This is a genomic window from Kocuria sp. TGY1127_2, assembly GCF_013394385.1.
Lineage (GTDB): Bacteria > Actinomycetota > Actinomycetes > Actinomycetales > Micrococcaceae > Rothia.
This window is the reverse complement of sequence record NZ_AP022834.1, coordinates 2,825,903-2,883,573: the sequence shown is the minus strand read 5'-3', so window position 1 is coordinate 2,883,573 and position 57,671 is coordinate 2,825,903. Positions and strand designations below refer to the sequence as shown.

The 57,671-nt window shown below is 59.3% G+C and carries 45 protein-coding genes and 3 rRNA genes (2 of these 48 running past the window's edge); 30 read left to right on the top strand and 18 right to left on the bottom strand.

Translation table 11 applies throughout. The features are described 5' to 3' along the window. From sake_RS12780 to sake_RS12775, 3 genes are all read left to right on the top strand, one after another. Positions 1 to 1,396: the 3' portion of an MFS transporter gene (locus tag sake_RS12780; RefSeq protein ID WP_178946208.1), read on the top strand. It extends 41 nt beyond the left edge of the window; only the last 1,396 of its 1,437 coding nucleotides appear in the window; its start codon lies beyond the left edge, outside the window; the stop codon is at positions 1,394 to 1,396. 1,798 nt (positions 1,397 to 3,194) lie between these two features. After that, complete coding sequence (locus sake_RS13550; protein ID WP_255411222.1) at positions 3,195 to 3,317, top strand: hypothetical protein; 123 nt, start codon at positions 3,195 to 3,197, stop codon at positions 3,315 to 3,317. 241 nt (positions 3,318 to 3,558) lie between these two features. Beyond that, the gene (locus sake_RS12775; RefSeq protein WP_178946207.1) at positions 3,559 to 3,777 is read left to right on the top strand and encodes a hypothetical protein; all 219 of its coding nucleotides are present in this window, start codon (positions 3,559 to 3,561) and stop codon (positions 3,775 to 3,777) included. A gap of 486 nt (positions 3,778 to 4,263) precedes the next feature. Here sake_RS12775 and sake_RS12770 read toward each other — a convergent pair whose 3' ends face one another. Further along, entirely contained in the window at positions 4,264 to 4,647 is a 384-nt protein-coding gene (locus sake_RS12770; RefSeq protein WP_178946206.1) for a GNAT family N-acetyltransferase, read from the bottom strand. 252 nt (positions 4,648 to 4,899) lie between these two features. On the opposite strand from sake_RS12770, the gene sake_RS12765 reads away from it, so the two are divergent. Together sake_RS12765 and sake_RS12760 are read left to right on the top strand one after the other, a co-directional pair. After that, positions 4,900 to 5,358, top strand: a complete 459-nt coding sequence (locus tag sake_RS12765; RefSeq protein ID WP_178946205.1) for a hypothetical protein — start codon at positions 4,900 to 4,902, stop codon at positions 5,356 to 5,358. 75 nt (positions 5,359 to 5,433) lie between these two features. Next, positions 5,434 to 6,003 (top strand): hypothetical protein, encoded by a 570-nt coding sequence (locus sake_RS12760; RefSeq protein WP_129358210.1) that lies wholly within the window; start codon positions 5,434 to 5,436, stop codon positions 6,001 to 6,003. Between the two features lie 70 nt (positions 6,004 to 6,073). Here sake_RS12760 and sake_RS12755 read toward each other — a convergent pair whose 3' ends face one another. Further along, on the bottom strand, positions 6,074 to 6,643 hold the full coding sequence (locus sake_RS12755; protein ID WP_178946204.1) for a recombinase family protein: 570 nt from the start codon (positions 6,641 to 6,643) through the stop codon (positions 6,074 to 6,076). A gap of 598 nt (positions 6,644 to 7,241) precedes the next feature. Between sake_RS12755 and sake_RS13545 the strand changes: the two genes are divergently transcribed. Then, positions 7,242 to 7,373, top strand: a complete 132-nt coding sequence (locus tag sake_RS13545) for a hypothetical protein (RefSeq protein ID WP_255411221.1) — start codon at positions 7,242 to 7,244, stop codon at positions 7,371 to 7,373. A gap of 524 nt (positions 7,374 to 7,897) precedes the next feature. On the opposite strand, the gene sake_RS12750 is transcribed toward sake_RS13545, so the two are convergent. Next, complete coding sequence (locus tag sake_RS12750; RefSeq protein WP_243155699.1) at positions 7,898 to 9,085, bottom strand: polysaccharide deacetylase family protein; 1,188 nt, start codon at positions 9,083 to 9,085, stop codon at positions 7,898 to 7,900. A gap of 248 nt (positions 9,086 to 9,333) precedes the next feature. On the opposite strand from sake_RS12750, the gene sake_RS12745 reads away from it, so the two are divergent. Then, positions 9,334 to 10,290 carry a S9 family peptidase gene (locus sake_RS12745; RefSeq protein ID WP_178946203.1) on the top strand — a complete coding sequence of 319 codons (957 nt, stop codon included), beginning with the start codon at positions 9,334 to 9,336 and terminating at the stop codon, positions 10,288 to 10,290. A 595-nt stretch (positions 10,291 to 10,885) separates the two neighbouring features. On the opposite strand, the gene sake_RS12740 is transcribed toward sake_RS12745, so the two are convergent. From sake_RS12740 to sake_RS12730, 3 genes are all read right to left on the bottom strand, one after another. Next, a complete protein-coding gene (locus sake_RS12740) occupies positions 10,886 to 12,778 on the bottom strand; it encodes a bifunctional sugar phosphate isomerase/epimerase/4-hydroxyphenylpyruvate dioxygenase family protein (RefSeq protein WP_178946202.1) in 1,893 nt (630 codons plus the stop codon). Further along, on the bottom strand, positions 12,775 to 13,659 hold the full coding sequence (locus tag sake_RS12735; protein WP_178946201.1) for a shikimate dehydrogenase: 885 nt from the start codon (positions 13,657 to 13,659) through the stop codon (positions 12,775 to 12,777). Before sake_RS12735 ends, sake_RS12740 begins: the two co-directional genes overlap by 4 nt. A gap of 161 nt (positions 13,660 to 13,820) precedes the next feature. After that, positions 13,821 to 14,927: a type I restriction endonuclease gene (locus tag sake_RS12730; RefSeq protein WP_178946200.1), complete on the bottom strand. Its 1,107-nt coding sequence runs from the start codon at positions 14,925 to 14,927 to the stop codon at positions 13,821 to 13,823. Positions 14,928 to 15,352: 425 nt separating this feature from the next. Here sake_RS12730 and sake_RS12725 point away from each other — a divergent pair, with 425 nt between their 5' ends. From sake_RS12725 to sake_RS12705, 5 genes are all read left to right on the top strand, one after another. Further along, positions 15,353 to 16,303, top strand: a complete 951-nt coding sequence (locus sake_RS12725; protein WP_371811899.1) for a TauD/TfdA dioxygenase family protein — start codon at positions 15,353 to 15,355, stop codon at positions 16,301 to 16,303. A 90-nt stretch (positions 16,304 to 16,393) separates the two neighbouring features. After that, positions 16,394 to 16,921 (top strand): hypothetical protein, encoded by a 528-nt coding sequence (locus sake_RS12720; RefSeq protein WP_129358204.1) that lies wholly within the window; start codon positions 16,394 to 16,396, stop codon positions 16,919 to 16,921. Positions 16,922 to 16,933: 12 nt separating this feature from the next. Continuing rightward, positions 16,934 to 18,052 (top strand): sensor histidine kinase, encoded by a 1,119-nt coding sequence (locus tag sake_RS12715; RefSeq protein WP_178946199.1) that lies wholly within the window; start codon positions 16,934 to 16,936, stop codon positions 18,050 to 18,052. Beyond that, entirely contained in the window at positions 18,045 to 18,686 is a 642-nt protein-coding gene (locus tag sake_RS12710) for a response regulator transcription factor (protein WP_178946198.1), read from the top strand. The genes sake_RS12715 and sake_RS12710 overlap by 8 nt, the downstream gene beginning before the upstream one ends. Before the next feature lie 73 nt (positions 18,687 to 18,759). After that, the gene (locus sake_RS12705; protein WP_178946197.1) at positions 18,760 to 19,305 is read left to right on the top strand and encodes a YbaK/EbsC family protein; all 546 of its coding nucleotides are present in this window, start codon (positions 18,760 to 18,762) and stop codon (positions 19,303 to 19,305) included. Between the two features lie 53 nt (positions 19,306 to 19,358). Here sake_RS12705 and sake_RS12700 read toward each other — a convergent pair whose 3' ends face one another. The 3 genes from sake_RS12700 to sake_RS12690 are packed head-to-tail and all read right to left on the bottom strand — an operon-like array spanning position 19,359 to position 23,667. Then, positions 19,359 to 20,993, bottom strand: coding sequence for an amidohydrolase (locus sake_RS12700; RefSeq protein WP_129358200.1), 1,635 nt, complete (start codon positions 20,991 to 20,993; stop codon positions 19,359 to 19,361). Continuing rightward, positions 20,990 to 22,300 carry a M20 family metallo-hydrolase gene (locus tag sake_RS12695; protein ID WP_178946196.1) on the bottom strand — a complete coding sequence of 437 codons (1,311 nt, stop codon included), beginning with the start codon at positions 22,298 to 22,300 and terminating at the stop codon, positions 20,990 to 20,992. The genes sake_RS12700 and sake_RS12695 overlap by 4 nt, the downstream gene beginning before the upstream one ends. 23 nt (positions 22,301 to 22,323) lie before the next feature. Next, a complete protein-coding gene (locus tag sake_RS12690) occupies positions 22,324 to 23,667 on the bottom strand; it encodes an MFS transporter (RefSeq protein WP_129358198.1) in 1,344 nt (447 codons plus the stop codon). A 103-nt stretch (positions 23,668 to 23,770) separates the two neighbouring features. On the opposite strand from sake_RS12690, the gene sake_RS12685 reads away from it, so the two are divergent. Further along, positions 23,771 to 24,886, top strand: coding sequence for a helix-turn-helix domain-containing protein (locus sake_RS12685; RefSeq protein ID WP_178946195.1), 1,116 nt, complete (start codon positions 23,771 to 23,773; stop codon positions 24,884 to 24,886). Between the two features lie 110 nt (positions 24,887 to 24,996). On the opposite strand, the gene sake_RS12680 is transcribed toward sake_RS12685, so the two are convergent. After that, complete coding sequence (locus sake_RS12680) at positions 24,997 to 25,440, bottom strand: N-acetylmuramoyl-L-alanine amidase (protein ID WP_129358196.1); 444 nt, start codon at positions 25,438 to 25,440, stop codon at positions 24,997 to 24,999. 268 nt (positions 25,441 to 25,708) lie between these two features. Beyond that, positions 25,709 to 26,173, bottom strand: a complete 465-nt coding sequence (locus sake_RS12675; RefSeq protein WP_178946194.1) for an SRPBCC family protein — start codon at positions 26,171 to 26,173, stop codon at positions 25,709 to 25,711. 363 nt (positions 26,174 to 26,536) lie between these two features. Between sake_RS12675 and sake_RS12670 the strand changes: the two genes are divergently transcribed. Next, on the top strand, positions 26,537 to 27,361 hold the full coding sequence (locus sake_RS12670) for a GH25 family lysozyme (RefSeq protein ID WP_165000902.1): 825 nt from the start codon (positions 26,537 to 26,539) through the stop codon (positions 27,359 to 27,361). 140 nt (positions 27,362 to 27,501) lie between these two features. Here sake_RS12670 and sake_RS12665 read toward each other — a convergent pair whose 3' ends face one another. After that, complete coding sequence (locus sake_RS12665) at positions 27,502 to 28,803, bottom strand: PhoH family protein (RefSeq protein ID WP_165000901.1); 1,302 nt, start codon at positions 28,801 to 28,803, stop codon at positions 27,502 to 27,504. A 327-nt stretch (positions 28,804 to 29,130) separates the two neighbouring features. Here sake_RS12665 and sake_RS12660 point away from each other — a divergent pair, with 327 nt between their 5' ends. The 3 genes from sake_RS12660 (at position 29,131) to sake_RS12650 (ending at position 32,611) form a co-directional block, all read left to right on the top strand. Further along, positions 29,131 to 30,507 carry an MFS transporter gene (locus sake_RS12660; RefSeq protein WP_129358193.1) on the top strand — a complete coding sequence of 459 codons (1,377 nt, stop codon included), beginning with the start codon at positions 29,131 to 29,133 and terminating at the stop codon, positions 30,505 to 30,507. 90 nt (positions 30,508 to 30,597) lie between these two features. Beyond that, complete coding sequence (locus tag sake_RS12655; protein ID WP_178946192.1) at positions 30,598 to 31,647, top strand: HAD hydrolase-like protein; 1,050 nt, start codon at positions 30,598 to 30,600, stop codon at positions 31,645 to 31,647. A 67-nt stretch (positions 31,648 to 31,714) separates the two neighbouring features. Continuing rightward, entirely contained in the window at positions 31,715 to 32,611 is an 897-nt protein-coding gene (locus sake_RS12650; protein WP_178946191.1) for an aldo/keto reductase, read from the top strand. 117 nt (positions 32,612 to 32,728) lie between these two features. On the opposite strand, the gene sake_RS12645 is transcribed toward sake_RS12650, so the two are convergent. Then, positions 32,729 to 34,186 (bottom strand): MFS transporter, encoded by a 1,458-nt coding sequence (locus tag sake_RS12645; protein ID WP_129358190.1) that lies wholly within the window; start codon positions 34,184 to 34,186, stop codon positions 32,729 to 32,731. A gap of 373 nt (positions 34,187 to 34,559) precedes the next feature. On the opposite strand from sake_RS12645, the gene sake_RS12640 reads away from it, so the two are divergent. The 3 genes from sake_RS12640 to sake_RS12630 all read left to right on the top strand — a co-directional run bounded on the left by sake_RS12640 (position 34,560) and on the right by sake_RS12630 (position 37,569). Continuing rightward, a complete protein-coding gene (locus sake_RS12640; RefSeq protein WP_129358189.1) occupies positions 34,560 to 34,748 on the top strand; it encodes a DUF1508 domain-containing protein in 189 nt (62 codons plus the stop codon). Between the two features lie 181 nt (positions 34,749 to 34,929). After that, positions 34,930 to 35,730, top strand: coding sequence for a trimeric intracellular cation channel family protein (locus tag sake_RS12635; RefSeq protein WP_129358188.1), 801 nt, complete (start codon positions 34,930 to 34,932; stop codon positions 35,728 to 35,730). A 183-nt stretch (positions 35,731 to 35,913) separates the two neighbouring features. After that, complete coding sequence (locus sake_RS12630) at positions 35,914 to 37,569, top strand: FAD-binding dehydrogenase (protein WP_178946190.1); 1,656 nt, start codon at positions 35,914 to 35,916, stop codon at positions 37,567 to 37,569. A gap of 45 nt (positions 37,570 to 37,614) precedes the next feature. Here the strand turns inward: sake_RS12630 and sake_RS12625 are convergent, their stop codons facing one another. After that, entirely contained in the window at positions 37,615 to 38,127 is a 513-nt protein-coding gene (locus sake_RS12625; RefSeq protein ID WP_178946189.1) for an asparaginase domain-containing protein, read from the bottom strand. 369 nt (positions 38,128 to 38,496) lie between these two features. Between sake_RS12625 and sake_RS12620 the strand changes: the two genes are divergently transcribed. Then, positions 38,497 to 39,981 (top strand): MFS transporter, encoded by a 1,485-nt coding sequence (locus tag sake_RS12620; RefSeq protein ID WP_129358185.1) that lies wholly within the window; start codon positions 38,497 to 38,499, stop codon positions 39,979 to 39,981. A gap of 165 nt (positions 39,982 to 40,146) precedes the next feature. Here sake_RS12620 and sake_RS12615 read toward each other — a convergent pair whose 3' ends face one another. Beyond that, entirely contained in the window at positions 40,147 to 40,566 is a 420-nt protein-coding gene (locus sake_RS12615) for a ChaB family protein (RefSeq protein WP_129358184.1), read from the bottom strand. Between the two features lie 2 nt (positions 40,567 to 40,568). Then, positions 40,569 to 42,020: a carboxylesterase family protein gene (locus tag sake_RS12610; protein WP_165000900.1), complete on the bottom strand. Its 1,452-nt coding sequence runs from the start codon at positions 42,018 to 42,020 to the stop codon at positions 40,569 to 40,571. 156 nt (positions 42,021 to 42,176) lie between these two features. On the opposite strand from sake_RS12610, the gene sake_RS12605 reads away from it, so the two are divergent. After that, positions 42,177 to 43,634, top strand: a complete 1,458-nt coding sequence (locus sake_RS12605; RefSeq protein ID WP_129358182.1) for an amino acid permease — start codon at positions 42,177 to 42,179, stop codon at positions 43,632 to 43,634. A 51-nt stretch (positions 43,635 to 43,685) separates the two neighbouring features. On the opposite strand, the gene sake_RS12600 is transcribed toward sake_RS12605, so the two are convergent. After that, on the bottom strand, positions 43,686 to 44,675 hold the full coding sequence (locus sake_RS12600) for an LLM class flavin-dependent oxidoreductase (RefSeq protein WP_129358181.1): 990 nt from the start codon (positions 44,673 to 44,675) through the stop codon (positions 43,686 to 43,688). 700 nt (positions 44,676 to 45,375) lie between these two features. On the opposite strand from sake_RS12600, the gene sake_RS12595 reads away from it, so the two are divergent. The 3 genes from sake_RS12595 (at position 45,376) to rrf (ending at position 50,677) form a co-directional block, all read left to right on the top strand. Then, positions 45,376 to 46,906, top strand: a 16S ribosomal RNA gene (locus tag sake_RS12595). Positions 46,907 to 47,283: 377 nt separating this feature from the next. Further along, positions 47,284 to 50,388, top strand: a 23S ribosomal RNA gene (locus sake_RS12590). A gap of 171 nt (positions 50,389 to 50,559) precedes the next feature. Then, positions 50,560 to 50,677, top strand: a 5S ribosomal RNA gene (rrf, locus tag sake_RS12585). Together the 16S, 23S and 5S rRNA genes form the textbook arrangement of a ribosomal RNA operon. A 115-nt stretch (positions 50,678 to 50,792) precedes the next feature. Here rrf and sake_RS12580 read toward each other — a convergent pair. Continuing rightward, positions 50,793 to 51,308 (bottom strand): GNAT family N-acetyltransferase, encoded by a 516-nt coding sequence (locus tag sake_RS12580; protein ID WP_129360188.1) that lies wholly within the window; start codon positions 51,306 to 51,308, stop codon positions 50,793 to 50,795. A 176-nt stretch (positions 51,309 to 51,484) separates the two neighbouring features. Between sake_RS12580 and sake_RS12575 the strand changes: the two genes are divergently transcribed. The 5 genes from sake_RS12575 to sake_RS12555 form a co-directional block, all read left to right on the top strand. Then, positions 51,485 to 53,557 (top strand): DUF6541 family protein, encoded by a 2,073-nt coding sequence (locus sake_RS12575; protein WP_178946188.1) that lies wholly within the window; start codon positions 51,485 to 51,487, stop codon positions 53,555 to 53,557. A 111-nt stretch (positions 53,558 to 53,668) separates the two neighbouring features. After that, positions 53,669 to 55,780, top strand: a complete 2,112-nt coding sequence (locus sake_RS12570; protein ID WP_129360190.1) for a DUF6541 family protein — start codon at positions 53,669 to 53,671, stop codon at positions 55,778 to 55,780. 95 nt (positions 55,781 to 55,875) lie between these two features. Next, on the top strand, positions 55,876 to 56,631 hold the full coding sequence (locus tag sake_RS12565; RefSeq protein WP_238147664.1) for a glycosyltransferase family 2 protein: 756 nt from the start codon (positions 55,876 to 55,878) through the stop codon (positions 56,629 to 56,631). Beyond that, positions 56,628 to 57,170, top strand: coding sequence for a DUF2304 domain-containing protein (locus sake_RS12560; protein ID WP_129360191.1), 543 nt, complete (start codon positions 56,628 to 56,630; stop codon positions 57,168 to 57,170). The genes sake_RS12565 and sake_RS12560 overlap by 4 nt, the downstream gene beginning before the upstream one ends. Beyond that, positions 57,167 to 57,671, top strand: the 5' portion of a protein-coding gene (locus sake_RS12555) for a glycosyltransferase family 2 protein (protein WP_129360192.1). Its footprint extends 371 nt past the window's final position; 505 of the gene's 876 nt are visible here — the first part of the coding sequence; it begins with the start codon at positions 57,167 to 57,169; its stop codon lies off the right edge, out of view. The genes sake_RS12560 and sake_RS12555 overlap by 4 nt, the downstream gene beginning before the upstream one ends.

Genomic DNA, 57,671 nt, shown 5'->3' with positions numbered 1-57,671 from the left:
CAAATCTCCCAAACGCGCGGCGCTCGCCGGTTGGATCGGTTCGGCTCTCGAATACTACGATTTCGCGGTGTACGCGACGGCGGCGGCCATCGTGCTCAACCACATCTTTTTCCCAGAAGGCAACGCGGCAGCGGCGGTTCTCCAGTCGATGGGCGTGGCGGGGGTGGCCTACATTGTCCGACCCTTCGGTGCTTTGATCATGGGGCCGCTCTCGGACCGGTTGGGCCGCAAATTCGTGTTGATGATGACGCTTTTCCTCATTGGGGGCGCAACTTTTGCCATCGGTTGCCTGCCGACCTACGGTTCCGTGGGGATTCTGGCCCCGATCCTGCTGATCCTGTGTCGCGTGATCCAAGGGCTCTCCGCGGCCGGTGAACAGGCGTCCGCGATTTCGATGTCCCTCGAACACTCCGAGGACCGCAGTCGAGGACTGATCACCAGCTGGTCGCTTCAAGGAACCCAGGCCGGATCCTTGCTGGCCACGGCCGTTTTCATTCCCTTCACCGCTTTCCTGAGCGAAGATCAGCTTTTCGCCTGGGGTTGGCGCGTGCCTTTCTGGGTTTCGGCCTTTGTGGTGCTCGCTGCCTACTTGATTCGCCGGAAACTCGAGGAGCCCCCGGCTTTCGAGAAGCACGAACAGAACGAATCGGTCTTGGACCAATCGACCCCGCTCGCGATCACCTTCCGCTATCACAAGGCCGCGATCATCCGCGTGGCTGTGTGCGCGCTGGTCAACACGGTCAACGTGGCCTTTACCGTTTGGGCGATCTCCTATGCGACCAACGGGGTCGGAATCGCTCGATCGACCATGCTCTGGGTTCCGGTCGTGTCCAACACGGTAGGGTTGCTCGTCATCCCGTTGTCGGCAATAGTTTCGGACATAATCGGGCGCAAACCGGTGTTCATTCTCGGTGCTGTCTTGTCCGGGGGAATGATGTTTCCGTTCCTCTGGGCTGTATCCGAAGCGAATATTCCATTGGTGTTCCTCTTCGGCGCCCTCGTGCACGGTGGTTTCTACTCGTTCTCCAACGCGACATGGCCTTCCTTCTACGCGGAGATGTTCCCGACGCCCGTCCGTTCCACGGGCTTGGCCCTCGGGACTCAGGTGGGTTTTGCGATCTCCGGCGGGTTCGTGCCCGTGATTGCCGCTGCACTGAACGGCAGCGACATGAACAACTGGGTCATGCCCGCGCTTTTTGTGCTGCTGGTGTGCCTGTGCGTGGGAGCCGTGGCGCTCACGGCCAAGGAAACTTCCAAGCGTCCGTTAGAAGAGATAGACAACCTGCACATGTCTCGCACGGAGGCGCTCGAGGTCGTACGGCTCGAACGTAAGGACGGCGTCGACCCGGAAAGCTCGAATGCCAGCAGCTCGGCCAAGACCAAGGTCATCGAGTAGACAGCGGCACCGGGCGTATTACCGGGGGGGGTCTTGAGACAGCAGACGGGCCCTGCATGTTGCTGTGAATTCTGCAAGAGGTATTCGACTCAGTGCGGCGCAACCCGGTTATACCCGCCAGATTCCAGCAAACCTTCGACCGTTCCGGCCACGGGCCACGACATTGCCACCGAGCACGGGTCCCGGTCTACATGCCGATAGTCAGCTGCCCGGTGGCGGATTCGCTCAAAGTGTGTAGGCGCTCAGCATCGCCGCCACCGACCGGCAGACAGTAAAGGTCAAAGACCTGACCCGGTAGACCGTGAGTTAGCGGGTCAACGGTCCGTCGTTGTTGGCCGGTGATGGTGAAGCGGTTCTCATGCAGGCGATCCGGGTTCTGCGGGAGTTGGTAGGTCTTAGCTGGCGGGATGCACACCTGCTACGAGCCCGTCCGAGGAAAAACCGCTGTGGCAAGCAGGTTATCCGCATTTGTGCGTTTGGGGTGAACCGCTTCTGCCGACTCATCCCGAAAACCATAAAATAGTGTGTGGCCGCCTTTCAGGCGTCCTGTGACCTCCCGGTCAACCGCCATCTGATTCGCATGACGCCTGGGAGTAATCAGGGCCGGGATGGAGGTGGTCGGCTATGAGTGAGCTGGAAAGCCCACCGGAAAAGCAAAAACCCCCGGTCTACTGGCTGATTCTCGGATTAGTACTCGGAGAGCCAGAAGATCTCAGGGGTCTTGCTGATTCGCTGGTGTCACTACTCGAGATGCTCAGGCATTTCGTCTAAACACCAGTCATAGTGACAGCGGGTTCGTCAGGTGGCCGCCTGGCGGGCCCGCTTTATAACACTCTGTTGAGTGGTCGATGTTGTCGTGACGGGCAACGAACGACACCTTCAATATACCGCGCGGGCGACGATGTATCTAGGTCTGTGCACGTTTTGCCTCCTGCACCGCCCAGCGGGCGTTGCAGGAGGCAGAAGCGAGTGACCGGCCAATGTAAGCCTGTTGATCGGCCCAGGTTGTTGCAGTCACGACCACTCCTTCCAACGCTGTGCCTTTGTGGAGACACGGGCAAAGCCAACCTTCACCGCCACTCACTTCCCTTGTCTTGCTGGTGAGGAGAATCCGGACCCCCCGGGCGCCACTTCCACGTCTTGAACAGTTGTTTGGTGGGGTCATACGGATTGAGGGCTGAATTTGCAAAGTCTGCGAGCCACCCCCAGGCCGTGTAGTCATCTATATGCCCAAGGATGACCAGAACAACAAGATAGTGCAGGGTCACAAGGAACAATCGCCAGGCCATTTCTTCGGTCCAGGTAGCTCATCGGCCTACCTGGCCTACCACCTCGGGGGAGTAGCCCTTTAGAGTCCTGTTGCACTTCTTCTAGGACAACTTCGGGGAAGCTGCCAGATTCAACGGCAACGGTCAGATTCCGGACCATCTCCCCGATCGCGTCTTGACTGACCGAAACTTCAGGGAACACCGCTCTGATGGCTTCGCGGTAGGGTTCAGTAGTTTGCTCGGCGAGCTGGGGACCTACCCACTGAAAGTAGGGGCGGACCGACCCGGCGATGATCTCCGATGCTTGGTCCATAGCCGGAGCCATGGATTCGCGCATCTGCAACGAGTAGTTCTTCTTCAGGCCCAGCACGCAAGGGGCCTCGGAATTGAACTTCGCTACCCAGTTAGCTAGCGCCGGGGAAAGGAAACGATTCTCATCTGTCATTGGGATCAGCCCTATGTAGGTGCTTAATCGGTGGTTAGGCCAGTGGTTCGATGCGTAGATCTCGTACTAGATGCAACGAGCAGACATGGCAGCGCAACATCCGGAGACTGACGCCTCGTGGGGCCTGACCATTGAGGAGAAGCGGCAGCTCCTTGGGGAGTCGCAGATCCGTTTAGCCGGAGTGAACAAGCTCCTCATGAATCGGTGAACCAGCAGCCTCTTTCCGGGGGACAACGTCCTTGAAGTCCACGCGATGATTCTCCCCTTAACCCCGGTTCGAGACGAATGCGCACTGATCAGCGCGGTGAACAAGCCGTGGGCAAGCTACGAAGGTATCGAGCTGTATCCAGATCTCTCGCGACCAAGGCTATCGACTCGGGCTCTACGTATGCCTCGGGGTATCGGTGTGCTCAGAAATCTTCGGGTCGAACCGATGGGAAGTGGGTCCGATGATGGGTTTCTTGAAGCGTCTCTTGGGTCATCACGAGGAGCCACAGCGCGAGATGACTTACGAGGAGAAGCGCAAGCTGATCGCTGAGCAACGGAAGGCCGCGACGCGCGATGCGATACGACAGACACGCATTGCATCGGGGCAGGTCTATGCGAATGGTGCGAAACGACCGTCAAGCCGGGCTTCGGAGATCGAGGGAATCGTGAACTTTTTGTGAGTTATTAATAACATCGAAACCTATGATGCCCATCATTTTTCGGATTTACCCAAGAGACGGTCACCGATCAACCCGACCACACATAGCAGCAGAATAATCCCAACCTTCCAAGGCAACTGTTCCGCATCACTATGTAAGTCAAATTTTGGAAGTATATACGGAAAAATAACCAATGATACAAAAATCAATATTGCTGCTATTACGGTTACTGGTCTGTTATTCTTCTTCGGTTTATTCTCCGGGTGTTCTTTCAACAAATTGCCTCACTGTTGAGGTTCTACGCACTACTTCATAAGTAATCTTTGCTGCTGAATCTCCAGCATCTTGTTCGAACCATGTCTGCCAGGAGGCCTTACCATCATCTCGGTTCGCACACGGTATTTTACTGGCGCCGGTAACCCGTTCCACCGGGATTATTCCCCGGCCAAACCAACAGGATTGGGTACGGCGGGTCGGCCCCACACGTCGGCCCGTAAACTCATCGCCCTAATTCGGGGCGATCACGGCCATGTAATGGACATCGACCCACGCATCATCAAACCGAAGCGCATCCCGACCGGTCCCCTCATAAATAGACCCGGCCTTCCCGTAAATTCGACGTGCGCGCGGATTGAAGTCGTACACTTCCAGGCTGATGCGGTGTAGACCCAATGTCGTGAGACCGTGGCGAACCATCAAGCGTGTGGCTTCGGTGCCAAGCCCCCGTCCGCATCCAGAAGCACCGATCAATGTTCTGAAATTGCATGAGTGGTTCTGCTGGTCCCACTCATTGAGAACGATCTCCCCGACCATGGCTCCGGTCGAATGATCGACAACAGCCAGCACCAGCCGGTCATCGGCAACCGCCCAGGCCTGATAGATCTCACGCAAACGTCACAGAACGATAACTATTTGAATTTAAATATAAACCTTTCATAAAGATATACATTCGCCATTGTTTTAAGTAAGCCAAGTCATATACCATCAGAATGCGAATTTAAAAATACGCACACTCTCAATTCATCGAAATATAGGCAATCGGAACAGGTCAATCACCTCATGAAATTTTCACGCCCTAAGCCTCTTATCACTGGAACGATCGTCGCTTCTCTTGCCCTCTCGGCAGGAGGAGTGGCACCTGCCGTGGCTGCCAGCCGCGCGGGCACCAGCGCGAATATTGCACAATCGGCCGCCACCGCACCTAGCGGCCAGATGTCCGAAGAACAGTTCCAGCACACCTTGCGTGTTCTTGATCAACTTCCCGAAGACCTAAAGACGGCGGACCCGAAGAGTACGCCCAACTATGAGCAGCGGCTGACCGAAGCAATCAACCAAATCGAGGGTGCCCAAGCCGGTGGGGCCACAACATACGTGAACTGGGTCTCTTGCGGAGCAGCCCTAGCCGGTGTTGTAGTTCAATACGGCGTGCCGGTAGCCAAAGTCGTCAAATGGCTCAAGGACGGCTATAAGATCTTCGGTGGAATCAAAGGGCTGATCACAGCGATACGTAGCGGCGCAGCTGCTGCCGAGATCGGCGAAGACGCTGTCAGCGTCCTCGAAGGAATCCTCGGGGTCGATGGGGTTGTCTCGGCCTGCAGCTAGAATTAATAATCGCTCACGTGCACCCCGTTGGCGAAGTTTAGCTCACCCCCGGGCGCACAGTCTTACGGAGGTGTCATGGCGTTCGAGCCAGTTTCACTCAAATACGCCTTGTCGGGCTCAGCCTTCATCGGCATCCTAAACGCCGTTCCGACCTTCATTGCGCTCCTGATCCTGAACCTCAGTTTCATCGGCGATCCGGATCGGTTGGATATCGGCTCCGAGGTAGTGATATCCCTACTCGTCGGTGTTGTGGGCACGTGTCTGACCACCATCATGAACCGTCACGAACAGGTCAAGCAGAAGAAGACCATGCCACATGGGACTTTGGTAGCGATAGCAGAACTGGCTGGCATGACGATTCTGGGAGCCGTGGTCACACCCTTATTCGGGATGGATCCCCGCTTCCTCTGGGTAGGAGCTGCGGCAGGATTACTGGGCTCTTTGCCCAGCTTCTTCATCATGTCCCCCTGGAAAGAGACCGAACCTGAGGAAGATTTCCAGCAGCGCAACAAGGAGTTTGGCGAGATGACTCGCGAGACCGCCCAAGAGTACAAGGAAGAACTGAGAGACAAACAACGAGCGAAGATGCGGAAGAAACACGGCGACCCCTGGGACCAAGACTCAAACCAGGACTGGTGGAAATAAACTCCACGAATACGCTTGCACCGCTGTATCGCCCTCTAAGCCGTGGGTCGGGCCACACCGAAGAATTTCGCTATCTGCGCTCGGCGTCTTCTCCAAGATGCCGGTAAATCGTCGGCCGCGAAACCCCGAACGTCTCAGCGATCTCTTGAACCGTGTGCTCTCCAGCGTCATACATAGCACGGGCCTGCTTCGCCTTGGTCGGAGTCATTTTGAACTTCGGCCCACCCTTCCGGCCCCTGGCCCGGGCTGCTGCCAACCCGTCGCGGGTTCGCTCAACAATCAGATCGTGCTCAAACTCCGCAATGGCCGCCAGCATATGGAAGAACAACCGGCCACCGGCCGTGGTGGTATCAATCCCCTGGGACAGGGCAACCAACCCCACACCTTGATTCTGCAACTGGTCAGCGACATCCTTGAGGTTACCCACTGAACGACCCAGTCGATCCAGCTTGGTGACCACCAACGTGTCACCCTCTCGCAAATACTCCAACGCCCTGCTCAGAGCAGGCCGCTTCGCCAAAGTCCCCGAGGCGTCGTTTGCATTCAGCCCATAATCAAGAACCAACAGCCTGTGGGCTTTGCCGCTTTTGGCGGTGTTCTGTGATCGCTGAGTAGCGCAGTCGGCAGGATCGGTGACCATCGTCTTTCGGGCATCCTGAACATTGTTCCTTCATGGTCAGTATCACAGGAGCACGACGAACCGGTTCCCGGTGCGTTGTCTGCCGGAGGCCTCTACAGGGCCTCCGAGCTTTTTAAGGGACCCATTTTCGCGCCGAGTACAGCGGGCCAAGCTCTCGCATGATTGTTCGAGCCGCTCGTCTGGCCCTCGGGTTTTCCGTAGGGTCTGGTTCAACAACACGTCGATACATGTAGACCGCCAGGTCAACCGCTTGGATACCTCGCTCAGCAGCAGAGTCGAACCATTCAATGGGTTGTTCGATCCGCTCTAGCTTCTGGGACTTATACCCAGGGGTTCCTATGCGTGTATAGCCTTCGATGGCTTCTTTGAAGTCCTGATGCTTGCTGACCATATCGGTTCTAACCAAGCAAGATTCGTACCCCAGTCGCGCTGTGAGGTCATTGACGCGCTCTGGGGCATGACGGAGGGTGATCTCGTATGGAGGGTCTGGATATCTATACCTGGCATTGAGCCGGGCTACATCCACACCTTCAATGATCACACGAGGCCCTACCTGATTGATGTGTCGCATGGCTTGGCGGTAGAGGGCGATGTATTCATGAACCTTACCTCGAAGGCATTGCCAGTCACCACGGCCGTGCATGATGGGGTGGCCATGGAACTCGATTCCAGGATCAACCCCAAACTTGTGGGTCACGTGCTGGCCCAAGTCAGCAAACCTGCTACATAGTTCCATGTACTGGTCGAGGTCGAGCACATACACGCGGTGTAGTAGTGCTCTTGCTGGTAGCTTTCATCGACGAAAGCGTAGAGCCGGTGGGGTTCTTTCCTCGAATGCGTTGGAGCGTTATACACGTTTACGACTCTAGCGAGGAGAGATCCGGTTAGAAGCTACCAACTTCTAGATCCAGTGAATCGGTCGATCCTGCACAGTTCACCACAGTGGCATGGAATGACCTCTGTCGATCGGCCAGGCGCTTCGACAGCCCCCTCGGATCTTGCCCGAGGCGACAATCAACCGTCGGCCGGAAAGCTCCGGAGGTCTCATCGATTTCCTGAACCGTGTCCCCCACTTCGATCACACCAACGAACGATTGCTTCTCCTGGAAGGAGGTACACCCATCACCGATACAGAAGGAAACCTACTCGGAGTATCCTGCGGAACGCCAGAGTAGGACGCCGAGCTCGCCCGCGCAGCCACGAGTTGAAGCAACGGTTGTCATCGAAGATGAGGCTTCGAATCGAATATCGAGATCAAGCCGTTGTTCCAGCGATTGATTTCGGGCGTTGGGGATCCAAGACCGAGTGAGGGTCGAAGAATTCATTCAGGGTCTGGGAGGCACCCTCGATCGCGTGCTTCAACGAGATCCCGTCAACATTGATCCTTGCCTGGCGCAGATAATTCGGCCCGACCTGCCCCCAAGCCGGGAGCGAAGCATCAACGTTGAAAAACGCGTTGAACCCCTGAGACTTCAGGTACTGGAACTTCTCGTTACCGTAATCCTCGATCCCGGCAATATCGGCCCCGAACGGGTAGATGAGCATGTCGGTCTTACCCACGATCGAAGCAACTTCGGCCTGCCACTTCTCATTGTCCGCTCGAATTTGGTCGACCGGTGACTTCGTGAAATTGATATGGCCCCAAGAATGGCTGGCGAACTCCCACCCGTTCTCCTTGATCGCATCCGCGACCTTCTTCGCACCTTTCTTGTCCTGATCAAGGTTCTTGTTCTGGTCCTTGTAGGAAATATCCGAGGTCCGGTACCCCAGGACCCCGTTGTAACCGGTCATCGCGATCACACCCTTGGCCCCCTCGTGCGAGAAATCCGGGTGATCTTCGAGGAATTCCTCCACGATCGGCAAGTGGTCGTAGGCCCCGACATGTTTCTTGCCCTCGGCGTCACGGTATTCGTTGACGATCTTGCCGTCTTGGACGATCAACCGGTCTGGGAAGCCGTCGCCATCCATGTATTCGTAGTAGGAGAGGTCATCGAAGGAGATCACCAAGGGTTTCTTGCCTTCGGGCAGTTCCAGCGGTTTCAGCTCGGCCCCGCCGTCGGAGGCGGTGGTGTAGAGCTGGTGCGGGCTGACGAGGATGTAGTTGCGGTCATAGACCTGTTGGATGATTTTTTTGAATTCGTCGATGGTGACCATGTAGTCGAGGTAGCCCTTGGCGTCCTCGTCGCCATCGAAGGCTCGTTTTGGGTCGGCGACCAGGGAGTGGAAGAACAGGTGCGAGACCATGGCGTTATCGGCCCAGGTGGTCATCGGGACCGGCGGTGAGGCCGAGGCTGAGACAGAACCCGAGGCCCCTGACGAGGGGGATGAAGAACCATTGATGGATTCGGAATCCTTGGACCCGCACGCGCTCAGTAGAGCGGCACCTGCCAACGTTGATGCGGACGCCAAAGCAACTCTTCGCGTAATAGCCAACTGCCTCATTCTCCTTCTGCCTTGCTACTAATCTCTGTACTGACAGAACTAAATGTACTAGTCAGTACAGAAAATGATAGACTCCTGATCTTCCACATTGATTGAAGGGACGGCGGTTGATAAGGGGCATACGGTCTATATGTCAAGAGCGGAGAAAAGGGGTCACACTCCGCGGCGTGAAATGGGAATCTCAGCTGCTTGTGCCGGCGACACGTGAGGGTCGTTTCCAAGTGTTGAAGAGACACACGCTCCAACTGATGAACCCTGCAAAGAAGTTGCCTGCCTGCCTCGTGGTAACCGGCGTGCTACTGACTCCGGTACTCAGCTCCTGCACCTCGAATTCATCCACTGATGAACCCAACCGGCTCTCGATCCAGGATTCGACTCTGGCTGCTGCAGAACAACCCGTCTCCCAACGTCCGGCACCGGAGGTTCATAGGATTGGGTATCGGGTGGATGGACAAGGCGACCCGTCCCAAAACTGGGGCGATCTCTACCTCCCCGGAGGCATTCATCAGGAAAAGTCCGTGCCACTGGTGGTACTCATTCATGGTGGGGCCTGGCACCGGTCCATCGGTGCTGGTGACTTCAGTACTTTTGCCCGATCTTTGGCTGGTCGCGGTGTGGCTGTCTACAACATCGAGTACCGACGCGTGGGGTCTGGTGGAGGGTGGCCAACAACCTTTACTGATGTCACTGCGGCACTGGATCACGTACCACAGCTGCTCAGAGACCACCCTGAGCTGTCGGGGCGAACGGAAGTTGTTGGCCACAGCGCCGGGGCTCAATTGGCCACTTGGGCCGGAACCAGAAATACTCAACGGCCGTCGCAGATAACACGTATTCCGGGGTTTAAGCCTGAGCGAATTGTCGCCATATCAGGCCCATTAGATATGACATTCGCGGCGAATTCAGGCGACGAGGATCTGACCAACGTGATTGGCGGTAACCCGACTCCAATGGCCGCTCGATACAAGGATGTAGACCCCATCCAAAACATTGACCCCACAATCCCTGTGGCGGCAATCCATGGGATGGCAGATGCTAAGGTGCCATGGCAGCTGTCACAGCGCTACGTCCAAACTGCTCAACAAGCCGGCGGTCAAGCCGAGTTCTATCCAATGTACGGTGACACCCACGGGTCCCTGATCACCCTTGGGTCGACTCACTACAGCGAGGTGCTCGACCTCATTACCAACCACTTTCAGTGTTGATCGGCGGAGGTGGGGTCGTGATGGTCAGATAGGCACCGTCTACCGGGATCAAATACTCACCCAATGCGAGTCCTCTTCATCCTGAAGTTAACGAGCCCAACACCACCTATATTTGCCCGTTGTTCCCGTACTACATCGAATCCACAGTGCTCAAAGAACGGTCCGATCATGCAGCACGCTACTGATGTCGATAGAACAATCCATCTGCGTCGCCCATAGGGTCGGCGCCTACACTCGGATTGTGACGAGCATAGGAGAATCGCAAGAACTTCGCGGAATAGCCCCAGCCTTGACAGCAAATGCCTGACGAACCTGCCTATGACTGCCGGGTAGCGGTCACCCCGGGGAGGACATACCGGCTCCTACCCTGGCCTGATCCAATAATTCGTAAATTGCAGGACCCTGATTTAGCCGGGATAGCTCCCTCTCCCAGACCACTAACGGCTGTTGCACACCGGCAACCCCGCACGATAAGGCCCGCCACACCCAGGGCGTCCCGTGACGAGAGCCCTACAAAGCTTTCCGTCGTAGACGCAAATATGCGGCCGCTCATTTCGGGCAGAGAGTCCACCCCTGGCGCGACGGCCACTGGCTCCTAGCGCGAAAGGAGCGAGTGAGTGTATTGGCTCGCCATACGCACCGGCGCATTGGGTGCGCCGTAACCTGAATACCCTTCCAACCGCTGGACGACCTCGAAGAACAGGCTGCCGACTGTCTGAGTGTAGAAGTGGAGGAATTCGCCCTGGCCGTCCCGGTCGTACAGCAGGTTGAGGGCGGCGAGCTCCTGGGTCTTCTCCTCCGAAAGGCCGAATCGCGCTCGCAGATCCTCGTAGTAGTTCTGGGGGATCGGGAGGAAACGCAACCCGGACGATTGAGCCCGGCGGGCCAGTTCGACGACGTCCGAGCAGGCGAATGCAACATGTTCGATCTCGGGCTCGTTTCCCAGATCCGGGGCCACATTCAGCGGCAAGCGCACGGTTCCGGCATCGTTCCTTACAACCTGCGAGCTGACGAGTCCCGTGGGGCCCGGAACATCCTGCGACGGCTGGACGGCGAGGCCCAGCGCGGCCCGGTAGAACAGCACGGATTCCGGGTAGTGGTGCTTGGGCTGGGCCAGGTTCACGTGATCGATGCCCGTGATCAGCGGCGTAGTCGCATCTTCGGTCGAATTCTTTCGGTGGGAAGCAGCGACGTCGAGACGGTCCGGCCAGGAGAATTCGTTGAGCCATCGATCGCCGCCGTCCGACTGCGGCGGGCAGAAGAAGATCTCGGTTCCGTCCGGTGCCAGATAAGCCGGGAAAGGTTGTTCGCCCTCGCGCGTGACGCGAGGAACCTCAGGGACTTTCAAAGCGGATGCGTGAGCCGCGGCGGCCGCGTCGTGCTGGACCTCAAAGCCCAATGACGCCATATTGGGCACGTCCATCGCGCTGGGCTCCTCGTTGATCACGATGCGGGCATGGCCCTGCTCCCACAGCTGCACGGGTTTGCTCGAGTGCCGTCCCCGGTGGGTGAATCCTAGGTGCGATAGGAGCACTTCGACCTGCTCCGTTTCCTGGCCGCGAACTTCTGCCCACGTGATGCCCTGCGGAACAATTGCGCCCGGGAGCGTGGTCAACTCTCCGACACGGGCTGCCGCTCGGGTGATTGCCGCATTTGACCCCGTGGAGGCGTCCAACGCCCGCGCCGTCTGGTCCTGGAGCCAGACCAACGAGCGCAGGGCATCGACGGCCGTGCGGTACACACGTGTTTGGCGGAACGAATCGTTGAAGATTTCCAGTGACAATGGGCCGGAGTACCCACCGGCCAGGAGTTTGATCATGAAATCCACGAGGTCGAATCCGCCTTCGCCAGGGAAAACCCGGAAGTGACGGGACCAGGAGAGCACGTCCAGGGACATCAGCGGAGCGTCCGCGAGCTGGACGAAGAAAACCTTCTCCCCGGGGATGTCCGGGATGGAGTCGGTGGGCCATTCACGGGACAGTATGTGGAACGTGTCCAAACAAATGCCGAGATTTTCCCGGTCGGCGGCTTCGACGAGACGCCATGAGTGCTCGAAGTCGTTGACGTATCTGCCCCAGGCGAGGGCTTCGTAGGCGAGGCGGATGTCATAGGTTGCGGCGAGATCCGCGAGGCGGGCCAATTGGGATGCTGTGATGGAGTCGTCGTCGACCGTGGCGGTCCCCGCGTTGGAAGGGATGAGCATCAGGTTCATGCCCAAGCGCCTCATCAACCGGAACTTGCCCTCGATGCGCCGGAGAGTGCCCTGGAACATTTCTTCCGTGGTGCCCTCGGCGTCCCTGAACGGTTGATAGAGATCCAGGGTGAGTCCGAGCTCGGCTGCGTACTCGCGAATGTATTCCGGGGTTTCCGGGGCCACGACGAGGTCTTGTTCGAAGATCTCGATGCCGTCGAACCCGGCGGCCGCGGCGGCGCGCATCTTCTGCCGCAATGAACCTGACAGGCAGACGGTCGCGATCGACGTTTTCACAGCGATTCTCCTTGTTGGGCGGCGACAAGCCGTTCGAAATGGGTTCGCATGGGCGCGTATTCGGGCCGTAACCCGGTGATGAGTTCGAAAGCATCGACGGCCTGTCCGACCGCCATGTACCCTCCAGGCAGAACTCGACACCCGATCTCACGCGCATGGTGAATCAGCGCGGTTTCCTGCGGAAGGTAGATGACATCCGCGACCCACAGGTCGGGGCGGATGAGGCCGAGGTCAAGCGGAGCCCCCGGATGGTGGTGCATCCCAATGGGCGTGGCATTGACCAAGCCCGAGGCTGCGCCGATCGCTTGAGGCAGATCCTCGCTCCTGAGCGCTGAAACGGTGGTTTCCGGGAACTGCCCGGACAATTCGGCGGCTCTGGCCTCGGCCCGCGCGTGGTCGACGTCGAACAGGTACAGGTGCCGAACCCCGCGTGAGAGGAGAGCGTAGGCGGTCGCGGAACCCGCACCGCCGGTCCCGAGTTGGACGACCGTGTCCAGTGAAGCGCCGGGGAGCCCTTCGTCCAGGGCGCTCGCGAATCCGGAAAAGTCGGTATTGTGGCCGATCAAGCGCCCGTCTTCCACGACCACCGTATTGACGGCACCCAGTCGCTCGGCGTCGCTTGCGAGGCCGTCCAGGTGCGTGATGATGGACTGTTTGCACGGGAAAGTGACGTTGAAGGCGCTGAAGCCGAGCTCGGCGGCCGTTTTCATTAGCCCGGGTGCACGCTCGACGCCGTCAGTGATGGTGTCCAGGTCGATGGGGCGGTAAATGTACCGCAGTCCGAGGCGGTCCGCAGCCTCCTCGTGCATCGGTGCGCTGAGGGTCGCGGTGATACCGCTTCCGATCAATCCGACGACGTAGGACTCGCCTACCAGACTCATAACGCTCCGATCTTTCGTGACCACGATGTACCGCAATTCACGTTACCCAGCTCGCAGGGCGGAATGCGCATGAAAGTTCGAATCGCGCACAGAACGGATTCGTCCCGCTCGTGTGTCCGCGCCTCAGTGCCCGTGATCTCCCCTAACCGGTGCGATTGGTCTTAAAGCTCAGCGAAGCGCCTGACGTGCTGCCGGATGTGTTCGGCGTGGTCGTAGATGTCCTCGATGTTTTCGATGAGTACACGAGTCTCGATCTTGTTTTCGTCGAAAATGCCCAGGTACTTCTTCGATTTACCGTTGAAATGAAGGCGCGCAACTGGGCGACGGTTGTTGTCGTCGAGCAGGATTGCAAAGTATGTTTTGCTGTCGCGATGGGTGATCCGGTGGGGTTTTACCTCGCTGCAAGCTATCGCCTTGACGATCTGATAGCCCGTCAGCTCTTCCTCGGTTGTGACGATGCCGGTCTTCTTGGTCTGGTCTCCTTCCGTCGTCTCTTCCTCCGTGGCCGAAGGAACGTCTGCGTCCGAGAGATCCTGTGATTCCGGGTTTTCGTTGTCCCCCAGGGCAGCTGATAGCCGCTCGTTGACCATTTCCTTCAGGAATTGTTTGGTGGCTTTGGAAACCAAACTGGAAAAGAGCTTCAGGTTGTCGGCCGTTCCCCGTCGCTCCGAGACTCGACCCATCAGGAGACGCACGAGTTCGGGGCTTGGTTCTCTGAATTCGGTCGCAAGTTCCCGTTTCAATGCGCCAACGTACTTCAGTTCTTCCGCCGAATTGAGCACCGACGTCAAGTTGAAGGTCTCTTTCGTGATTTTTCTGAGGGCGGGCAACATGCTCTCGTCAATGTTCAGGAGATCAAGCACGAGGAAAGGCTGTCGGTCCATGATGTTTGGCGAATCAAGGTCCGTGAAGAAATTGAACACCCTGCCGTTCGTCAGTACACCGATGCGTGCATTTGTCACCGAGAAGTAGCGGTAGAGCTGAGACGCATGATTGAGGCTTAGTGGATCGCCGAGCCGCTTGCATTCGATCAGGATCTGGACTTCCGAATCCTTCATGATCGCGTAGTCGACTTTCTCGCCTTTCTTGGTGCCGTGATCCGCCGTGTACTCGGGAACAACCTCGAGGGGATTGAAGATGTCATACCCCAATACCTGAGAGATGAATGGCATGATGAAGGCATTTTTCGTTGCCTCTTCGGTCTGGATGGAGCCCTGTTGGGCACGCAGTTTGGTGGCGAGTTCTCGTAGACCTTCTTCGAACGGCATGATGGCTCCTCCAGGTGAAATCGAGCGATAGGTGGATGGCCATTCAGCGGCCGCAACCTCAGCGTAGATCAAAGTGACGTACATTACATATGCGCGATTTTTCCGAGCCGAAAGTGTCGATTCATCCGAACAACCCCTGGTTCTCAGAGGCGACGACGAGGGTTGAGTCTCCTCGCTCCCGTCCAAGAGGCCACAATGGCCCAGCCTGCCGGCTCAGTAAATGCGTTGTGGCAGCTGGGTGCGGCTGAGATGTGGACCCGCTGACCACTACGTCGGGTGAAGGAACATGAAGCATTGACGTCGGGTTACTGATCTCTTGTAGGGGTTGACCTGCGGTTATAGCGTCGGTCACCAACCAGGTCGCGCGATCCGAAGTGCAGGATCGATTGCGGCATATCCAGCGGTTCCAACCCGAGGAGAGTTCAGTGACCGTCAACGAATCCACCTCCGCTTCGAATGCCAATACCGTCGCCGAGTTCTCCGTGCGAAAGATCGGTCAATACACAGGTGCCGAGATACGAGGACTTGACCTCTCCGGGGACCTCCCCGAAGGCGTCGTCGGCCGCATCAGAGAGCTGCTCAATGAACACAAGGCGCTCGTCTTCAAGGACGCCGGAGTCCACGGCGACGAGGCCCAAGCCCATTTCGCATCCCACTTCGGCCCGTTGACCAAGGCACACCCGACTGTTCGTTTCGAAGGGCAGGATTCCAAGAGTGTCTTGCCCGTGGACAGCGAGTCCTCGGTGGCCAATAAGTGGCACACCGACGTGACTTTTGTGGTCAACCCACCTCAGGCATCCACTCTTCGAAGCATCAAGCTCCCCGACTATGGAGGCGAAACGCTCATCACCAACACCGTGGCCGCCTACAACGGACTCCCGGAAGAGTTGCGCGCCTTCGCGGACACCCTCTGGGCTGTGCACAGCAACGATTCGGATTACGTCCGGCCGGACAAGGTCACCTCCGACGCCGAACGCAGCTATCAGGACCAATTCGTCTCATCGACATTCCGCGCGGTGCACCCCGTCGTGCGCATTCACCCCCTGACCGGGCAGAAGGGGCTGTTCATTGGAGCCTTCGCCCAGCGGCTCAAGATTCTGGGCGTCACGGCGGAGGAGTCCCTGGATCTGTTGCGCATATTCCAACGGCATATCACCAAACCGGAATACATTGTGCGGGTGGCTTGGGAACCGGATCAGCTCGTCCTATTCGACAACCGCGCGACCCAGCACTATGCGATCGACAATTACGACCGCGCGCCCCGCAAACTCAACCGCATCACGGTTGCCGGGGACATCCCTCAAGGCGCCGACGGCGGCAGGAGCTACGCCGTCGAAGGCGATTCCTCGGACTACTCGCCCGTCGTCGGCCTCTGACCTGAGACGAACCTCCGCGCGAGATCTCTACCCTGATCCCTACCCTGGGGTGGTGCCGGTTGGGGGACCGTCCCAGCGAGAGTAAGGGGCATGAATACACACACCATCTTCTTCGGTCTTCTCGCAGTCCTGATTCTCGGTTGGATCATTTTCCGACAATTCCAATGGAAGCCTCTCCAGCCGAGGCGGGGCATGAAAATCGGGGCGATCCTGTCGCTCATCGCCGTCTTCAACCTGGCTCTTTATCCCATAGCCCTGACCGGAGGGGACCTGGGAGCTTTCCTACTGGAACTGGCCATCGCCGCCGGGGCAGGTGTCCTGCAAGCGAAGGTCGCCCATTTTCGTCCGATCCCCCCGGGGGCCACGAATAGACTGCTCGCGAGGACCTCCGCCAGGGGGCGGGAAGTACCTCAGCTGGAAAGTCGACCTGGTGGCATAGGCCTACTGATGTGGGTGTGCTTGCTGACTGTCCGCGTAGCGATCGGGGCGTACGCCGCGGCCCACGGCCTGGAACTCGTCACCTCGGTCTGGGCAATCTACCTGGTCATCGGCGTAAACCGCATTGCCAACGGGGCTATACTCTCTCGTCGTACGGTTGCCCGGAGCGTTACGGCCTAATTGGAGCCCAGCATGTACCCAGAGAGCCATCGGAGCCCGCCGGCGCGCATTGTTGCGGTAGGCCTGATGGGCTCGGCGTGGGTTTTTATTCTTGTTCTTCAGATAGCACGAGGCGACCAGGTATTCCCGGCCAGCTTGGGGATCGTTGCCCTAGCTCTGTGGATCCTCCAGGTGGCGTTGACCCGACGCGCAAGCCGAACGTTCGTCTGGCTTGCCTGGGTCATGATCGTCCTCGGCGCCTTCGCCGGTCCGGCCACCAGCGTCATTGGCGCCATCCCAGCCATTTCGGGAATGCTGGTGCTGACGCGGGACTCGCAGATTCCGATCAAGCGCGGGACGGCCGGCCTCTGTCTGGGAATTCTGGGTCTCGCCCTCGGCGCCCTGGGGGACAAAGCCGACGTCGTCAGCAGCATAGGGTGCCTTGCCGGCCTTCTCCTCGTTTTCCTCTTCGGCCTGTTGCGTCGACAATCCGACGCGGTTGAGGCGGCGGAGCGGGCGTCCCTGGAGGATCGTTTGGCGGCAGCTCAGGAGAGAGCCCGCAGCGCGGCCGTCGAGGAACGGACAGCGATTGCGCGAGACCTTCATGACGTGCTCGCTCACAGCCTGGGCGGGCTGACCATCCAACTCGATGCGCTCAGTGCAGAGCTCGAGTCGGGAAAATACGAAGCCGCGATCGCCCGTTCAGTCCAAGCACGGACCCTGGCGAGCTCGGGTCTAGAAGAAGCCAGGCGCGCGGTTGCTGCATTGAGGGAACCGATGGCCGATCTTGACCACGGGATCGAATCGAACATCAAAGCGCACCGCGATATGGGAGGTTCCGTGACGGTCGACCTTGAACCGACCCAGGACCTTTCCTCCCAGGCCAACGGAGTATTCTCGAGGGGGCTCCAAGAGTTCCTGACCAATGCCAGGCGTTACGCACCGGGAGAGACGGCTCATGTCCGCCTTGCCCGCGACGATGCCCACTATCGTCTGTCCGTATCCACCCCGAGAACCCTCCGCGTCCAGACGTCAACAGGCGGCGGATTCGGGCTCCAGGGAGTGCGCGAGCGTGCGGAAGCCATCGGTGGGCGCCTGACGATCGATGACGGGAATCCGTTCGTCGCTACCGTGGAGGTTCCCCATGATTAAGGTGCTCGTGGTCGATGACCAGGCCATCGTCAGAGACGGCCTGGTGACCGTTCTCGGATTGACCGAGGACATCGACGTCGTCGGGCAGGCCGAGAACGGGGTTCGGGCGCTCGAACTCGTCGACGAGGAAAGCCCGGACGTCGTACTCATGGACCTGCGCATGCCAGAAATGGATGGGGCCGGCGCGACCGCACGTCTGAGGGACTCGCACCCGGAGGTTGCGGTGCTGGTGCTGACGACTTTCGCCGACGATTCCTCGGTCGCAGGCGCCCTGGCAAGTGGTGCTCGCGGATACCTCACCAAGGACGCAAGCAGGCAGGAGGTTGCCGCCGCGATCCGCACTGCCGCGAGTGGGCAGGTTACCTTCGCCCGTGAGATCGGCGAGAAAATCGCGGGTTCCTTCTCCCCGAGAACGAGCCCGCGCGATCGTTTCCCCAGCCTGACGTCGCGGGAGGCCGAGGTGCTCGAGCGTATGGTCGACGGGAAGAACAACGCTGAGATAGCCCAGGAACTTTTTCTCACCGTCGGGACGGTCAAGTCCTATACCAATGCGGTGTTCAGCAAGCTCGGTGCGCGAAACCGGGCTCACGCGATCGCGCTTGCCACGGGCCGGGCCAACGAGCAGGGGCGATAGAACGGAGCCGTCACGCAAATTCTTTCGCGTTCATGCGGACGGACTCAACCCGGCGGATCCCTAGAATGGCCGCATGGCAACACCGCAAGGAAACCTGAAGTGGAATTCGCTCGTCGAGACCCTGGAACTCGTGGCGCCGCCCGTGGCTGAAGCGGTCCGAGCCGGGGCCGTGCCCCACGCCGAAGTCGCGTCGATCAGTGAAGAACTAGCGGATACCGCCGAATTCTGTGATGCTTACGACGTCGCCCCGGAAGCGTCCGCGAACTGCGTGATTGTGCGGGGAAAGCGCGGCGAAACAACGACCGACGCCGCCGTGATCGTGCTTGCGACCGATCGGGCCGACGTCAACAAGACGGTCCGGAAGCACCTGGATGCGAGGAAGGTTTCCTTCGCGGATCAGAGCTCGACCGAAGAAGCCACCGGTATGACCTCAGGTGGCATTACGCCGGTCGGATTGCCTGCGGACTGGAAGATACTGGTCGATCGCAGGGTCGCAGAATCGCCTCTCGTGGTGATCGGTGGGGGTGTTCGAGGGTCGAAACTCCTCGTTCCGGGGTCGGAATTGGCAGAACTTCCGGGTGCGGAGGTTTTGGACCTGGCCGTGTCGTCTCCGAAGTGACCAAGCGCCCCTTACCCGTGGGCGGATAGTCACTCGAAGAGCGTCGCCGCGTCTTACGACGTCGAATAGGTCTCTTCGCCACTCACGTACGTGGCCAACACGTCGATGTCCACGATGGATTCCGCACCCAGAGGGCTCTCGCTGAGAACCGCGAAGTCGGCGTCGAATCCAGGTGCCAGCCGACCGCGGGATTCACCGAATCCCGTGGCCTCCGCCGCGTTGACCGTATAGGTCTTCAGCGCCTGGTACGGATTCAAACGTTCCTCCGGACCGACGACGACGCCACTGTCAGTTGTCCTGTCCACGGCGCGTTGGATACCGAGGAGAGGCCGTCCGTCCGCCACGGGACGGTCCGAGCTGCCCGCGACGCACACGCCCGCGTCCGTGAGCGATTTCCCGCGGTACAACCAACCGGTTTTATTGGGTCCTACGAGGGTGCTCATGTGATCCCCCAAAGCCCCGATGAAGGCAGCTTGGGGCGTCACGGCAATATTCAATCGGGCCAGACGCCGGACCTGATCGGGGCTCGTCAACCCCACGTGCTCGATTCGGTTCCGCACGCGCCGCGAACCGTGTTCCGTCTGGCAACGGTCGATGACGTCCATGGCCACATCCACTGCCCTGTCGCCGATGGCATGAATCGCCAGCGACCATCCCGCCGTATAAGCCTCTTCGGCCACTTCCTGGAGACGCTCCGGTGGGATGAGGAACTCACCCCGAGAATGACGCCCCCCGCACAATGCTTCGTGCATGGCCGATGTTTCGCCCAGGAGCGAGCCGTCGGAGAAGATCTTGACCGGTCCGAGGCTCAGCCGGTCGCTCCCGCTCCCAGTGCGAATTCCCAAGTCCAGCCCTCGACGGGGACGCGATTCAGACGGTCCGAGTTCACCCGCAACCGGAAGCTCGCGCAAAGTGTCCATGACCGGCATGACCTGTGCCCTCGCGTGAAGCCGTCCGCTATCCACAGCGGTCTGGTATGCGGCGAACTCGAGGGGAGAATGCCCGATCCACCCCAGACCGATGCCGGCGTCGGTGAAACTGGTGATGCCTTCGCTCGCGTAGCGACGAGTAGCGAGGTCAAGGCTTTCTACGATCATCTCTTCCGGGTACGGCTTGAGAAGGTCCTGGATACATTCTTGAGCGTTCTCCTCGACCAAACCGGTCGGGTTGCCGGCCTCATCGGTGGGTATGCCTCCACCACCGGGCGCGTTGAAACCTCCGTCGAAGAATCCAGCGCGCCTGAGACCTTCACTGTTGGTAGTCAATGCGTGCCCCGAGGTATGGCGAAGATAAAGGGGGTGGTTACCGGCGGCGCGGTCGAGGTCCCCGAGGTCGCGGCTTCCGGACAGATTCGAAGGCGTCAGACCGGCCCCCAGAATCCACTCGTTGGGCTTGAGCTGATGAGACCGCTCGTGGATTTCCCGGTAGACCTCCTGCCAGGACGTCGCCCGCGAGCAATCGAGTCCCACGAGCGTCTGCCCGAACCACGCTGTGTGGCAGTGGGCGTCGATGAAGCCGGGGACCACGGTCGCCCCGCCGAGATCGATTTCCCGAAGATGGTCCTCGAGGCGGAGATCATCATCGAAGCCAACGATCTTCCCTTGCCACACGCCCATTGATCGGGCGGCGGGGCGGGCCGGGTCCATCGTGATGATTCGGGCGTTGGTCACGAGGAGATCGAGTTTCATGCGACTGAATCACCTTTCTCGACACCGCTTTCGAGTGGGGAGGTCGCCATGGTCCTGAGGGTTTCGGCAAACATTCGCAGACCCGCAACCATGTCCTCGTCCTCCGTGAATTCGAGTTCATTGTGGGAAATGCCCTTGTACGAAGGGACAAAAAGCATGACGGTCGGAAGCACGTCCTTGACGTTCGTCGAGTCGTGGCCGGCCCTAGTCTGAGTGCGGACTACGGGAAGGTCGAGCTGACGGGCGATGGACTCGGCAAGAGTTATGCCTTCGGGCGTGTACGCCTGTTCCTGCCATGCATGCGAACCCTGCAATTCGATCTCGACGTGGGCAAGATCTTCGATCTCGCGAAGGGCTTCTCGGAATTCTTGGTCGGCTTCCTGAAGGATTGACTCCAGCCCGCACCTCAGGTCCACCAAAAGTTCGGCTCCCTGCGCGACAACGACCGGGGAGTTGGGAATGACGTTCAACTGACCGCACGACGTCACGAGGGGGCTCTGGGGGCTCGTGTATTTCTCCCCTATCTGCCGGATGCGGGTAATGATCAGTGCCGCGCCGTAGAGAGCATCCTGCCGGTCTTCCAATAGTGTGGATCCGGTGTGGGACTGGAACCCATGTACCTTCAATACGTACTTGCGGGCACCCCACGTCTTCTCGACCACGCCGATGGTGTAGCCCTGCTCGTCCATGTCCTTGCCCTGTTCGATGTGGATCTCGGCATAACTCCGGAACTGTGACAAGGGGAGTTTCCCGCGATTCGGCAATTCCATCGCCTCAAGGGTCTCGCGTACTGTGACTCCTTCTCCGTCTTCGACCGCGAGCATCTCTTCCGCAGAGCTCTTTCCGGTGAAGACGGAGCTACCCATCATGGATGGTTTGAATCGGCTGCCTTCCTCGTTGAACCAGTTCACGACGGCTACGTTGTGCCGTGGCGGGGCGACGTCGCCCGCATGTACCTGGAGAGACAGCCTGGCGCACGCGTGGGCTCCGCAGAGGACCCCGTACGCACCATCGAAACGGCCGCCGAAGGGCTGGGAATCAAGGTGGGATCCTACGAGCACGTAAGGCTGGCCGGGATTGAGCTCCCACAAACCGAATTGATTACCGATTTCGTCGTACACGACGGTTGCGCCGTACCCCTCCAGCAAGCCGTGGAACCAATGGCGATTTGCGGTGTCGGCCTGCGTCCCGGCTTCACGGTGCACACCACCGGCGGGCGTGGCCCCGTGCGCGCTCATGGAACGGAAGTCCGCCAGAAAGCGGTCGTCGGTCAGGTCGTGAACGGTGAGGGAAGGTTGCGGTGACATGCTGTCCTTTCGTACGGGTCTTCTTAGTGGAGGTAGCCGGTGATTTTCTGGCTCAGCCGAGGAGCCCAAGCGCCGCACACTGCCGAAATGGCGGAAATGACGATGAGCAACACTGCCGCGGGCCACCAAGCGTTACCGGCCATGGCGACCACCGCTGTAGCGATCAGGGGTACGAAGCCGGAAGCCACCCCGGAGAGATTCTGTGCCATTGCCATGCCCGACAAACGGGTGGTCAGCGGGAACAACGCGCTGAGAACCGCTCCCGACGTTGCGTACGGGTAGGACAGTGCGGCCACTCCCAACGTCATGCCGAGGACCACAAGGATGGGTTGCCGGGTTTGCACCAGCAGGAAGGTCGGGAATGCGAGAAGGATCGAGGCGACTCCGCCCCAAATGATCACCTTGCTCGCGCCGAACCGGGAGCCGAGATTTCCGCCGGTGATCAGGACGACGATTTCCACCGCCGCGGCGAAAATCGAGCCGAAGAGCAACAAGCTGGGTGAGAGACCAAGCTGTTGCTTGCCGTAGGAGACCACGAAGGTCGTGATCAGGTAGAAGCCGCCTACACCGAGGAAGGCCGCACCTGCACCGACGAAGATCTGAAGCCAGGAGTTCTTCCAGACGGTTCTCAACGGGGCGTTTTCAGCCCTTCCGGAATCCTTGATCTCGCGGAACGCGGGGGATTCGTCCAGTCGTCGCCGCATCACGACCGCGAGCAGAAGCAAAGGAATGGCCACGAGGAAGGGGATGCGCCATCCGAAAGAATCGAAGTTGTCCTGGCTCAGGAACGTCGAGACGAGAAAGAATCCGCCCGAGGCCAGAATGGTCCCGATGGGCGAACCGATCTGCGGGATCGCGGAGAGTTTGGCTTTGCTCTCCGGAGGGGCGTTTTCGATCGCGATGGTCATGGCCCCGGACCACTCGCCGCCGACGAAGATTCCCTGGAGGAACCTCAAGACGACCAGGAGCACGGGAGCGAAAACCCCGATGGTCATGTACGTGGGCAGGAGGCCGATGATCGCCGTCGCGATCCCGATTCCGGTCACGGTGATCAGCATGACGGTCCGGCGTCCGACCTTGTCCCCGAGCGAACCGAAGATCATGCCGCCTAACGGCCGTGCCAGGAATCCGACGGCCAAGGTGGCGAAAGAACTCAGGGTAGCGGCCACCGGGTCATCGTTGGTGAAAAACTGCACGTTGAAGACCAGGGCGGCTGCCGTGTTGAACAGAAAGAAGTCGTACCATTCGAGGGCCGTGCCGATCAGGGCACCGAAGGTGACTTTTCGTGCCTCTTTCTCGGAGAGCGTCGTCGAGAATTCCCCTTCGTCCTTCAGAGGAAGACTCTCTACGTTCTGAGGGGTACTCATGGTATGTCCTCGGTTGGGTGCGGATAATAGTGACCAGTATTACAGGTGGAAAAGCCCAAATGAAGAACAAAATGCCTCACCTTTTGGGTCATATGATGTGCATATGACCAAAAATGAGAAGATCTTGGCCGAGCTGGAACTCCATGTGGAGGGCAGCGTCGAGACGTATGTCGATCGTGTCCTGGAATTACAGGATTATCGGGACGGTCTGGTTCACGTCGAAGACATACGGGCTACGGCGCGCGAAAGCTTTGCGGCCTTGATTGATCAGATCTTTACGGATGCTCCTGAGAGCGCCGGGCTGCTTGTGGATACGGCGCGCGAACTCGTGATGCGTCGTCGTGGCCAGGGCGTGCATCTAGATCCGCTTCTGACGGCGGTACGCCTGGACTTCACGGTGCTGTGGGAACTTCTCAAGAGGCTTTGCCAGCCTCACGACACTGAAGTTCTGGTGGATCTGGCCGAGCCCTTGTGGCGAGCCGTTGAAGATTACGCCAACGGTGTCTACCGCGCATACCTTGAACAGAGCGAGCGGGAGGTCAGGGAGGAATCGGTTTTGCGTCAGGAATACCTGACGCAGGCACTCAGTCGGGATGGTGGGGCCGAAGCCATGCGGCAGGCCTCGCGCATGGTCGGATTCGACGTCGGAGAGCCGCTGGTTCTGTGCGTCGCGGTGGGTGAGGTCGGCCGCGAACTCCGTGGAGTCCTGTCCACCGCGCTTCGGTCGGCGCTGCCGGTTCACCTGGTGAATTTCGAGGGCTATGCGGTTCTGATTTTCCCTGCTCGTCTCGACGACGTCCGTGACAGGGTGTCACGAGTGCCTTGTGCCGTGCTGGATAATCTGGTGGGACTGGAAGGGGTCCGCTCCAAGCTTCGTCTGGCCCAGCGCATCGCGGAAGTCGTGGCCGTGGACGACGCTGGCGCCGTCACGCCGGAGCGTGCGTGGCCTCGCGTTGCTCGGCACGGCCTCGAGAGTATAGGCCTCGATCTGGCTGAGCAGATCGAGGCAGGGTTGCGCCGAGCACGACGGGGCGAGGCGGCACGCATTGCGATGACGGTGCGTCAGTACCTTTCATCGGGCTCGGTTGCGGAGGCGGCCGTAGCGATTCCGTGCCATCGCAATACGGTTCAGAATCATCTCAACCGGTTTCGTGAACTGACCGGAATCGACCCCGGAATTCCGGAGCAGGCCGCACAGTTGGTCATCGCTTGGGGCTGAGGACCCCGCTCTCCTGCGAGTCGGCACCAAAGGTCCGCTTCCGCAGGTCGTCGCATGGGCCCACCACATTGCGAACCCGCGATTCGAGGGTGGGCGAGAGGTCCGGTTGCTTACAAGATGGCCGAGACGCCGTCGCGAATCGCCTGGATGTCCACGGTGCCGGGGCAGTCGGTGGAGACGACGAAGCTATGGGGAACGATCTGCGACTGGGGATCGAGCCCGTAGGTGCGGCAGATGGTTGCACAGAGATTGATCGACTGGTTGTAGGTGTCTTGTGTGGGCGCGCGGTTGGGGTCGGCCGAGTGCTCGATGCCGATGCTGCGAAGATTGAAATTCCAATCCCCGGCGTGCCAGGCGGTGTCCGCTTCGTCGACGAATTGATGGATCTCGCCTTCGCCGATGCCATAGTGGGCGCTGACGCCCGAGTTGGGGTCGGCGAACGTTGCGTCCGCTGCCGCAAGGGTCCCCACGATGTAGTGGATGACGATGCGATCCACCGAGGTGCCTTCCCGGCCTTCGGTGAAATTCGGCGAGCTGACCTGAATGGCTGCCATGGATTATTTCCCCTTCCCCATAGGGCAGCTGAGCGGCCGCTTGGATTCCATTGTTTTGTTGGTCGATGTCGGTGCGGCCTGGGCCGCGGGTGCGGTGATGAGTGCTGCTCCGGTTGCCGCAGTTGCAGCCGCGGTCAGCGAGAGCACATTACGTCTCGATAATTCCATATCGGCAAGGTACGTTTTCGGCTTCACTACTTCAAAACGCCCGTTGTGTATGACGCAACAACAAGTGGAATTTTTCACAAAAGGTAGCGCTCGTGCGGCATTATTTGCTTTGCTCCGCGATTCTCTTGATCGTTTTCAGAGTCTCGGGTATTCCTGCCGCGGCCGCTTCTTGGCGTATCTCGATCTGACGTTCGGCGTCCTCTCCGAAACGATGGAGAAAATTCGCCTCTGTTTCTTCGGAGAAAACTGTATATTCGGTGAGAACACTCCCTTCGCCCTCTGGTGAAATGGTGTATCCCCAGCGGGCGCGGGCTGGAATGACCTCCCACGCGAAGTGTTGTCCCGGTTCGGCGATGACGACTTCGGACGTGGTCGTCCACTCTCGTTCTGGGGTGCGGTTGTGCCCTGTAAAGGTTGCGCCGACGTCGTGTCTGCCAGGACCGTCCCAGTCGCACCGATAGCACTGCTGGCTCCATTCACCGGTCCGGGTGACATCCGAGATGAGGTCGTAGATTTCGGCGGGTGACTCGTCGATATGGATCGAATCGGAGAGCTTATATGTCATGGGTGCAGTCTAGTGCTTCATGCGGATCCGAAACCGCTTGGTTATCGATTAATATTCGCAAAATAATGATGGCCCATCGAATGAACCTCGTCGAACATATCCTGCAACTTTTACGTACACCGCCCGATTCCGGGGATCGCTTGATAGCGGACACTCATTTCAAAAGTAAATCTTTCGGTGTGTCTATGGACATATCACGGCGAATTACCATACGGTCGTGCCCGGCACCTTGTTCGGCCTGTCCGTTATTGGATGGCCACTCAAGGCGTTCGTCGGGAGGGTCACCACGGCTCCTCTGGCGGCCATGGACACACTCGACACCGCATATTGAGGTACAGGATGTTCGAATCGGGCACGAGAAGGATGACGCAGGGCGTTTTAGGACGTTTCAAGCACAAGGAAGCCGCTGGCGTCATCGCGACGACCGCGGTCTTGCTGGGCTTGACGACCCTCGCGGCCCCGGCCGCCGAGGCCGCATCGTCGGCCGGTCCCACCACGGGTATTCAGGGTCGGGATATTTCCGTCAATCAAGGAACTGACTATCCCTGGGGCGACGTTGCTTCCGCGGGCGTTCAGTACGGCCAAGCTCAAGCGACCGACGGGGACTGGTCTTCCCCGGCATTCGATCAGCAATACAAGGACATCGAAAATGCCGGTCTTTATAAGGGGGCCTATCACTTCGCTCGCCCCGGCGACAGCAGTGGGGCGACCCAGGCCAGCTTCTTCATCGAGCACGGAGGCAAGTGGACCAACGACGGTACGACCTTGCCGGGAATGCTCGACGTCGAATCCACACCGAGCGCCAATACGGCCGAAGAACAGTGCTACCACCTCTCGACGTCCGAAATGACGTCGTGGATTCAAGACTTCACGAGTGAGTACAAATCCGAGACTGGCCGTGCCCCCATCATCTATACGACGAATGCATGGTGGAATCAGTGCGTCGGCGATACGACGGCCTTCACTGACAGTCCGCTCATGATTGCCAAGTGGGGAAGCAAGACCTCGGGCGAGGTTCCTGCCGCTTGGTCAGACTACGACTTCTGGCAGCACACCGAGAGCAGTGCGGGCAGCGTGGCCGATCGCAGCCGGTTCAATGGATCGAAGGCCAAGCTTGAGGACCTCGCAACTAACCCCGGTTACACTCCCGTCGGTTCTGCTTCGAAGCAGCAGGTCCCGCTCGGGTAACTAATCCCCTGTGGGACTGTGCCCAACCGTGTTGAGGTCACCAACGGCCGATGCGGCCAAGAACAGGGGACGTGAGTCTTTCTCGGCTCATCCCGGCGTGGAATTTCGGGTGGGGGCGCCCAGGTCCGTGCCGGAGCCGTCTACACCAGCTCGCTTTCCTCCAGTACGTTCGTCACCAAATCCGCAATCTCGGAGCGCTCGGACCTGTTCAGGGTGATGTGGCCGAATAAGCGATGCCCCTTGAGTCGGTCGATTACGGCCGTGATGCCATCGTGACGGCCGACGCGCAGGTTGTCGCTCTGGGCGACGTCGTGGGTCAGAACTACCCGGGAATTCTCGCCGAGCCGAGAAAGGACGGTGAGCAGAACCGTTCGTTCCAAGGACTGCGCCTCATCGACGATCACAAACGTGTCATGAAGTGAACGACCCCGGATGTGGGTCAGGGGCAGGACTTCCAACATGTCCCGTTCCACGACCTCGTCAACAACGTTCTTGCTGACCAGAGCGCCCAGCGTATCGAATACGGCCTCGGCCCAAGGATTCATTTTGTCTCCTTCCGAGCCTGGTAAGTATCCGAGATTCTGCCCGCCGACGGCATACAACGGGCGGAACACCGTGATTTTCTGGTGAGTGCCTTTCTCCAGAACGGCCTCGAGCCCGGCCATGAGAGCGAGCGCCGATTTTCCCGTGCCGGCGCGCCCGCCCAAGCTCACAATGCCCACCGATTCGTCGAGCAGCATGTCGATCGCGATGCGTTGCTCCGCCGAACGCCCACCGATGCCGAATGCCTGCTGGTCACCTTGGATCAAGGCGATGGTTTCCGGCTCCACGACGCGACCCAGCGCCGACCCCTTGGTGGAGGTGAGGATCAGCCCCGTGTTCATCACTTCCCCGGCAACCTTGTCGCTCTCGAGCGATCCGGATTTGTACAGATGGTCGATCTCGTCCTCATCGAGGTGGATCTCGGACAGACCCGTGAAACCCGAGTCCACAGCCTGCTCAGCCAAATACTGTTCCGCTGCCAGCCCGATCGCGGCGGCTTTCACTCGCATCGGAACATCCTTGGTCACCACGACGACGTCCGACCCTTCCGCCTGCAGGTTGCGGGCGACCGCGATGATCCGTGTGTCGTTCTCGGACCGATCGAAAGCCACGGGCAACTGGGACGTGGCCACGTGATTGAGTTCAACGCGCAGGGTCCCACCGGCATCCCCGACTGGGATCTCACGGTCCAATCGTCCGTATTCATCGCGGAGATCGTCCAGAATCCTCAGGGCCTTGCGAGCCGTATAGCCAAGCTCCAGGTGATGCCGTTTCCCCTCGAGCTCCGAGACAACCACAAGTGGAATCACGACCTCGTGCTCGTCGAACCGCAACATTGCACTCGGATCAGAGAGAAGGACCGAGGTATCAAGAACATAAGTGGTGATGGACGAGCTCACAGTGAGTTCCCCTTCGACGTCGTCAACGGGGCGCCTGCGGCGATCGGCCTCTCCTTTCCCGGGTCGAGGCCGAAACCCCGAGTCGGCGCGTGCCGACTACTCTCAACCTAGGGTCCGGCAAGAGTGCAATCGGCCCGCAACACTCCTGAACGCGATGACGTTTGCGTGAATGGACGATGAATCCCGACACCGCGCCCCACGGACGTTCAGGCTTCCGGAAGCGGGAAATATCCAGTAGCCGACTATGATCCACATCTCAGCGAATGTATTCTGAGGCGATCAATTGCATCGGGCAATCTCACCGCGCACCGGAGAAGGGAACGCAGAATGGCGTCGTACCGACCAGAAGAAGTTCAGGAGGATCGACCTGCCTCGACGTGGCATACCGTCAAGTCGATTCTCGCCGCTTCCAGCGGAAACCTCGTGGAGTGGTTCGACTTCTACGTCTACTCCTTCTTCAGTGTCTACTTCGCCCAACAGTTCTTCGCGAATGCCGGTGAAACCGGGGCATTCATGAGCACGGCCGGTGTATTCTTTGTCGGATTCCTGATGCGCCCTCTCGGCGGCTACATTTTCGGTCGAGTCTCCGACCGGTATGGACGCAAGGCATCCATGCTGTCGTCGATCCTCCTCATGTGCGCCGGTTCATTGGGTATGGCCGTTCTTCCGACCGCCGAAACCGTGGGAGCACTGGCGCCCGTTCTGCTGACCGTCGTCCGTTGTGTCCAAGGGATTTCAGTCGGCGGGGAGTATGGTTCGACGGCGACCTTCATGTCCGAGGTCGCCACCTCCGGCAAGCGCGGTTTCTTCTCGTCCTTCCAGTACGTGACCCTTGTGGGCGGGCAGCTGCTGGCAAGTCTGCTCGCGGTGATCATGACCCACACCATGGGTGATGACAAGATCAGCGCGGGCTGGTGGCGACTGCCCTTCGTGATCGGTGCCGTGGCCGCGATCGTCTCGCTCTGGCTTCGGTCGGGTCTGACCGAGACGACGTCGTCTTCCGACCGCAATGCCGCGGGGTCCGGAAGTCTGCTCGAGGTGTTCCGCCACCCGCGAGCCTTCTGGGTCGTTTTCGGTATCACGAGCATCGGCTCGCTGGTCTTCTACGTATTCACGACGTACATGCAGAAGTACCTGATTAACACCAACGGCTTCGAAAAGGGGCAAGCCGCCGACACGATGACGATCTGCCTCTTGCTCTTCATCATCATGCAACCCCTTGCGGGCGCGCTCTCTGACAAGATCGGGCGCAAGAATTCCATGCTGATCTTCGTGATCGCCATGGTCGTTCTTCCGGTTCCGCTGTTGACCCTGATCGGCTCTCAGAGCTCCATTTTCATGTCCGGCGTATTCATCGTGATCGCCATGATCTTCGTCAGCCTGTACACCTCGATCTCGGGCGTCGTGAAAGCGGAGATGTTCCCGGCCCATATCCGTGGGCTCGGCGTCGGATTCACCTACGCGATCGCCAACTCGTTGTTCGGCGGTTCGGCCGAGTACGTCGCTCTGTTCATGAAAGACCACGGGTTTGGCGGGGTCTTCCCTTGGTACGTGGTCGTCATGGCCGTGCTCGGCCTGATTGCAGTGATTGCGATGCACGACAACCGCAAGCATTCGACCCTCGAGAACCCCGAGGGCAGCGCCTACGCGGCGCCCTCGCGGCGCACGGAGGACGCCGTGAAATCGGGTTCTCGGGAGCCCTGACCGGGGGCCGGGGTAGGTAGACCCCCACGTCATCGGGCCCCGGTGCATCCGATATAGCCTGGACAGGGCCCCACCGAAAGGATTGCGCCCGTGAAACTCATTGACAAGCTCGCGTGGATCAACATCGTCGACGGACGGCTCCTCGTCGCTCGTTCTCATGGGCAGCGGGCCTTTTATGTACCCGGTGGCAAGCGGGAACAAGGGGAGGGCGATGCCGACGCCCTGGCGCGCGAGGTCCGCGAGGAATTGGCCGTCCGGATCGTCAAGAACGGGATTCGCCATGTCCTCACCCACGAGGCCGAGGCCCACGGAAAGCCCGGAACGACGGTTCGGCTGACGTGCTACGGAGCCGAACACGAGGGCAATATCGTCCCCTCGTCCGAGATCGAGGAGATCACGTGGGTCACCGCGGAGGACGACGGTCTGCTCTCGGAGGGGGCGCGCGGCGTCGTCGAGGACCTGGCTGCCCAGGGCCTGGTTCGGCGGGAAAGCCCCGAGCCACGAGCGATTCTGTTCGACCTGGACGACACTCTGGTACAGACCAGGGTGGTCAAGTGGAAGCATCACCAGGAGGTAGCCAGACGTTTTTACGGAATCGACCTCACCGAAGATGCGCTCTCTGAAGCGTGGGGCATGCCCTTCGACGCCATGATTGCCCGGTTGTACCAGGATTCCGCCCCCGTCGACCAAATGCGCGCGGACAATCAGTCCATTGCCGCGGACTATCTCAAAACCGAGATTGGCGGTGCCGTTCGTACGGTCACGACTCTGCTGGACCGCGGCGTGGAAGTCGGCGTAGTGACTTCCACGAACACCGAGTTCGCGGTCGCTGACCTCGAGCGCCTTGGATTCCCCACGCACCGTCTTCTTGGGATCCAAGGGGCCGATCGTTCTAGCTTCCACAAACCCGACGGACGCGTCTTCAGCGACCTGTTGTCTTTGCTCTCGGGAAAAGGCATTGGCGCCTCGGAAACCGTGTATGTGGGTGATTCCCTGGCTGACCGGACGGCGGCCCTCGCAGCCGGACTCGACTACATCGGTATCGAATCGGATCTCCCCAGGGATGCCGCCCCTGAAGGTCACCGGCCGCAGGTATTGCCGAGCGTGGCCGACGTAGCCACGGCTTTCGGAGAACACTGACTCCGTCCCAACCCTTCGGTCCTAATCTGAAACGATCAGCTTGGTCAGAGCTACCCGAGGAGACGACATGACAACATCAGGCAGCAATCCCGGAGGAATAATCGACCTGAACGGCCGGAGGCTATCCCGTATGGGCTACGGAATGGGTAGCCTGGGGCGAGCTAGCGATTCGTCGGACGATCGGCAGAAATCCGTGAATCTCTTGCAACGAGCCTTGGAACTCGGTGTTCAGATGTTCGATACGGCTCATTTCTACGGTGCGGGCCATTCCAACAGCTTGCTGGCGGAAGCGTTCGCCGATCGGCGTGATGACGTGTTCCTTGCTACCAAAGTTGGGGCGCGTGTGGTCACGGGCGGGAAAGTCCCCATGGCCGCGGCACAAAAGCCCAGGGAATTGAGAGAGTCGGTGGAGGCGAATCTCGAATCTCTGAAGACGGACTACCTGGACCTCGTATACATGCGCCGCATGGATTTCAAGCCGGGCCTGGTCGTGGATGAAGTTCAGAGTGTTCCGCTGGAAGATCAGCTGACCGAACTCATCTCATTGCGCGAGGAAGGCAAGATTCGTGGCATCGGCCTGAGCCACGTGACACCGGAGCAGGTCGAGTCGGCGCTGCCCGCCGGAATCCTCGCGGTGCAGAACATCTACAACCTACTTGACCGGCATGACGAACGGCTCTTGGAGCTGACCTGCGCCCACGGTGCGGCGTGGATCCCCTATTTCCCCCTCGGTGGAGGCGGCGAATTCTTCGGGTTGCCTCGAGTGACGGAAGACGGGGGCGTCGTCGACGTAGCACGCGAGCTGGGGGCGACACCTCAGCAAGTGGGGCTCGCGTGGCTCCTGACCCATTCCTCCAACACCATGGTCATTTCCGGAACCAGTTCCGTCGAACATCTCGAGGAAAATCTCGCCGCCGGAGCCCTCGCCCTTACCCCCGAAATGCTGGAACGTCTCGAAGGATAGACCACGAACTAGGGCCAGGACCTCGGAGAACTCCTACGGTGGCGAGGGCTCAAACGCCCGCGCCGGCACCCATAGGATCCTCACAAGGTCCTGGCCCTAGTGGGAACGTCCGGAAGCTTAGCTCCGGGCCTTCTCCAGGTCGTATTCGTGGTTGAGGTCGGCGACGTGTTCGCGGGCCTCGGGCTTGGACTCCGCCGAGGGTGTCGAGCCCCACAGTGGCCGACCGTTGCTCTCTGGGGTGAAGTAGACCGCGACCAGCCCGATCACTCCCGCTCCCATGAGGTAGTAGGCGGGCCACATCAGGTTCCCAGAACTGCCGACCAACCAGTTCATGACGGTCGAAGTCGTTCCGCCGAACAGAGAGATCGAAATGTTGAACGCAATCGACAAGGCGCCCGCACGTACCAGGGTCGGGAACAGCGACGGCAGTGTCGAGGGCATCGTGGCACTGAAGCAAATGAGGCTCAGCCCCATGATGATCAGGCCGACCAGAACCGTCAGGTCACTGTGCCCGCGGATCAGAAGTACCGACGGGATCGAGAGCACGATCAATGCGAGCGAACCGGCTACGATGACAGCCTTACGGCCCACCCGGTCCGAGAGCTTGCCCAGCATCGGAATGGTGACCAGCAGGATCGCCATGACGATGATCTGAAGGATCTGCGAGGTGAGCTCAGAGACACCGCCGCTGCCCTGGATCTCCTTGACGGAGTCGAAGTACGTGGGAATGTACGAGGTCAGCATGTAGTTGGTGATGTTCCACGCGAGAACCAGGCCGACGCAGAGGAGCATCGATGGCCACAACCTGAAAATGTTCTTGAACTCGTGGCCCTTCTGGCCCTCTTCCTTGTTGGACTTTCCGGTCTTCTCCGCTTCCTTCTCGAGCTGAAGGTAGGCGGGAGTGTCCGCGAGCTTGGAACGAAGGTAAACGCCGATGAAGCCGAGTGGAAGTGCGACGAAGAACGGCAGGCGCCAGCCCCAACTGAGCATCTGGTCGTCAGTCAGCACGCCGGTCATGACGGTCGCGATTGTCGCGCCGAGGAGGTAGCCGGCAAACGTGCCGACCTCAAGGAGCGAGCCGAAGAATCCACGGCGCCGGTCGGGAGCGTACTCGGCGATGAACGTCATCGCGTTTCCGTACTCACCACCCGTGGAAAAGCCCTGCAACAGGCGGCACGCGAGGAGCAAGAAGGGGGCCCACAGGCCCACGGTGGCGTAGCCGGGCAAGACGCCGATGGCGAAGGTTCCCAGGGCCATCATGATCATGGTCATGGCCAAAACCTTGTTGCGGCCGATTTTGTCCGACAGCGGACCGAAAACCATGCCTCCGATCGGGCGGACCAAGAAGGCCACGGCGAACAGTGCCGCCGTGATGACCTTGCCGATCGCGCCGTCAAGATCGGGGAGGAAGACCTTCTCGATAGTGACCTGGAGGTACGCGTAGACGCCGAAGTCGTACCACTCGGTGATGTTGCCGATGGCGGCCGCTCCGATAGCGCGCTTAATGATATTCGGCTTGGTGACCGTGACTTCGTCGACGCTCCAGCGCCGACGAACGTTCTCGGGTCCAAACATGTCTTACAACCTTCCATAAAGGGCAATTGCCCTGGCTCAAGGTGCGTAGCCGGGCTCAAAATTGAATGCTGATAGCCGACACTACAACGCATTGGAACGCTATGTACCAGGTGCACGTCGCCAATCCGAGGCTCGGAAGTCCTTTGCCTCCCCTTCTTATCTGGTGACGCTACAGCAGATAAGAGACCACGCATGTGGTGCCAGCCACTGATCAGCGTGCTTGTTATCTGTGTGCAAACTCATCCAAATTTTCCTCTTGGGCCACCCTGAGATGCAAGAGCATCAAGAATTCACCCAAAATATATTCCCATGCGATGTGATCTGGGTCTAGTCTCGTGCCTGTAACCGACGTACCCGTCACAAGGAGCACACCATGGCAGGGAAATTCGAGATCTACGAGGACAAGGCCGGCAAATTCCGCTTTCGTCTGAAGGCTGGCAATGGCGAAGTCGTCGCATCGGGCCAGGGGTACGAATCCCTCGCCTCGGTCAAGAAGGGGGTTGCGGCCGTGCAGCGTGCTGCCGAAGGCGCGACCGTGACCCACCTCGACAAGGAAGAGTGAGACAACTTGGTCCACGCGTCCCGATGGTGGGGCCCGATAGGCCGTGCCATCGGGATCCTGTCGTGATCAACGATCGCCGCAATATTCGTCAACCCGTTCACCTGCAGGCCTGCGCTCACTAAGATCAAGGTGCGCCTGAGGCTGGCTCGGGCACACCGCGTCGGAAAGCAGGTGGCCCAGGGTGACCGATTGGGATCCGAGTATCTGGTTCCGAGCCGTCGACGTTTCGGCGGTCCTTGCAAATGGCCTCCTGGGTGGCGCGCTCGCGCGAGCGTTCAGGTTCGACGTCGTCGGGTTCGCGATGCTTGCCATCGTCACCGGCATGGGCGGAGGCTTGATCCGCGATGTGCTCCTGAATACCGGATTCCCGATAGCGTTGACGGACGGCGGATACTGGATTGCGGCAATAGTGGCCTCGATCCTTGCGTACACGATTGATCTCGGCGCCAGGTGGGCAGATCGTGCCCTGATCGTTGTCGATTTCATTGGCATGGGTTGTTGGGCCGCCACGGGTACATCCAAATCCCTCATGCTCGGTCTGCACTGGATTCCCTCTGTGATGCTCGGGGTCACTACTGCAGTGGGCGGAGGGGTGATTCGTGACGTCATGGTCAACCGCATCCCCTCCATATTCGGCGGCAGCTCCCTCTATGCGACGATTGCACTCTTCGGCGGCCTAGAAATGGCGTTTTTCTCGGAAGTCCTGCATCGTCCCAACTTGGGAATGCTCGTGTCCATTCTGACGTGCGGCACGGTGGGAATCCTGGCCCGATGGCGTAACTGGCGCCTTCCGGAGCCCATCGAGCTCAAGGTTCCTCGCCCGCGACTCAGCTTCTCGTTTGCCTCTCACCCCCGCCGCTCGCAACGACTGGAAGGCTGGACACCCGGCCAGCCTCTGACGGAGAACCTAGACGCCATCACGGAGGAGCAGGTCCGGGCTCATCGGGAAAAGAAGAGGCGCCATTTCAGGCGTCGTCAATGATCTGGCACAAGGCTTGGCCGCACGACCGAACCCGATGATTCGAGCGAGCGCCCGCGCCAACGACGCCGATTCCGACTCCTCGGAATGGCACTGAGGCGTCCCACCCGTGACGCGCGCACGTCTCGTGCTCCTGCCCATGAGTAGCATGGCCGAAAAGAGTAACTTACGTCATAGGCAGGGGATATGGACGCAGACGTCATCGTCGTCGGGGCGGGGCTGGCGGGCTTGGTTGCCGCCGCGGAAATTGCTGATACCGGGCACAACGTCATTGTGTTGGATCAGGAACCCGAGCAATCCCTAGGAGGTCAGGCGTACTGGTCATTGGGCGGGCTGTTCTTCGTCGATTCACCGGAACAACGACGAATGGGCATCAAGGACTCTCTTCAGCTGGCCCGTCAGGATTGGATGGGGTCGGCGCAATTCGACCGAGACAGCGATTATTGGCCCAAGCAGTGGGCCGAGTCCTATCTCGATTTCGCCGCGGGGGAGAAAAGAGCATGGTTGCGGCAGATGGGTCACCGCGTCATCCCAGTTATCGGCTGGGCGGAACGGGGAGATGGACGAGCCGAAGGTCATGGAAATTCCGTACCCCGTTTCCACATCACCTGGGGGACTGGCCCCGGCCTCCTCGCCCTTTTCGAACGCCGTTGTCGCGACCATGTCCGGTCGGGAAAGCTTCGCTTTGCTTTCAGGCACCGTGTCGACGAACTGGTGGTGACCAACGGGGAAGTTGCCGGTGTTCGAGGCTCCGAACTCGCCCCCGACCTCACGCGTCGAGGCGCGCCGAGCAATCGCGACGTCGTTGCCGATTTCGAGCTCACGGCCCAAGCGGTCATCGTGACGGCCGGGGGTATCGGAGCCAACCACGATCTGGTGCGCAAGAATTGGCCCACGCGGCTCGGAACGCCGCCGAAGCACATGGTGTCCGGGGTTCCGGCCTATGTGGACGGCCGGATGCTCGGCATCGCACAGGCTGCGGGAGCCAATGTCATCAATTCCGACCGTATGTGGCATTACGTGGAAGGCATTCGCAACTTGAGCCCTATCTGGGAAAACCATGGAATTCGTATTCTTCCCGGACCGTCGAGCCTCTGGCTCGATTCCGAGGGTAAGCGCTTGCCCGGCCCTTATTATCCCGGGTGCGACACCTTGGGAACGCTCGGACACCTCCGGCGCAACGGACATGAGTACAGCTGGTTCGTGCTGACACAGAAGATTATCCAGAAAGAGTTCGCTCTCTCCGGATCGGAGCAGAACCCGGACCTGACCGGCAAGGACATCAAGCTTCTTGTCTCGCGCATCGGAGCCAAAACGGCACCTGGGCCGGTTGAGGACTTCAAACGGTATGGTGAGGACTTCGTCGTCGCCGATTCACTCGAGGAACTCGTGGAAGGAATGAACCGAGTGGGGGACCCCGGAAAGTGGGTCGACGTCGATTACCTTCGCGTGCTGATGGAGGACCGAGACCGGGAGCTGGTGAACCCTTACGGCAAGGACGCCCAGCTGACGATGATGCGTTCCCATCGCAAACACCGCGGAGACAGAATTCTCCGGACCGCTGTTCCCCATCGGCTCCTGGATCCCAAGAACGGCCCGCTGATTGCCGTTCGCCTCAATATCCTGACCCGTAAGACGCTGGGTGGTCTCGAAACTGACTTACGGGGGCGGTGTCTGCTCGCTGACGGCTCCCCGATGCCCGGGCTGTATGCCGCTGGCGAGGTCAACGGATTCGGGGGCGGCGGCATGATGGGGTACAACGCGCTGGAAGGAACGTTCTTGGCAGGCTGTCTGTTCTCGGGGAGGGTTGCCGGGAGGGCGGCCGCTTCCGCCGTCTCGTAACCCCTCGGCATCTGCCGATAGTCCCTTAGTCCGGCTTTTGAGGCATTACTTATCGACGAAGACGCCGCGAGAGCGGTCCTTGGAGACGGCCCCGGCCTCGAAGATCCGGCCGCTCATCGAGATGTAGACACCGGGTTCCAAGAGCTGTGCGCTCGCGACGGCGGCGCCCACGTTAAAAGGAGCGTCGGTCAGTCGCATGCAGGACGGTTGCATGGCCCCGGTCAGGACGATCGTCTTGCCTTCGATGGCCGCCGGGCTTCGCCGGAGATAGTCAGCGGTTTCGGGCATCGTGTCGGTCCCGTGAGTGATCACGATCCTGCGCTCCTGGGCGTCCGCCAAGGCTTCGACGAGTTGCTCCCGGTGCTCGTCGGTCATGTCCAAGCTGTCGATCGCGACCACCGGGCGAATTTCGGTCTCCACATTGGTGGCCGCTTGATCCAGGATGGCCCCGATCGTGGGCTTGTCGATCTCGAGCTCTCCCGCAACGGAATAGAACTTATCGATCGTTCCGCCGGTGGTCAGCACGAGGACTTTTTCCGGATGGCTGGGTACGGGCACGGTAGCTCCTAGGATCTGTTGTTGATGGTCGCTCGGCCTGGCACGGAACAGTGACGTGATCAGCTTATCCGGGAGCCGAACCGGCGGCGACACCGAGGCTCGCGCATGGTGTGCAACACATTGAGCACGTCAATCCCAAAAAATCTTCGGACCAGCTGATAAGTTCACTCACCGTCTGCCGGAGGCAGCGTGCAATGTCCCCTCATCCTCCCCCTGATAAGGGGAAATGGTGGATTTGTCCGGCTTCCCCGGGGCATAGGAAAAGGTCGTCGGAGTCTCCGCGGAGGCATGCTGCAGGCTTCAGGACCGGTTGCGCACCTGAGCCAAGAGAGTACAGTGGCACCCGTTTGTCGAAAAGAAAGCGTACTTATGAGTGATTCTCAATCAGCTAAATCACCTTCACTAACCGCTGACGATGTCCACGTAGTCGACCAGGCCGAGATGAAAAAGGCGCTCCGAGCGACCCTCCTGGGGAACTTCATGGAGTGGTTCGACATTGGCGTGTTCGCCTACGTGATGACCTACATCGCGTTGGTGTTTTTCCCGTTGCCCGCTCCGTGGGATAGCTTGGCCACTTTCGCAACACTCGCGGTGACCTTCCTGGTTCGCCCGCTGGGTGGCCTGATTCTCGGTCCGATCGGTGACAAGATCGGTCGACGTAAGGTTCTGGCCTTCACGATCCTCATGATGTCCCTGGGCACCTTCTTGATCGGTTGCCTCCCGGGCTACTCGACCATTGGCGTCTTTGCGCCCATTCTTCTGGTCCTGCTCAAGTTCGTGCAGGGTTTTTCCACCGGCGGCGAGTATGCCGGTGCCGCAACTTTCATCGCCGAGTACGCCTCCGACCGGCGTCGTGGCTTCTGGGGCTCCTTCCTGGACTTCGGCTCCTACCTCGGTTTCGCCGCGGCCGCCACGCTCGCGACCGTCATCGAGGTCGTCGGTGGCGAACAGTTCATGACGGACTGGGGCTGGCGCATCTGTTTCTGGGTAGCGCTTCCCTTGGGCCTTGTGGGCCTGTACATGCGTAGCCATATCCAGGAGTCTCACGCCTTCGAGGCGCAGATGGACGCCCAGGACGAGGAGGCCAAGCAGGAGGAGAAGTCCATCAAGGACGAGCTTCTCGAGGTCGTCCGCGGACATTGGCCGCACCTGCTGATCGGTTCGGCAATGGTCATGTGCGCCCAGGTCGTCGGCTATGCCGTGACCACGTACATGCCCGAGTACCTCTCCGACGTCTTGGGATACGACACCCTGCACGGCAATGCCCTGTTGGTGCCGGTTCTGATTATCGTTTCGGTCAGCCTGCCGCTGTTCGGGGCCATCTCGGACCGTGTGGGGCGTCGTCCTGTCATGTTGACCGGATGCGTGATCGGCGTGATCGGGTCGATTCCGGCCTTCGCGTTGATGACCATGGGCCACACCTGGTCCACGTTCCTCGGTCTTTTGATCATGGGCATCATTATGATGTTCCAGGTTTCGATTCAGGCATCGGCGCTACCTTCGCTATTCCCCACCAAGGTTCGCTACACCGCGATGGGCATCATGTTCAACCTTGCGGTCGCCATCTTCGGCGGTACCACGGGCTTCGTGATCACCGCGTTGCAGAACATCTTCAATTCCGATCTCATGGGCGCGTACTACATCATGTTCGCCTGCATCGTGGGCGCCATCGGCGTTTACTTCATGAAGGAAACCTCGGGGCACAACCTGCACGGATCCATGCCGGCGGTTGAGGAAGAGTACGAGGTGTCCGAGGTCATCGAGAACATCGAAGAGAACGACAAGTACGACCTCTCAACTATGCCGATCGACATCGTGGATGATCCTCGAGCCGATAAAGAAGGGGCTCACTGATGATCCGTGAATCTTCTGTCTGATCCGGTGCGCTGAGAAGAACACTCGGAAAACGGGGCCGACCTCGCTGAGGTCGGCCCCGTTTTTCTGCGTGTTCGGCCTTCTATCGGGTCGTGGAAGCCTCGAACCGCGTCATCCTGGCGGTGACGACGCCGCCTGAACCCTCTATTGCGACGACCCCGAGGTTCTGCGCTGGCTCTCCTTCTCGAGCGCTTTGACGAGTTCGTCTTTGTTCATATTGGAACGACCGTCGATGCCGAGTTCCTGAGCCTTGTTGTACAGGTGTTCCTTGGATGCGTTGGCGTCCACACCCCCGGCCGTTTCGCCCATGCCGCGCCGCGAGGACTCCGCGCGTTCGTCGGAGTCGCCGTACTGCTTCTTCTCCTGCCACTTGTCGCCGACCTTCTCGTGCGTGTGCTTGAGCTGCGCATAAGCGGTTTGGGCGGCGCGCCGGGCATCGCCGTATTGGTCCATCGCCGAATCGTAAGTCTCAGCAAATGTATCCTGGGCTTTTTGATCCGACTTCTTGATGGTGTCCGGAAGTTCGCTCCGGATCGGTTGTCCATTCTGATTGGTCTTGGGCATGATTAGCTCCTTTGCTGATTCTTGCGTGGTTTGTGAGGCGGCAGCAGCTCCAGGACCCCCGGGATTTCGTGAACATCCTTCGATGCGAAACCGTCTCGCACGAATCCGGCCCAGACTGCGCGAAGGGCGCGACCGGCTTCGTCGAAAGCTTCCGGATCGTAGGTTGCCATCATGGTCGGGCCGGTGACTCCGGCGCCTGCATTCTCCTCGCTCTCCGTCCAGGCCGTGCCGGGGAACAGCAGTGGCAACTCGGAGACATGACAACAGGAGAGGGCTTCGTCCGGCTTTCCGAAGACGAAACGGTAGAGTCCGGCCTGGCCCCCGGCGTTGGCCAGGCGTTGAGTCCATATCGCATTGTCAGCGGCGTAAATCAGCTGCGTGGTCGCGCGGACCACGGGTTCGACGAGGCCTTTCCTGCCCCAGCGAAGCCCCATCAGGAATTTCAGGGGTGGCACCCTGCCGGTGAAGAGAGCCGATTCGCGAGCCGTTGTGCCCATGAGGACGTCGACCTTTCCCGCAAGTTGTTTCCAGCGGCCTTTGAGGTCCCGTTCTTGCGGCAGCGGGCGTTGCCCGTACCGCGACGAAAAGGGCATGAGGGACGCACGGCCGCGGAGTGCGGCTTTCCGGTTAATGACCGATTCGGCCTCCGCCAATTCCGTGGTCGTGGCCTGCCGCATGCGCCCGGTTTTCTCCGGCCCGGGGGTGATGGCGCTCCATGCGCGCCGTCGTCCGTGCACGATTCCTAGGGGCGCGCTCTGCGGGATCGCGCGCTTGATCATGCCCTGGATCTCGGGAACCATCAACAGGTCCCAGCATGCGTGGCCACCGGCGGACTGCCCCGCGATCGTGATGCGCTCCGGGTCTCCACCGAATGCCTCGATGTTTCTGTGCACCCATTTGACGGCCTCGACCTGGTCCAACAGGCCGGGGTTGGCCTCGCGCGTCCGGCCGTCGCCGAGGTATCCGAAGAGGCCCAAACGGTAGGTTACGTTCACGACCACGAGGTCCTGTTCCTGGACCATGACCGTGGGGTCGTAATGGGGCAGATCCCCCGCGCCGCCGATATACGAGCCGCCGTGGATCCAGATCATGACGGGCAATCCTGAGCGGCGATTTTCCGGCCTGGTGATGCTCAGTCGTTGGCAGTGCTCGTCAAAACCGAGCCTCTGCGTTTCCACATCGGTTTCTTCACATCTCTGAGGGCACGCCGGGGACGGCGTATCTGCGGTGAATGGCTCGTTGTAGACGTAGGGGATCGGCGCTCCGAAGCGTTCGGCTCGAGCGTATCGAATGCCCCATGCCTTCACGACGCCGCCCACACGGGTGGTGAGGAACGTTCCTGCCGGTGAACTCACTGAATCCCACGGTCCGGGGAGGTTCTCCCCAGCTTGGGCCGATGGCTGTTCGGCCTTCCGAGTGAGGGGGAGAGCAGTTCCGTTGCTGGTATCCGTCATGCTTTCGAGTCTAGGACGTGTAGCTAGGAAGCAACACAGAGAAGGCCGTGCCATCACCTGATATTCGAGCGGGTCGAGGAGCGGCGGAAAAGTCGTTCAGAAAATACTGACCGATCGGTCGCTTAAATCAGATACGATCCGGTATTGTCGAGCTTCATGAGTTATAGATCACACTCGCCCGAAGGGGTCACAAGCTCCAGTCAGATGGTCGATCAGCCGAACAACAGCCTCAAATCGCGTCACCTCGTGATGATGGCCCTGGGCTCGGCAATCGGCACCGGTTTATTCGTCGGCACCGGTTCCGCTATCAAAGCCGCAGGCCCGGCCGTCATTATTTCCTATCTCGTAGGCTGTCTGCTCCTGGTCCTGGTGATGAGGGCGTTGGGGGAGATGGCTGCGGCGGATCCTGCTTCCGGTTCCTTCTCGACCTATGCAGGCAAAGCGTTAGGTCCCACCGCTGGCCGGGCGCTCGGATGGTTGTGGTGGTTTCAAATGGTCATCGTCGTGGCCGCAGAGTCGACGGCGGCCGCTCAGATCGTCAACGAAGCCTGGCCCGTGCTTCCGCAGTGGGTTCTCGCTTTGGTCTTCATGTGCGTCTTCACTGTCGTGAACTTGCTGCACGTGGAAACCCTAGGGGAAACGGAATTCTGGTTCGCGCTGCTGAAGGTCCTTGCCGTGGTGGCCTTCTTGGTGGTGGGGGTGCTGATGCTCATCAACGTTCTTCCGGTTCCTTCCCCCGGCACAAGCAATCTGACCGATCACGGCGGCTTCATGCCGCATGGAGTTTCCGGAGTGGCCGCGGCCCTGCTCGTCGTGATCTTCGCATTCGGCGGCACGGAGCTGGCGACCATTGCGGCCGCAGAGACGAGCGAACCCGCAAAGAATGTCACCCGCGCGATTCGGACCATCCTGGTTCGCGTGCTGGTTTTCTATGTCGGGGCCGTCGCAGTGATGGTTCTGGTAATGCCCTGGGACGATGACAGCCTGTCCGCCAGTCCTTTCGTTGCGGTTCTCAACGTTGCGGGCTTGCCGGGAGCCGAAAACATCATGACAGTGATCATTGTGCTGGCGTTGCTTTCGGCACTCAACGCGAATATCTACGGCGGATCACGCATGCTCTATTCGTTGGCCCGGCGTGGTTCGGCTCCTCGCCGATTCGCGGCCATTACCGACAAAGGTGTCCCCTATCCGGCGGTGATCCTGTCAGTGATCGGCGGGTTCGTCGCGGTCGTCCTGAATTACCTGTGGCCCGAAGTCATCCTGAACATCATGCTCAATATCATTGGCTCCACGATCTTGGCGGTGTGGACCTTTGCGCTGATTTCGCAGATTATTCTGCGCAAGCGTGCGGACCGCGAGGGCCGCAAACTGCCTTTGAGGATGTGGGCATTTCCCTGGGCTTCGTATCTCGCTTTGGTTCTGGTAGCCGCAATCGTGGTTCTCGGGCTGACCGACCAGGAGGTCCGGATCCAACTGATCGCAACCACAATCCTCATCTGCGTGATCGCGATACTCACCAAGGTGCTCGTCCGGAACAAGGATGCTTCCGAGTTCAACGATCTGCCGCCGAACACTGCGGCGATTCAGAAGGTCGAGAATCGCGCCGGCGAGTAAAGGGGTCGGATTCGGCCACGACCGGCGAAGAGGCGGGTCGCGGCCGAATCATTATCGTGCGTCGGCCAGTCCCCACGCGTCGGCGAGGATCTCCATGGATCGCGACGATTCCGCAGTGGACGGAGACTGCAGGGAAATCATGAGCTCGTCCGCCTGAGCCACGTTGGCGAAGCGGTCGAGGTAGTCTTTGACCTCGTCGCCCGTGCCTTGGGCGGTGAATCGAAGCATCTCGATGATCTGCTGCCCCGCGGGAGAATGAACCAGCATGTCGAGCTCCGACTCCGTGAGCTGCCGCCCGCGACCGACCATGGATTCCACACGCTTCCTTTGGACCTGCCGGGTTTGCTCGGCCGCCTCCTCGCTCGTGTCGGCGGCGGTCACGTTGACTGCGGCGATGACGTACGGCTCGGAGAGGTGCTCGGAGGGTTGGAAATTCTGTCGGTACGTCGTCGTGGCTTGTTCGAGGGCCGCTGGGGCGAAGTGCGAGGCGAAGGAGTAGGGAAGCCCGAGTTGCGCGGCGAGCTGCGCTCCGAAGAGCGAGGAACCGAGAATGTAGAGCGGGACGTTGGTATTCCGTCCCGGGATCGCCTGAACCCCTTCAATCCGGGACTTGCCTTCGAGGTACCCCTGTAGCTCGACGACGTCGCTGGGGAAGCGCTCCGCATCCTGCGGGTCCCTCCGGAGCGCCTGAATCGTCTTCATGTCCGTGCCCGGGGCGCGGCCCAGACCCAGGTCGATGCGGTCCGGGTACAGCTCTGCGAGGGTCCCGAATTGTTCGGCGATGACCAGCGGAGAGTGATTGGGGAGCATGACTCCTCCCGAGCCCAGACGGATGCTCTCCGTCTGCGACGCGATGTGGGAGATCAGCACGGCCGGGGCGGCCGAGGAAATGTGCGGCATGTTGTGGTGCTCCGCGTACCAGATACGGGAGAAGCCCAAGTCTTCAGCCTTGCGTGCCATTTCCACGGAGCGCTTGAAGCTGTCATGAGGTGTCTCGCCGTCGTAGACGGTTGCGAAATCGATGAGGGACAGAGGGAGCACGGTCTTGCCTTTCGAAGTAGTTGATCTACATTGCCTAACGCTGTGGAACGCTATGGAATTCCGCGGGACCAGCTAGGAGGAAGAGATCCGATGCGGCCCCGGGGGCCGATGGTGATTCTGGGCCGTAGATGTGTGGTTCACCGTGGCTGTATGGGGGGCTGGGGTCTACTTCCCCGTCATGCTGGGGTTGTGGGGGTGTGTGGCGTGTTTCACGTGGTTTCGAGTTGGTGTTGGTGTTTGTGGGTGTGTAAAGTCTTTTCTTGTCGCCGCGAGGCACGGGGGACTTGTTCTGACAGGTTCTGCCGGTTCTGGTTCTTGGTGCGTGACCGTCTTGTGTTTTGTTTCCTGGTTTTCTTGCTGGGGTTCACTGTGTTCAGTGGCCTGGGTGGGGTTCGGGGGATGGGCTTCAGGGTTGGGGTTGCGGGCTGGTTTTGGTTCTGGTAGGTTAGAGAAGTTGCCGCAAAATTCTCGCGGTGGTGTCGACCGGCATTGGTCATGGCTCTTGTTTGGGGTTGTGGTGGGTGTGTGGTTTGTTGTTTGAGAACTCAATAGTGTGCTTTGTTTGAATGTTGTACCGAAGTTTTTATTTTTTGAATTCTTGTTGGTTTCAACATGACACGGCGGATGTTTGTGTCATCACCCCGTGATGATGGTCCGTCGTGGTTTATTTTGTTGGGCCACGGGTTTTTCTTTTTGTTTTTTAACGGAGAGTTTGATCCTGGCTCAGGACGAACGCTGGCGGCGTGCTTAACACATGCAAGTCGAACGCTGAAGCCTGGTGCTTGCACTGGGTGGATGAGTGGCGAACGGGTGAGTAATACGTGAGTGACCTTCCTTGAACTCTGGGATAAGCCCGGGAAACTGGGTCTAATACCGGATACGACCAGTCCTCGCATGGGGTGCTGGTGGAAAGGGTTTGTACTGGTTCTTGATGGGCTCACGTCCTATCAGCTTGTTGGTGAGGTAATGGCTTACCAAGGCGACGACGGGTAGCCGGCCTGAGAGGGTGACCGGCCACACTGGGACTGAGACACGGCCCAGACTCCTACGGGAGGCAGCAGTGGGGAATATTGCACAATGGGCGCAAGCCTGATGCAGCGACGCCGCGTGAGGGATGACGGCCTTCGGGTTGTAAACCTCTTTCAGCAGGGAAGAAGCGAAAGTGACGGTACCTGCAGAAGAAGCGCCGGCTAACTACGTGCCAGCAGCCGCGGTAATACGTAGGGCGCAAGCGTTGTCCGGAATTATTGGGCGTAAAGAGCTCGTAGGCGGTTTGTCGCGTCTGCTGTGAAAGCCCGGGGCTCAACCCCGGGTGTGCAGTGGGTACGGGCAGGCTAGAGTGCAGTAGGGGAGACTGGAATTCCTGGTGTAGCGGTGAAATGCGCAGATATCAGGAGGAACACCGATGGCGAAGGCAGGTCTCTGGGCTGTTACTGACGCTGAGGAGCGAAAGCATGGGGAGCGAACAGGATTAGATACCCTGGTAGTCCATGCCGTAAACGTTGGGCACTAGGTGTGGGGGACATTCCACGTTTTCCGCGCCGTAGCTAACGCATTAAGTGCCCCGCCTGGGGAGTACGGCCGCAAGGCTAAAACTCAAAGGAATTGACGGGGGCCCGCACAAGCGGCGGAGCATGCGGATTAATTCGATGCAACGCGAAGAACCTTACCAAGGCTTGACATACACTGGATCGCCGTAGAGATACGGTTTCCCTTCGGGGCTGGTGTACAGGTGGTGCATGGTTGTCGTCAGCTCGTGTCGTGAGATGTTGGGTTAAGTCCCGCAACGAGCGCAACCCTCGTTCTATGTTGCCAGCACGTGATGGTGGGGACTCATAGGAGACTGCCGGGGTCAACTCGGAGGAAGGTGGGGACGACGTCAAATCATCATGCCCCTTATGTCTTGGGCTTCACGCATGCTACAATGGCCGGTACAATGGGTTGCGATACTGTGAGGTGGAGCTAATCCCAAAAAGCCGGTCTCAGTTCGGATTGGGGTCTGCAACTCGACCCCATGAAGTCGGAGTCGCTAGTAATCGCAGATCAGCAACGCTGCGGTGAATACGTTCCCGGGCCTTGTACACACCGCCCGTCAAGTCACGAAAGTTGGTAACACCCGAAGCCGATGGCCTAACCCTTTGTGGGGGGAATCGTCGAAGGTGGGACTGGCGATTGGGACTAAGTCGTAACAAGGTAGCCGTACCGGAAGGTGCGGCTGGATCACCTCCTTTCTAAGGAGCTCAACTGTTTGGTTGGCCATGCTGGGCACGAGTGTTGTCTGGGTGGTTTGCTCATGGGTGGAATACAATATTCGCGGCAATGGATTTCTTCTTGTGGAGGGGTTTGTTGTGTGCTTGCGTGCTGGTGTCCTGTGTGGGTGCTGGTGTGTGGGGATGAAGTGCACTGTTGGGTTTTGAGGCAATGAACCGTTGGTTTGGTTGTCTTGTGGCCTGGCTTCGTCATGGTGGCCTCCTGTGGGGTTGTTGTGGTGGGGTGATGGGGTTGTTGTTTGAGAACTATATAGTGGACGCGAGCATCTTATGATCCGGCGCCTTGTGGTGTCGGGTTGTGATTGTTTATTTTGAATGCCTTTGTGGTGATCATTTGTGTGTAAATCGTTAAGGGCGCACGGTGGATGCCTGGGCACAAGAAGCCGATGAAGGACGTGTGAATCTGCGATAAGCCTCGGGGAGTCGATAACTGGACTGTGATCCGAGGATTTCCGAATGGGGAAACCCCGCTGCCTGTCAAGGGTAGTGACCCGCATCTGAATGTATAGGGTGTGTGGAGGGAACGAGGGGAAGTGAAACATCTCAGTACCCTCAGGAAGAGAAAATAATAATGATTCTGTGAGTAGTGGCGAGCGAAAGCGGATGAGACTAAACCTGTGGTGTGTGATACCGGTAAGGGGTTGCATCATGGGTGTTGTGGGGTTTGTTTGTACCAGTTCTTACTTGGCTGGTGGTGTTCAGCGTTGTGGTAGGCGAATCATCTGGGAAGGTGGACCGTAGTGGGTGAGAGTCCCGTAGTCGAAATCATGGCGTTGGTGCTTGAGCGAATACCCGAGTAGCACGGGGCTCGTGGAATCTCGTGTGAATCTGCCAGGACCACCTGGTAAGTCTAAATACTTTCTTGTGACCGATAGTGTATCAGTACCGTGAGGGAATGGTGAAAAGTACCCCGTGAGGGGAGTGAAATAGTACCTGAAACCGTGTGCCTACAAGCCGTCAGAGCCTTTTGGGGTGATGGCGTGCCTTTTGAAGAATGAGCCTGCGAGTTAGTGCTGTGTCGCGAGGTTAACCCGTGTGGGGTAGCCGTAGCGAAAGCGAGTCTGAATAGGGCGATTGAGTGGCATGGTCTAGACCCGAAGCGGAGTGATCTACCCATGGCCAGGTTGAAGCGTGTGTAAGAGCGCGTGGAGGACCGAACCCACTTCAGTTGAAAATGGAGGGGATGAGCTGTGGGTAGGGGTGAAAGGCCAATCAAACTCTGTGATAGCTGGTTCTCCCCGAAATGCATTTAGGTGCAGCGTCGCGTGTTGCTTGCCTGAGGTAGAGCTACTGGTTGGCTGATGGGCCTTTACGGGTTACTGACGTCAGCCAAACTCCGAATGCGGGTAAGTGTAAGCGCGGCAGTGAGACAGTGGGGGATAAGCTTCATTGTCGAGAGGGAAACAGCCCAGATCATCGACTAAGGCCCCTAAGCGTGTGCTAAGTGGGAAAGGATGTGGAGTTGCTGAGACAACCAGGAGGTTGGCTTAGAAGCAGCCATCCTTGAAAGAGTGCGTAATAGCTCACTGGTCAAGTGATTCTGCGCCGATAATGTAGCGGGGCTCAAGCACACCGCCGAAGTCGTGACAATGCATAATTTTTTGTGTGTTGGGTAGGGGAGCGTCGTGTACTGCGGTGAAGCTGTCGTGTGAACGTATGGTGGAGTGTACGCGAGTGAGAATGCAGGCATGAGTAGCGAATGATGCGTGAGAAACGTATCCGCCGAATGATCAAGGGTTCCAGGGTCAAGCTAATCTTCCCTGGGTTAGTCGGGGCCTAAGGCGAGGCCGACAGGCGTAGTCGATGGATAACGGGTTGATATTCCCGTACCGACGAAGAACCGTCCATACTAAACCGGTGATACTAACCATCCGGGTCATGCTGTGTGCTTCCTTGTGGAGTGCTGGTGTGGTCTGCATGGGGCCTGAACCGGGGCGGTAAACGCATTAACGGGTGTGACGCAGGAAGGTAGCCGGGCCACGCGGTGGTTGTCGTGGTCTAAGCATGTAGGGCGGGTCGTTGTTAAATGCGCGATCCTTTGGGCCTGAGATGTGATGGGACCCCCTTTGGTGGGGGGATTCGGTGATCCTATGCTGTCGAGAAAAGCATCGGCGTGAGGTTCTAGTTGCCCGTACCCTAAACCGACACAGGTGATCAGGTAGAGAATACTAAGGCGTTCGAGAGAATCATGGTTAAGGAACTCGGCAAAATGCCCCCGTAACTTCGGGAGAAGGGGGACCTTGAGCGTGACCCACCTGCGCGGTGGTGAGCGTGTATGGGTCGCAGAGACCAGGGGGAAGCGACTGTTTATCAAAAACACAGGTCCGTGCGAAGTCGCAAGACGATGTATACGGACTGACTCCTGCCCGGTGCTGGAAGGTTAAGAGGACCCGTTAGATCCTTTGGGGTCGAAGCGGAGAATTTAAGCCCCAGTAAACGGCGGTGGTAACTATAACCATCCTAAGGTAGCGAAATTCCTTGTCGGGTAAGTTCCGACCTGCACGAATGGAGTAACGACTTCCCTACTGTCTCAACCATGAACTCGGCGAAATTGCAGTACGAGTAAAGATGCTCGTTTCGCGCAGCAGGACGGAAAGACCCCGTGACCTTTACTATAGTTTGGTATTGGTGTTCGGTGTGGCTTGTGTAGGATAGGTGGGAGACTGTGAAGTCGCGGCGCTAGTCGTGGTGGAGTCGTTGTTGAAATACCACTCTGGTCATATTGGATGTCTAACCTCGGCCCATGATCTGGGTCAGGGACAGTGCCTGATGGGTAGTTTAACTGGGGCGGTTGCCTCCTAAAGAGTAACGGAGGCGCCCAAAGGTTCCCTCAGCCTGGTTGGCAATCAGGTGTTGAGTGTAAGTGCACAAGGGAGCTTGACTGTGAGACTGGCAGGTCGAGCAGGGACGAAAGTCGGGACTAGTGATCCGGCGGTTCATTGTGGAATGGCCGTCGCTCAACGGATAAAAGGTACCTCGGGGATAACAGGCTGATCTTGCCCAAGAGTTCATATCGACGGCATGGTTTGGCACCTCGATGTCGGCTCGTCGCATCCTGGGGCTGGAGTTGGTCCCAAGGGTTGGGCTGTTCGCCCATTAAAGCGGCACGCGAGCTGGGTTCAGAACGTCGTGAGACAGTTCGGTCCCTATCCGCTGCGTGCGTTGGAGAATTGTGGAGGCCTGTCCTTAGTACGAGAGGACCGGGACGGACGAACCTCTGGTATGTCAGTTGTACCGCCAGGTGCATGGCTGATTGGCTACGTTCGGGAGAGATAACCGCTGAAGGCATCTAAGCGGGAAGCTTGCTTCGAGATGAGTTCTCCTTGCCTCCTTTGAGGGGTGTGAGGCTCCCTGTAGATGACGGGGTTGATAGGCCGGGTATGGAAGCCAGGACGTAAGACTGGTGAAGTTGACCGGTACTAATAGGCCGAAGGTTTATACACATTCGACTCGTTGTGGGTTGGTGTGGTTGTCATGAAGGTTTGATGGATGATCCTGTGATGGGTGTTTGCGTTCACTGTATGGTTTTGGGATAACAATCTTGTGTGGGTTGTTGTTGTTTGAGGTTTCACCATGCTGGCCCCTGGTGTGGGGTGGGTGTGTGTGGTTAGTTTTTCGGTGGTTATGGCAAGAGGGGTACACCCGGTCTCATTCCGAACCCGGTAGTTAAGGCTCTTAGCGCTGATGGTACTGCACCCGGTAGGTGTGTGGGAGAGTAGGTCGCCGCCGAAATATTTTTGTGGTGTGGTGCGGTGTGCATTGCTTGTCCTCTGTGTGGGGGTGGGTGGTGTGCATCGTGCTGCACCTTTTTTGTGTTTAATGTGTGGCCCCCTTTTTTTTTCTTTTGTTACCGTGGTTTTTGGTGGTGTGGGGTGGTGGGGTGGTGCATGGGGATGTGTGGGATGCCTGCTTCGAGGTCTGGGGTGGCTGCACGGACGAACCCGAACCCCTCATACCATTTCTCGAGGTACGCCTGTGCGTGCAGGTCGATCAGCTCGTGGGCATTGTCCGAAACAGCTGCTTCCACAAGCATGCCTGCCAAACCTTGGCCGCGGTGGTCCGGCGACGTCGCGACCCGCCCGATTGCGGGATTCCCCGAGGGCTGGACGAGGACACGCAATGTGGAGACCGGGACGCCGTCCTCTTCGATCCAATATGTAGTGGTGCCGGGTTCGAGGTCTCTCCCGTCAAGATCCTGTTCGGACGTAATTCCTTGGCCCATCGTGAAGACCTGATACCGAAGCCTCGCGAGCCCGTAGGTCGTGCGAGGATCTAGATCAAGCCAATGCCCCCGTCGTACGGTGGGATGTCCCCTTGGATTCTGTGCCGCGGAGGACTCGTCGACCGTGTTTTTTCTGCTCATGGGTCCAGCGTAGTCAACGCGTGTACCCTCTTCCTCCGGACCGCTGAGTACGTGAAGATGTGAACGACATATACTTTCTTGAGGTGCTTAATGCGTTTTATTCAGAGCACTCTTGTAGCTTTTTTGCAGCCCAGGTGTTTTGCCTGTACGCCGCCTGACCTGTCCCGGAGCGCCTCATGATTCTAGCTTTCATTGTGTGTGGTCTCTGCTTTGTCGTGCCCGGATTGCTCGTCACCGCAGCCACTCGTATACGAGGCTTCGACGCTTTCGCCCTCTCTCCTGTGATATCGCTTTTCTGCGTTGGGATGAGTTCGGTCGTGGGCGGGCAGTTCGGTGTGCCGTGGGGCTGGTGGATGCCCCTGGCCCTGGGCCTCGTCGTGGCGGCGGTCATCTACCTCGTTCCTCGCAGAAGCTATGTGAGTAGGCTCCGGCGGCGTGAGCCGGAGCCGGAATCAACGATCACAACGGCGTTGCCTGTTGTGGGTTCGCGGCGGGGTTCGACCGCGGCCTGGGTGGGATTGGCCATCGGCGCCGCGGTGGGCATTTGGCAGACCGCTCACATCACCGGCGGGATGGAACATTTTTCCCAGGCGTTCGACAACACTTTCCACCTCAATGCTGTTCGGTACATCGTCGACAACGGAAATGCTTCGCCGATGTTTGTCGGGTCTCTGAACGCGGGTGGCACGCCAGCGTTCTTCTACCCTTCGGTCTGGCACGCACTGGCCGCAATCCTGGTCTCGACAACGGGCATATCGGTTCCTGCGGCCACCAATGTGGTCACCTATTTCGTGACGGCACTCGTGTGGCCGGTCAGCATCATGTTCTTGATCCGGTCGCTGACACGCAACCGGTACTCCTGGCTGTTGGCAGGCGCCCTCTCGGGCGCCTTCGTGGTATTCCCGGTATTGCTCCAGACATACGGAATTCTTTACCCGAACCTCCTGGGCAATGCTGCCGTTCCGGCCGGGCTCGGTCTCATTATCTGGGTTCTCCGCGGCGGACCGGACTCCAGGATCCTACGGTCCCAGGCACTTGTCCTGGGGATCATGGGCGCCCTGGGGATCGTACTGTCCCACCCCAATGCCATCGTGTCTCTCATCGCGGTGGCGGTTCCGGCTGTTATCGCTCGCATCGTCTCTCTCGTGACGGGAGTGGCCCGGTCTACGGGCAGCAGATCCCTGCCGGCGGGCTCGAGTCGTCCCCGGTATCCGGCCATTGAGATCGCAATCCTCGTGCTTTGTCTTGCGGTGGTTCCCTTCATATGGGTTCTGCTCCGCCCCAAAACCTTTGAGCCGAATCCGCTGCGCCAAATCCCCGTGGGGGAGTCCATTCTGGACGCTCTGGGGATGGCACCTGCGGGGTACGAAGTCTCCGCGGTCATTTGCAGTGCGATCATAGTCAGCGCCGTGATTCTTTTGTACCTGCGGCGTCATGCGTGGATGGTTTTCGCGTATGCGATACTCGTCATTCTTTATATTGCGGTCGAGACGATGCCATGGGAGTGGCGGGACGCGCTGACGGGTGTCTGGTACAACGATCCGTACCGATTGACTGCCCTCTTCCCGACCATCGGAATCCCCATGATTGCGATTGCCTCGGGTTGGGTCCTGCAGGTGCTGTACGCGCGACTGACCGGATGGAGATCGCTTGGGGTCCGTCGGCCGCTCGAATGGGAGGCAGGCACGCGCATCGAAGTGCGCCCCGCATCGCGTCCAGCTCTCGTTCAGACCGTGAAAATTGTGTTGGGTCTACTGGCCGTCGTTGCCATCTCCCTGCCGATCTTCGCCGCGAACTCCATGAAGGAGGGAAGAAGCCTCGCCGAAGAGCGCTTTCGGACTACTCCGAACTCGGAGCTGGTGACGAACGACGAACTCGACGTTATCCGCCATGTGCCTGACTTCGTCCCGCGTGAAGATACGCTCATGGTCAACCCGTGGACAGGCGGAGCGATGGCCTATGCGCTGACGGGACAGAAAGTCAGCTCGTACCATCTCCTCGAAACCCGCACCCCAGAGGTCAGCCGAATCGACAAGAACCTGGAACGCGCTCTGAGCGATCCTGAAGTGTGTCGTGACGTGGACACGATACGGGCTTATTACGTTCTGGACTTCGGCACGCGCGAGATGAACGGAGTCAACCATGCTTCCGTTTACGGAGGTCTTCAGGGCCTTGAGCAGGCGGGGGTCGCCGAGCCCGTGTACCAGTCCGGAAATGCCAAAATTTTGGAGGTCACGGCCTGCGACTAACGCGCAACGGTTAGCAACCTCACGGTGAGCCAGCCAACAAGAACCGTTGTAAGCACTAAGATTGTGGGAGTTTGCTCGATATGCACCCAACTGATCGGAGCCGTTGAGCCCATGGAATGGTTGAGCCTGGTACCTGCCCTGGCTGTATGCCTCATCCTGATGATCGTGCCGGGACTCCTCGTCACGTTGGCCGTCCGGATGCGAGGCTTCGACGCCGTCGCTCTGGCTCCCGCGGTTTCAATCGGTTTGATTGCGGTCTCAGCGGTCCTCTCGCCGATGGTGGGCATCGAATGGGCGATCTGGGTGCCCTTCGCCGCCGGACTCGTCACCGGGGTAGTCTTCGGGCTCATCGCATGGGGGGCACGCACGCTGGGCGTCGCCGATTATCCGGTGCGGGACAAGAACCGCACCAAGGCCTCCCGGAGGGCTCAGAAGGGCCGCGAGCCATGGAACGATCCTTCGGATTCGACCGTATCGGCCGGGTCATCCCGATGGACCGGGCCTTCGCGTCTCGGGGGTGATCTTGTTCCCGCGCGGTGGTTCTCGCGCGGCCAGCTTGCATACTGGATCTCCTTCGTTATTGCTGCGTTGGCAATGCTCCGCACCATGAAGAATTCCCTTGGCGGTCCGGACAGGTTTTCGCAGACCTTCGACAACAACTTCCACCTCAACGTCATTCGATACATTGCCGAACAGCACAATGGTTCATCCCTGTTCGTCAGCAACATGACGGCCGGCGGGACGGACGCAACTTTTTATCCTGCGGCATGGCACGACGTCGTCTCGCTTGTTTTCATGACGGCGAGCCAAGGATCAATTCCGGCGGCAACCAACGCGATGATCATAGTCGTCGCCGTAGTGGTGTGGCCGCTGTCCGTCCTGTACCTGATGCGTTCGATGATGCGCTTCAACCTCCCCTCCGTCGTGGCTGCGGGAGCCATCCTGTCCGGATTCGCGGCCTTCCCCGTGCTGTTGATCTTTTTCGGGGTGCTGTACCCCAACTTCCTGGGGTTGGCCCTCATCCCGGCCGGCCTGGGGCTCCTCATCAACATGCTTCGGGTCTCGGCAATACGCCGGGTCAATACGGTCCAGGCCCTGTTGCTGGGTATCGTCGTTGCGCTGGGCATCGCCTTCGCGCACCCCAACGCCGTGATGTCGTTGCTGATCATGACCGTGCCGATTCTGGTGGTGCGCGGCGCAGTGCAGATTTGGCGCGCCGCAACCCGTAGAACAAGCCTCGGAATCGCGGCCGTGCAGCTCGTCCTGGTGGTCCTCCTGCTCTGGGTCATTTGGTACCTGTGGGGACTCGTACGCCCGGAACCCGGTGCGGCAACGTGGGGACCGGCGACGTCGGATACCCAAGCATTCGGCGAGGCCTTGCTCAATAGCCCTTTGAGTCTGACGCAGGCCCAATGGGTGCTCTCGGTCCTGGCCATGTTGGGTATCCTTGCGGTCTTGTATACGCGCCGCAACGTATGGCTCGCGCTCGTCTACGGCGTGCTGGTTTATTACTACATTTGCGTGCGTTGGCTCCAGTGGGACCAGGACCGGATGTGGGCGACCGGCGTGTGGTACAACGACCCGTATCGACTCGCGGCCCTCTTGCCGGTGGCCGCTGTGCCACTGGCCATCGTCGGGGTGCACTGGATCACCCAGGCCCTCCTGACGTCATCCGCCCTGGAACGCTGGAAGGACCGTGGCCCGCAGGTTCTCGGCGCGGTTTCTGCGATCACGGTGATCCTCGCCCTCGGGTTGACTCAGTTCTCGCGCCCCCTGACCGATATGGTCAATTCTTCTTATTGGAGCTACTTCGCCTCCGAGGACGCACAACTCGTTGACAAGGACGAACTCAACGTCATCGAGCACCTCGACGACTACGTTCCGAAGGACGACACGATCATCGTGAACCCGTGGACCGGTGGCGCTCTCGCCTACGCGCTCGCGGATCGTGAAGTCACGGCAACTCACACCCTCTACACCCCCACCAAGAACGCAGAACTCTTCGATAGTTCGCTCAACAAAGCGGGCGAAGATCCGAAGGTCTGCCAGGCCGTCAAGCAGGACAACGCCAAGTACGTCTTGGACTTCGGCACTGAAGAGGTCAACCAAGGAGACCATTCCGCCGCATTCCAGGGCTTGCAGGATCTTGAGAACAGCGGCGTTGCCACACCGGTGTACCAGGCCGGGGAAGCGAAACTGCTCAAGATCACGGCGTGCGATTAGTCGGCACAACGAGAGCGGTGGCACAAAGGTAATTGCCCATAGGCCGCGTCCCGTACACGCTGGTCAACCCCGCGAGAAGGTAGGCTAGAGGAACTATGGCGAACTCATCCGACGCTCATCCCACGGTGAGCTGCCTCATCATCATGCCTGCATGGAACGAGGAAGAAGTGATCGGATCAACCATCCGTGAGCTTCAGTCCACCATGCCGGACCACGACCTGTTGGTCGTCGACGACGGCTCGACCGACGACACCTCGCGCATTGCCCGGGCTGCCGGCGCGAGCGTTCTACAGCTGCCCTACAACATGGGTGTCGGTGGAGCGATGCGTGCCGGATTCAAATACGCCCAGCGCCTCGAATACGACCGTGCCATCCAGGTGGACGCCGACGGTCAACACGATCCACGGGACATCGAACGGGTCCTGCAGGGGCTGGACCATGCCGATATCTCGATCGGGGCACGTTTCGCTGAGCGTGGCAGTTACAAGGCCACCGGTCCTCGCCGTTGGGCCATGGGCATGCTGGCCGCGATGTTCTCTCGTGTGGCCAAAACCCGGCTGACGGACGTCACGAGCGGATTTCGCGCGGCGAACCGGCGCGCGATCGCCCAGTACTGCCGATACTTCCCCGCCGAGTATCTCGGGGACACGGTCGACTCATTGGCCATGGCGCTCCGTGCAGGCCTGTCGGTGACCCAGGTACCGGTCGAAATGCGGGAGCGACAGGCAGGCACTCCCTCCAACAATCCGTGGAAATCCGCGATTTACCTGATCAGATCAATGTTCGCGTTCTTCATCTCCATGACGCGCAAACGCATCTCCTTGAATGACGCCGAGGGAGGCCACGAGTGAATACGGCATCGATATTCTTTCTGATCCTCGGGCTGATCCTCGTTGTTGCAGTGATCCGCCTGGTCAGGAACCTGAAACTCCGCGAGAAATACGCTGCCCTGTGGCTACTGACCGCGGTGGTCATCGCAATCCTGATGATCTTCCCGAAGCTCCTCGACTCGCTCTCCTCGTTGGTCGGCGTCGTGACGCCGGTCAACCTTCTCTTCCTGATCGGTCTTGTCCTACTGCTGGGCGTCTGCCTCCACTTGTCACTGGAGATCTCGAGACTCGAAGACGAGACGCGCGTCCTGGCCGAGGAAGCCGCGATCCAAAGGTCACTGCTCAACCGTCAACTCGAGCGGGTCGAGAGAAACCGCAATCCGACTTCTTCGTTGCCCATCATCCAGGTTGACGACCAGGGTGAACCGCACAGTATCGACATCCACGGGTCCAGCGCGGCTGGGTCCGATGGCCATGAGGACGGCCCCGACCGTCCCTCGACCCGCAACACCGACCACCGGACCACCGATGAACCCCACGACCCGACGGAGAAGCCATGACCGTTGACATTCTGTTCCCCTACTACGGAGACGTCTCCCTGATGAAGCAGGCGGTCGAATCCGTACTGCACCAAACGAACACGGACTGGCGGTTGATCGTCGTCGACGACGGCTATCCCGACGACTCGATCCCCGGTTGGTTCGAATCCCTCCAGGACGACCGCGTCACCTACATGCGCAACGAGAAGAATCTCGGTGCCAACGGAAACTACCGCAAATGCCTCACCTTCGTGGAGAACGAGCTCGTGGTGATCATGGGCGCGGACGACGTCATGATGCCGAATTATGTCGACTGGTTCGTCAAGGCGGCCGAGGAGAACCCGGACGCGAATATCTTCCAGCCAGGCGTATTCGTGATCGACGAGAACAACGCGCCGTCAAATACGTTGGTCGAGAAAACCAAGGCCTTCTACCGTCCTAACCAGACGACCCTGCTCAAGGGAGAAGAGCTTGCCGTGTCGATCTTGCGCGGCGACTGGCTGTACTTCCCGTCCCTGGGGT

What these genes read in the sequence shown, in the direction of transcription:
- sake_RS13550 (WP_255411222.1), top strand. Translation starts at nt 3,195, where the DNA reads ATGGCAGCGCAACATCCGGAGACTGACGCCTCGTGGGGCCTGACCATT.
- sake_RS12775 (WP_178946207.1), top strand. Translation starts at nt 3,559, where the DNA reads ATGATGGGTTTCTTGAAGCGTCTCTTGGGTCATCACGAGGAGCCACAG.
- sake_RS12760 (WP_129358210.1), top strand. Translation starts at nt 5,434, where the DNA reads ATGGCGTTCGAGCCAGTTTCACTCAAATACGCCTTGTCGGGCTCAGCC.
- sake_RS12755 (WP_178946204.1), bottom strand. Translation starts at nt 6,643, where the DNA reads ATGGTCACCGATCCTGCCGACTGCGCTACTCAGCGATCACAGAACACC.
- sake_RS13545 (WP_255411221.1), top strand. Translation starts at nt 7,242, where the DNA reads ATGAACCTTACCTCGAAGGCATTGCCAGTCACCACGGCCGTGCATGAT.
- sake_RS12750 (WP_243155699.1), bottom strand. Translation starts at nt 9,085, where the DNA reads ATGAGGCAGTTGGCTATTACGCGAAGAGTTGCTTTGGCGTCCGCATCA.
- sake_RS12745 (WP_178946203.1), top strand. Translation starts at nt 9,334, where the DNA reads ATGAACCCTGCAAAGAAGTTGCCTGCCTGCCTCGTGGTAACCGGCGTG.
- sake_RS12735 (WP_178946201.1), bottom strand. Translation starts at nt 13,659, where the DNA reads ATGAGTCTGGTAGGCGAGTCCTACGTCGTCGGATTGATCGGAAGCGGT.
- sake_RS12730 (WP_178946200.1), bottom strand. Translation starts at nt 14,927, where the DNA reads ATGCCGTTCGAAGAAGGTCTACGAGAACTCGCCACCAAACTGCGTGCC.
- sake_RS12720 (WP_129358204.1), top strand. Translation starts at nt 16,394, where the DNA reads ATGAATACACACACCATCTTCTTCGGTCTTCTCGCAGTCCTGATTCTC.
- sake_RS12715 (WP_178946199.1), top strand. Translation starts at nt 16,934, where the DNA reads ATGTACCCAGAGAGCCATCGGAGCCCGCCGGCGCGCATTGTTGCGGTA.
- sake_RS12710 (WP_178946198.1), top strand. Translation starts at nt 18,045, where the DNA reads ATGATTAAGGTGCTCGTGGTCGATGACCAGGCCATCGTCAGAGACGGC.
- sake_RS12705 (WP_178946197.1), top strand. Translation starts at nt 18,760, where the DNA reads ATGGCAACACCGCAAGGAAACCTGAAGTGGAATTCGCTCGTCGAGACC.
- sake_RS12700 (WP_129358200.1), bottom strand. Translation starts at nt 20,993, where the DNA reads ATGAAACTCGATCTCCTCGTGACCAACGCCCGAATCATCACGATGGAC.
- sake_RS12695 (WP_178946196.1), bottom strand. Translation starts at nt 22,300, where the DNA reads ATGTCACCGCAACCTTCCCTCACCGTTCACGACCTGACCGACGACCGC.
- sake_RS12690 (WP_129358198.1), bottom strand. Translation starts at nt 23,667, where the DNA reads ATGAGTACCCCTCAGAACGTAGAGAGTCTTCCTCTGAAGGACGAAGGG.
- sake_RS12685 (WP_178946195.1), top strand. Translation starts at nt 23,771, where the DNA reads ATGACCAAAAATGAGAAGATCTTGGCCGAGCTGGAACTCCATGTGGAG.
- sake_RS12680 (WP_129358196.1), bottom strand. Translation starts at nt 25,440, where the DNA reads ATGGCAGCCATTCAGGTCAGCTCGCCGAATTTCACCGAAGGCCGGGAA.
- sake_RS12675 (WP_178946194.1), bottom strand. Translation starts at nt 26,173, where the DNA reads ATGACATATAAGCTCTCCGATTCGATCCATATCGACGAGTCACCCGCC.
- sake_RS12670 (WP_165000902.1), top strand. Translation starts at nt 26,537, where the DNA reads ATGACGCAGGGCGTTTTAGGACGTTTCAAGCACAAGGAAGCCGCTGGC.
- sake_RS12660 (WP_129358193.1), top strand. Translation starts at nt 29,131, where the DNA reads ATGGCGTCGTACCGACCAGAAGAAGTTCAGGAGGATCGACCTGCCTCG.
- sake_RS12650 (WP_178946191.1), top strand. Translation starts at nt 31,715, where the DNA reads ATGACAACATCAGGCAGCAATCCCGGAGGAATAATCGACCTGAACGGC.
- sake_RS12645 (WP_129358190.1), bottom strand. Translation starts at nt 34,186, where the DNA reads ATGTTTGGACCCGAGAACGTTCGTCGGCGCTGGAGCGTCGACGAAGTC.
- sake_RS12640 (WP_129358189.1), top strand. Translation starts at nt 34,560, where the DNA reads ATGGCAGGGAAATTCGAGATCTACGAGGACAAGGCCGGCAAATTCCGC.
- sake_RS12630 (WP_178946190.1), top strand. Translation starts at nt 35,914, where the DNA reads ATGGACGCAGACGTCATCGTCGTCGGGGCGGGGCTGGCGGGCTTGGTT.
- sake_RS12620 (WP_129358185.1), top strand. Translation starts at nt 38,497, where the DNA reads ATGAGTGATTCTCAATCAGCTAAATCACCTTCACTAACCGCTGACGAT.
- sake_RS12615 (WP_129358184.1), bottom strand. Translation starts at nt 40,566, where the DNA reads ATGCCCAAGACCAATCAGAATGGACAACCGATCCGGAGCGAACTTCCG.
- sake_RS12610 (WP_165000900.1), bottom strand. Translation starts at nt 42,020, where the DNA reads ATGACGGATACCAGCAACGGAACTGCTCTCCCCCTCACTCGGAAGGCC.
- sake_RS12605 (WP_129358182.1), top strand. Translation starts at nt 42,177, where the DNA reads ATGAGTTATAGATCACACTCGCCCGAAGGGGTCACAAGCTCCAGTCAG.
- sake_RS12580 (WP_129360188.1), bottom strand. Translation starts at nt 51,308, where the DNA reads ATGAGCAGAAAAAACACGGTCGACGAGTCCTCCGCGGCACAGAATCCA.
- sake_RS12575 (WP_178946188.1), top strand. Translation starts at nt 51,485, where the DNA reads ATGATTCTAGCTTTCATTGTGTGTGGTCTCTGCTTTGTCGTGCCCGGA.
- sake_RS12570 (WP_129360190.1), top strand. Translation starts at nt 53,669, where the DNA reads ATGGAATGGTTGAGCCTGGTACCTGCCCTGGCTGTATGCCTCATCCTG.
- sake_RS12565 (WP_238147664.1), top strand. Translation starts at nt 55,876, where the DNA reads ATGGCGAACTCATCCGACGCTCATCCCACGGTGAGCTGCCTCATCATC.